Consider the following 57,671-nt stretch of genomic DNA (forward strand, 5'->3'; position numbering starts at 1 on the left):
ACGCCCGCCTCCGCCAGCGTCGACACCACCGGGTTGTCGACGATCAGGACATCCGCGGAATTGCCCTGCTGCGCCGCCAGCAGCGCCTTGTTCGTCAGATCACTGGTGTCGAAGCCGGTCCGCTTGACCTTCACCCCCGCCTGAGTACCGCACTTGTCCAGCAGATCCGTCCACGCCGAACCCTTGGCGAACTGCGGGTACGGGTCCCAGACCGTGTACGTGCCGCTGTCGGCGCCCTCGGTGCCACTGCTGCCCGAGCCGGAGCCGCAGGCGGTGACGCCGGTGGCGACGGCCAGGGAGATCAGGACTGCGGCGGCCGGGTGGTGTCGTCTGGAGAAGCTGTTCATGGCGGGTTCCTTCGGTTCGTGGCATGCGGGTGCCGCGGCGGTGGGTCGCGAGGGGAAGAGGGCACCGCGAACGACGCCGTCGGGTGGTGTCCGGGCGTGCGGCGGTGTGACGGGTGCGCGGGGGAAAGGATCAGGTCTGCGGTATGACGGGTGCGCGGGGAAACGGATCAGGTCTGCGGTATGACGGGTGCGCGGGGAAACGGATCAGGTCTGCGGCGTGCCCGCGGGCCCGGTGCTGGCCCGGAGCGAGATCGGTGGCGTGAGGAGGTGCTGCCGGGGCGGCGCGTCGGAGTGGTCCAGCCGCTCCACGAGCAGGTCGACGGCGAGCCGGCCCATCTCGGCCGCCGGTACGTCCGCCGCGGTGAGCTGCGGGGTCACCGTCTCCGCCCACCGGTTGGCGACGACCCCGGTGACGGAGAAGTCGCGCGGCACATGGCGGCCCGCGTGGGCGAGCCCCCGGTAGAGGCCGCCCAGCGCGGCCTCGTTCAGGGTGACCAGGGCCGTGGTGGCCGGGTCGTCGTGCAGGATCCGTTCCAGACAGGCCTGGCCCGCGGCGGCGTCGTCCGCGCAGCAGTACGTGCGGACCGTCAGTCCGCGTTCGGCCGCGGCCTTGGTGAAGCCGTCCAGGCCGCGGTGCGCGGACTCGTACCCGGTCCTCAGGAGTTGTTCGGGCCGGTTGACGAAGGCGATCCGGCGGTGGCCGAGGTCCGCGAGGTGGTGGACGCAGGCCGCCGCCAGCGCGGTGTGGTCCAGGGCGACGTACCAGCCGTCCTCCGGGTGGGCGGTGCGGCCGATGGCGACCGAGGGAAAGCCGAGCGCGGCCAGGTGGTCGGCCCGGTCGTCCTCCAGCCGGATCTCCATCAGGATCGCGCCGTCGACCCGCCGCTCCCCCAGCAGCCGCTGGAAGGAACGGTCGCTGTCGACGCCACTGGGCGACAGCAGCACGTCGTAGTCATGGGCAGCGGCGGCCTCCACCACGCTGCCGATGAAGTCGAGCTGCATGCCGGTGTAGTGGTTCCCGGCCGGCGGGAAGACCAGACCGATGGTGCTGGTCCGGCCGTTGGCCAGGGCGCGGGCGCTGGCGCTGGGCTGGTAGTCCAGTTCGTCGACGATCCGCTGGATCTTCCGGCGCGTGTCCTCCGACACGGGGCGCTTGCCGCTCAGCGCGTAGGACACGGTGCTCCGCGAGACACCGGCCCGCCGGGCGATCTCACCGATGTTCACGGCGACTCCTTGGGACGGGACGACCGGCTGTCGAACCGGTTCGCGTGAAAGTGAACGTAGGAACTGCCCGGGCGCCTGTCAATACCCCTGCCGTAATCCCCGTGCAGAGCCGGACGGGCGGTCAAATCACCGTGTCGAGGGGATTGCTGGCCGGATGCCCCGGTGCTAGCTTCGCCGAACCGGTTCGGCGCCGTCGCCCATGGTGACTCCCGCGCCCCTGCCGTCCCAGAGCCGCCCCCACCCCTTCCCCCACCACACGCCTCTTCCCCCTGCACCCGCCTGGATCGAATCGGTTCGACGGCGACCCGAGGCGGGCCGACCAGAACCCGATACCCGACGATTGAGGACGCATCGATGTCATCCGCTGACAGATCCACGCGCCGCCGGGCGCCGGCCGCCATGGCGCTGGCCCTCGGCGCGGGCCTGCTGGCCGCTCCCGCCGTGCCCGCGCAGGCGGCCGAGGCGCCCGGGCCCGCCGCCCGCTACACCTTCGACCAGGACGACCTGTCCTCCGGAAAGATCACCGACAGCTCCGGCAACGGCCTGACGGCGAGCCTGGTGAACGCCGCGACGGCCCAGTCCGTCGCCGGCCCGGACGGCGGCAAGGCACTGGCCCTGCCCGGCGGGGCCCCCACCTCCGACGGCGCCTACGTCCGACTGCCCCGCGAAGTGGTCGGCGACGCGAGCGACCTGACCGTCTCCGCCCGGGTGAAGTGGAGCGGCGACACCTCGTCCTGGCAACGGATCTTCGACCTGGGCACCGACACCAGCAGGTACCTCTTCAGCACCCCGTACAACGGCAGCGGGCTGTTCCAGACCTCCGTGACCACCGGCGGGGGTGGCGCGGAGAACCAGGTCCGCGGCTACGCGGCGCTGCCCGCGAACGCGTGGCGCACGGTCACCGTCACCCTCGACACCTCCGCGGGCCGCCTCACCACCTACCTCGACGGCGTGGCCGTGTCCTCCGCCGCGACCGCCATCAAGGCCAAGGACCTGCTGAGCGGTTCGGCCACCGCCGCCGGCTACATAGGCAAGTCCCTGTACCCGGACCCGCTGCTCAAGGGTGCCGTCGACGACTTCACGGTGTGGCACTCGGCGCTCAGCGCGGAGCAGGTGGCCGGCCTGGTCGGGACCGTGCCGACCCTCCAGGACCTCTCGAAGACCTCCTTCGACGTCCGTACGACCGACGGGACCGCCCCGACCCTGCCGGCCGCCGTCCGCTCGACCTTCTCCGACGGCTACGACCGCGACGCGTCCATCGTCTGGGACGCCGTACCGCCCGAGAAGTACGCCAAGCCCGGGACCTTCACAGTGGCGGGAACGGCGGCCGGACGCGCCGTTCAGGCGAACGTCACCGTGGTCCGCGAGGGGCAGCTCATCGTCGACCTCGGCTCGGACACGGGCGCCTTCCACGGCGGCGCCTCCGGCACCCTCTACGGCGTCTACGGACCAGACGTGCCGACCAACAACCTCATCGAGGGCATGGGGCTGCGCACGGTCTCCACCAAGGCACAGGACGGGCCGCAGCACCCCGGCGCCGACGCGCTGGACGTGGTGAAGCCGCTCGCCGACTCCACCGACGGCGACGTGTACATCTACATGACCGACATCCACCGCGGCTTCCCCTACGAGTGGCCGGGTGACACCCCCGCGGAGAAGCTCAAGCTCTACGAGGAGAAGATCGCCAAGCAGGTCGACCAGGTCCTGAAGCTGCCGAAGGAGTACCAGGACAACATCGTCTTCGTGCCGTTCAACGAGCCCGAGGGCAACATGTTCGGCACCGGGCAGTGGAGTTACAACAAGGTCAGCTGGCTGAGCGACCCGGACGACTACTTCGCCGCCTGGGACTCCGCGTACAAGCTCATCAAGGGCAGGATGCCCGACGCCCGGATCGCCGGGCCCAACACCAGCGTCCTGTACGACCAGGTCAAGGGCTTCCTCACCCACGCCCTGGCCGTCGGCACCCTCCCGGACGTCATCACCTGGCACGAGCTGAGCCACCCGGAGGCCGTGCGCGCGAGTGTCGCCAAGTACCGGGTGTGGGAGAAGGAGTTGTTCAGGGGCACCTCACGCGAGGGCACCCAACTCCCGATCAACATCAACGAGTACGCCTTCAACTACCACACCTCGGTCCCCGGGCAGATGATCCAGTGGGTCTCCGCGATCGAGGAGTCCAAGGTGGACGCCGACATCGCCTACTGGAACATCGACGGCAACCTCTCCGACTCCGCGGTGCAGTCCAACCGCGGCAACGGCCAGTGGTGGCTGCTGAACTCGTACGCCTCGATGAGCGGGCACACCGTGACGGTGAACCCGCCGTTCCCCGGCGAGAACTACACCATGCAGGGCGTGGCCACGCTGGACGAGAAGAAGAAGCAGGCCCGGCTGCTCTTCGGGGGCTCCACCGGCAAGGGGCACATCACCTTCTCCGGCGTCCAGAAGAAGCTCTTCGGCAAGAACGTGCACGCCTGGGTGCGGGAGATCGAGTGGAGCGGTCAGGTCGGCGACAACTCCGGCCCGAAGCTGCTCACCGAGAAGAACCTGAAGGTCGGCGACGACGGCACCGTCACCGTCGACTTCGGTGACGGCCCGCTGCCGAAGCTGAAGGAGTCCTCGGCGTACGAGATCGTCCTCAGCCCGGCCGGGAAGGCGGCGAACACCCAGTCCCCGTCGGTCCGTTGGCAGGGGTTCTACGAGGCGGAGGACGCGGCCCACACCGGGTCCGGCTACTCGAAGAACGGCCCGGAGGGCTCCACCTCCGACGTGTCGAAGTTCTACACCTCCGGCGGCTACGACGTGGGCGGGCTGCGCACGGGCTCGGACGTCACGCTCGACTTCACGGTGGACGTGCCCGAGGACGGCACCTACGACCTGAGCGTCTTCGCCAACTCCCTCAACACCTTCGACAAGGTGAAGGAGCAGGGCCCCACCAACGTCTTCCTGCGGGTGGACGGCCAGGCCGGCAGCGAGCAGCAGCTGTATCTGCCGCTCGGCTACAAGTGGGTGGTGTGGGACCACACCGACACCAAGGTGAAGCTCACCAAGGGCAAGCACACCCTGACGCTCGCCGCGAAGAGCCTGGACGGCACGCGCGTGACGAAGGGCGACGCCATCGTCGACCGCCTCACCCTGGCTCTGGCGAACCCCTCGGCCGCTACGCAGGTGTACGAGGGCGAGCTGGCCTGGCTGAGCGGTGGAGCACAGCCCGTGTACGACACCCCGGGCTCGGGGGCGGCCCGGCTCGCCAAGGGGCAGAGCGCCACGTTCTGGGTCTACTCCCCCGCCGACCGTGAGGCCACCCTCAAGGTCGACACGCTCGGCGGCACCGGCGCCCGGGTCTCCGTCAACGGCCACGACGTCCTGCGCCTGGCCAAGGACAGGAGCAGCGTCGCGGTCTCCCTCTCCGGCGGCGTCAACAAGGTGACGGTCACGGGCGGTTCGTCCGTCACCCTCGTCGACCGCCTCACGGTCACGCCGGGCGAGGGCGCGCTGAAGGCCCGTACGTACGAGGCCCAGGACGCCGTACTCGCGGGCTCGGCCACGCTCACCCCGCTGTCCCTGGCCACCGACGGCACGGCGATCACGGGCATCGGCGGCGACCCGGGCAACGGCAACACCGCCACGTTCACGGTCACCGCGGACCGGGCCGGCCTGTACGCGCTGCGTGTGCGCTACTCCAACCCGGAGCAGTCGGAGGCCACGCATTACAACCCGGACCCGCTGGCCCGGCACGCCGACATCAGCGTGAACGGCGGCGACATGCGGCGCGTCGGCTTCCCGCACAGCTTCCACCAGAACAACTTCTGGGAGCTGACCGTCCCGGTCACCCTGAAGAAGGGACAGAACACGATCACGTTCCGCTCCGAGGAGCTGCCGAACTTCGACGGCACGACCTACGCCTCGGACACCTTCCCAGGGGTGCTGCTCCGCTCCCGGTACGCGCCGCTGATCGACCGGATCACCGTGGCGCCGTACGCGCGGGAGGTGCGGTGAGATGAGGTGAGCGGTACCGGCGGCGCCCCGGGGCGCCGCCGGTACCCGGCCGTCGTTCACCCGGCCGGGACGAGCCGCCAGTCCTGCGAGCCGTCGGCGACGGCGTTCTGGAGGGTCAGCGGCGCTCCCGCGGACGCGCCGGTCAGGTACACGCTGGTGTTCTTGACCGCCTGGAACCGGTAGTAGCCGTCGGCCGTCGTGACGAGGTTCCAGCTTCCCGTCGGGCTGTTGTCGACCCACTGGCCGATCCGCTGCCCCACGGTGGCGTTGCCCGTCCAGATGGCCGCCGCGCGGCCGCCCGACTTGTTGAGCAGGGTCGTGCCGCCGTTCGGCTCGGTCACCACGTGCCAGTACTGGGTGTCCTTGTTCGCCGGCGCGCCCGCGTTCTCCAGGACGACGTCGGGCACGTCGCCGTTGCCGATGTTCGCGTCGCTGGTCTTGTTGCCGGTACCGATCACCTGCCCGGTCTTCCGGTTCACCAGCTGGTAGTAGGTGCCCTGGGTGCGGCCCAGGTCGACCTCGGCGTAGGCGATCGTGGAGGTGTCCTGGTTGTTGAGGATCGCGATCCGGCCGGTCCCGGCGACGTACTGGAGGTTGCGGCTGTAGCCCGCCCGCGAGGTGGTCTGGTACTCCTTCCAGACACCGGTGCTGCTGCCGCTGTCATTGACCCAGACGTTGCCGCTGCCCGCCGCGTTGTACACCAGGCGCCCGTCGGGCAGCCGGATGATCACGGGGCTGCCACCCGTGGCGAGCGGGCGCGAACCGGTGTCGAGCGGCAGGGAGGTGACCGCGCCCGAGGTGCCGGCGCGGAACTTCAGCGGGTCGGCGGCGAGCGCGTACCGGACGTTCGCCCCACCGCCCCAGTACTCGTACGTCAGCAGCCACTTGCCGTCGGTCGTGGGCACGACGTTGGTCATGCCGGGCCGCCCGCCCCCGATCTCCGTCTTGCCGCCGCCCATGTCGTCGGTCAGTCCCGCGACGTCGACGACGGGTGAACTCCAGGCCGCGCTGCGGCCGTCCCAGGTCTTATGGGCGAGGATCTGGCCGTGCGAGTCGGTGGCGGTGGCGTTCGCGGGGTCCGGTATCGGAGCTCCGGTGGTGGGGTCGACGCCGAGGTAGTCGTTCTCGTCGGAGTAGTAGCAGACGAGTTGGCCGTTGTGGACCATCAGGTAGGGCTCCCAGAGGGGGTCCACCTGCTTGTTGGTGTTGGCGGCCGAGATGTTCTGGCCGACCGCGCCCGCACTGCCGCCCTGCCAGCCGCCGGTGGCGACGACGTTGACGACCTTCCAGGTTCTGCCCTCGTCGGTGCTGGAGTACAGGGCGATGGCAAGGTCCTTGCGGTCGCCGTCGTTGGAGGGCGTCCAGTTCGGGTCGGCGGCCTTGTGCTCCTTGTAGTAGTAGTCGTCACCCGAGACGACGCTCGCCAGCAGCAGGGTCCCGGCCTGCAGGTTTCCGACGGTCTGCGGCAGCGTGTAGAGGTACGCGTTGGTCCAGTTGCTGGTGTACTTCGCGTACTTGGGGTCGGTGGAGAGGTAGGCCGGGGCCTTCACCTCCGACAGCGGCTGCCAGGACGTGCCGCGGTCGTCGCTCTTGTAGACCGGGAGGGTCTCTCCGTCGGCGCTTCCCGACTGCGGTACGACGGTCGCCTTCTCGAAGGACGCGACCAGGCGTCCGCTCGGCAGTTGCGCCGACTTGGGGTAGACGGCGCAGTTGCCCCGCCCCTTCAGGCAGGGTTCGCTGCCGAGCTGGTAGAGGATTCCTCCGGTCGGGTTGTACGCGTGCGCGCTGCTCAGGGGGATCGCCGCCAGCGCGGTCGCCGCGGCGAAGGTGCCCAGTGTCTGTCCCAGCCGTCTTCTCTGCATTGCCTCTCCTTTGAGGTTTTTCAGGGTGCCCACGGGCGATGCTCAGTCGTCCGCGGTGACGAGCACGCGCACGTCCCAGGCGCCGAGCTCCAGTTCGGCTCCGGCGGGGACCGGGGTGTCGTTCAGGACGTCGGTCAGGTCCACGGGAGCCACGACACTGGCCGGCTCCCAGCTCCAGTTGTGGACGATGTGCAGGCGGCGCCCGTCGGACGCGGTGCCGGTGGTCGCGGTGACCGTGTCCGGGAGGTCCTGCCAGCCGTGGCGGGCCGAGGGTGCGAGCCACTGCGCCAGTCCTCGGGCGAGGGCGCGGTCGGGGACCGTGCCGACGCAGGTGACGCGGCCCTCGCCGTGCCGGCGGGTGGTGATCGCGGGCCAGTTCCCGAAGTGCGGGTGCCGGTAGCCGGCGAGCACGTCGGCGTCGGTGACGGTCAGGGCGTCGGCCCAGTGGGTCGCCGTCGCGCCCTCCGGCAGCCTCAACGGGCCCACGGAGTGCACGGGGATGCCGTGCGGGAGATTGCTGAACTCGTCGTACGACACCCCCGCGGCCTCGGTGAGGCGTCCCGGTGCCTTCTCGTGCCGGGCGCGGGCCTCGTGGTCGGCGTATCCGGTGCGGGGGCCGAGGACGAGGTGACCGCCGGCGTGGGCGTAGGCGGCGAGCCAGTCGAGGGTCGCGTCGGGGGCGATGTACAGCGCCGGTACGACCAGCACGGGATGGAGGCGGGCGGCCTCCTGCGGGGTCGTCCCCTCGTGCAGCTGCCGGGCGTGCACGATCCGCACCTGGCGGCCGGACTCGAAGGCGCCCCGGTAGAAGGGGTCGAAGATGCGGTGGTAGGCGGCGGGGTCGGGGGTGCCGTCGGGCTTCGCGAGCGGCGGGTGCTTCTGCATGAGCCACTTGCTGGGTGTGGAGTAGACCAGCGTGAGGTCGGCGTCCGGTTCGAGTCCGGCGACGAGCGGTCCCGCCTTCGTGAACTCGGCGCCCAGGCGAGAGATTTCCGCGTAGGTGCGGCCTGGCTGTCCGCTGTGCGGGAGGACCCCGCCCCAGTAGGTCTCGGCGCCGAAGCGCAGGGTCTGCCACTGCCAGTACTCGATCATCCGGGCGCCGCGCGCCACGTGCGCCCAGGCGGCCTGGCGCCACTGGCCGTCGTAACCGGGCCGGTTGTCCCAGGCGAAGCCGATGGAGTTCGCGTTGGTCTCGGTGACGAGGAAGGGCTCCTGGCGGGAGGAGAACATCCAGTCGGCGGTCTGGTACATCGACCAGACGCCGGTGGTCTTCCACCTCTGCTCGTGTGTGTCGGGGGTGGGGTCGGGCAGCAGGAGGCCGTCCTGCATGTCGTAGTACGGGTTGCCGGAGGCGATGTCGAGCCGGGCGGACAGTTCGTCGTCGGCCACGCCCTGGCGTGTGTAGGAGATGCAGGTGGTGACGAAGTGGTCGGGCCTGGCGTACTCGCGGACGATGTCCGCCTGCCGGCCGATGAAGTCGGTGACCTGCCGGGCCTGGAACTCCCGCCAGGCCACGTCGTACTGGGGCTGCTCGTTGCCGTCCGGGGTCCACAGGTCGGCCCAGCTGGACAGGCGGTGCGACCAGTACACCAGCCCCCACTCGCGGTTGAGGGTCTCGACGTCGCCGTACTTCTCGCGCAGGTGGTCCACGAACCGCTGGAAGACGCCGTGGTTGTGGAGGAGGTGCAGGCCCGGTTCGTTGTCGACCTGCCAGCCGATGACCGCCGGGTGGTCGGCGTAGCGGGCGACGATCTTCCGGATTATCCGTTCGGCGTGGAAGCGGAAGGCGGGGTGGGTGAAGTCCACCTCCTGGCGGGCGCCCCAGCCGATGCGTTCACCGGTACGGCGTTCGCCGGTGATCTCCGGGTACTGGCGGGCCAGCCACGGCGGCACGGCGTAGGTCGGGGTGCCGAGGATGACGGAGATGCCGCGTTCGTGGGCGCCGTCGAGGACCGGCTGGAGCCAGTCGAGGTCGAAGCGGCCGTTCTCGGGCTCCCAGGTCGACCAGACCGACTCACCCACGCGGATCACGGTGAAGTGCGCCTCCGCCATGAGGTCGAGGTCGGTCTTCAGCTGTTCGTCGGGCCGCAGGTCGGGGTCGTAGGCGGGCGTGTACTCGTGGTAGTACGCGGCACCGAACAGGACGTGGGCGGGCAGGACCGCCATTGATGAACCTCCAGGGGAACAGGGGGAGTTACTGCTTGACGCTGCCGGTGGCCAGGCCGCTCTGCCAGTAGCGCTGGAGCACCAGGAAGGCGACGACGAGTGGCACGATCGAGAGCAGGGAGCCGGTGACGACCAGCGGGAGCATGTCGCTGCTGGCGCCGGCACCGCCGTTCTGCGCCTGGGCGGCCCAGGACGAGAGGCCGACCGTGACGGGGTACAGGTTCGGGTCGTTCAGCATGATCAGCGGCAGGAAGTAGTTGTTCCAGGTCGCCACGAGCGTGAACAGCAGGACGGTCACCAGGCCGGGCGCGAGCAGTCCGAGGGCGATCCGGAAGAAGATCCGGGCCTCCCCCGCGCCGTCGATGCGGGCGGCCTCCAGGAGGCTGTCCGGGACGGCGTCGGCCGCGTACACCCGCATCAGGTACAGGCCGAAGGGGTTGACCAGCGAGGGCAGGATGATCGCCCACGGCGTGTTGACCAGGCCGACCTTGGCGAACAGCAGATAGGTCGGGATCGCCAGGGCGGTCGCCGGGACCATGATGGCGCCGAGGACGAGGTTGAAGGCCAGCCGGTCGCCGCGGAAGCGGAACTTGGCGAAGCCGTAGCCGGCGGCCGCCGCGAGCAGGGCGGCGCCGAGCGCGCTGACGACGGCGTACAGGACGGTGTTGAGCAGCCAGTGCACGAAGACGCCGTCGTCCTGGGTGAAGGTCGCCTTGATGTTCGTCAGGAGCTGCGGGGCGTGCGAGAACCACAGGCCGAAGCTGTCGAACAGGTCCTGGGTGCTCTTGGTCGAGGCGACCAGCAGCCAGCACAGCGGGAGCAGGAAGTAGGCCAGGGCCGCGAGCATGGCGATCGTCAGCGGGGTGCTGCGGCGACGGGCGGCGGGACGGTGCCGTACGGGTGCGGCCGGGGTCTTCGCGGTCACCGGTGGCTGCCGCAAGGTGGTCGTCATGCGGACCTCCTGCGGTTCGCGGTCAGGAGTACGGCGTAGGAGGCGACGACGATGACGAGGCCCAGGAGGAAGGAGACCGTCGCCGCGTAGTTGAGCTGGTCGCCGGTGAACGCGAGGGAGTAGGCGTAGAGGTTGGCGGTGTAGGAGCTGCTGATGACGTCCGGGGCGAGGGCCATCAGCAGCTTGGGCTCGTTGAAGAGCTGGAAGCTGCCGATCACCGAGAACAGCAGGGTGAGCAGCAACGCCGGGCGCAGCGCGGGGAGTTTGATCGACCGGGCGATCCGCCAGGCGCCCGCTCCGTCCATGGCGGCCGCCTCGTACAGGTCGTGCGGGATCGTCCGCAGGGCCGCGTACAGGATGATCATGTTGTAGCCGACGAACTCCCAGGTCACGATGTTCGACAGGCTGCCCAGCATCCAGCCGCCGCTCAGGAAGTCCGGGGCCGGCAGGCCGAGTTCCCGGCTCAGTTGGGCGAAGGGGCCGAAGTCGGGGCCGTAGAGGTAGCCCCACATCAGTGCGGCGACCACGCTCGGGACGGCGTACGGCACGAAGATGCCGAGCCGGATCACACGGGCGAGGCGCAGCAGGCCGCTGTCGAGGGCGAGGGCGAACGCCAGGGCCAGCAGCAGCATCAGCGGGACCTGGAGGAGGAAGAACAGGGCCACGCGGCCGACGCCGTGCAGGAGCAGGGGGTCCTTGAGGGCGGTGACGTAGTTGTCGAGGCCGACGAAGACCGTGCCGCCGACGAGGCGTTGCTGGAAGAGGCTGAGGTAGGCGGCGTAGCCGAGCGGGGCGAGGAAGAGCGCCAGGAAGAGGATCAGGAAGGGGGCCACGAACAGGGGCCCGGCCCTCCTGGAGTGGGCGGCGGCCATCTCAGGCCTCCTTGACGGTGAAGCCCTGCTTCTTGGCGTACGTCGTCAGGCGCGACTGCCACTGGCCGAGCGCGGCGGTGGTGTCGGACCTGTCGGCGAGGGACTTGCCGACGGTCTCGGTCCAGTCGGTCGCCGCCTGGTCGAGGAACGGCGGCCACTGGAAGGCCGGCGAGACGGTGTCGCCGATGTCGGCGAAGACCTGGTTGACCTTCTGGCCGCCGTAGAAGGCGGGCGCCTCTCCGGTGAAACCCGGGTCCGTGAGCAGGGACTTGGTCGCCGGGAAGAAGAACTGCTTGGTCGCGAACATCCTGGCGCTCGCCGGGTCGCTGTTGAGGAACTGGGCGAACCGGGCCGCCGCGATGGGGTTCTTGGTGGAACGCATGGCCGCGGTGGTGGAGCCGCCCCAGTTGCCGGAGGCGGGCTTGGCGGCGTCCCACTGCGGGAGCGGGGCCGCGCGCCAGTCGCCCGCGGTGGACTTGGCCGAGCCGGACAGGAAGGACGGGCCCCAGGCCGCGGTGAGCCAGGTGGCGTACCTGCCCTTGGTGAAGCCCGCGTACCAGGCGTCGACGAAGTCGGGGTCGGTGCTGATGACGCCCTCCTTCGCGAGCCCGCCCCAGTAGTCGGCGAGCTTCCTGGAGACCGCGTCGTCGACGTCGATCGCCAGGGTGCTCTTGCCGGAGGTGGCGTAGGGCTTGGCGCCCGCCTGCCACAACAGGCCGTGCCAGGCGGCGGGTTCGTTGGCCGCGAGGTTGGTGAGGTAGACGTCCGGGTCGGCCTTGTGGAGCTTGCGGGCCGCCTCGGCGAACGCGTCCCAGGTCGTGGGGACGTCGATGCCGTGCTTGTCGAAGATGTCCTTGCGGTAGAGCATCCCCATCGGGCCGGTGTCCTGGGGGATCGCCCAGACCTCGCCGTCGGGGCCGCTGACCTGTCCCCAGGTCCAGTCGACGAACGTGTCCTTGAGCGCCGAGGCGCCGTACGGGCCGAGGTCCAGCAGGCTGTCGGTGATCGTGAAGGTCGGGATGGCCTGGTACTCGATCTGCGCCAGGTCCGGTGCGCCGCTGCCGGCCTTCAGCGCGGTGCGCAGCTTGGTGTAGTGCGTGACGCCCTGGCCCGCGTTGACGACCTTGACCTTGATCGCCGGGTACTTCTTCTCGAAGAGCGCGACCTCCTGCTGGATGTCCGGCACCCAGGTCCAGAAGGTCAGTTGGGTCGGCGTCTTCATCGCCTTGTCGATGTCGGCCTGCCCGACCGGCTTCGCGGAGCCGGAGGAACCGCCCGAGTCACCGCCGCCGCAGGCGGTGAGCGCGGCGCCGAGGGAGAGGGCTCCGGTAGCGGCGAGGAACCGCCGACGGCTCATGGCGGACGTGGGTACGAAGGATCTGGGCATGGTGAACTCCCGCCGAGGGGCATAGGGACGGCACGCCTGGCGAGGGCGCGTCGTGAGGGTGGGAAAGGAGAAGGAAGGGGCGGTACGGCTCCGGCGTCCCCACCGGGGTTCTGGTGGGCGGCGCGGGGTCGGGGTCGGCACGCGCGGGGTGTCCCGCGCGGCGGAAGTCCACGGTCGTGGAAGGGGGTTGGGAGCGACGAGCGCGGCTCGGGCTCCTGTCCCGGCCCCGGGAGGCTGCTCAGGGAGCCGGGAAAGCGTGGGTCAGTCGGTGGTGGTCGGGGGTGCGTGCGCCGCGCCGCGCGAGCCGGAGGCAGGACGCGGCCCGCCTGTCGGCGGGGGTGCCGTGGAGGCGCGTACGACGAGTTCGACCGGTGGGTCGCTCGCCGGTGCCGGCTCGGCGTCCGGTTTCTCGATGGCCTGCACCAGGAGCCGGAGCCCTTCGCGGGCGACGGCGTCGAAGGGCTGGCGGACGGTGGTCAGCGGTGGGGTGACGTAGGCGGAGACAGGGATGTCGTCGAACCCGACGACACTGACGTCCTCCGGCACCCGCAGGCCCGCCTCCAGCAGGGCGCGGATCAGGCCGACGGCCATGTCGTCGTTGGCGGCGAACACCGCGGTGACGTCACCGGCGGCGGCGAGTTCGTGGCCCGCCGTGTAGCCGGACGCGGCCGACCAGTCGCCCTCGATGACGGCCGGCTGCTCCCGGTCGCGTGCCGCGAGCGCCGCGCGCCAGCCCTGGAGACGGTCCCGGGCGGCGAACCACCTCTGCGGACCGGCCAGGTGATGGACCGTCATGTGTCCGAGGTCCAGCAGGTGTTCGGTGGCCGCCCGGGCCAGCGACTCGGCGCCGACGCCCGCGGCCACGGCCCGTGGGCCACCGAAGGCGGCGGGCGCGCCGAGGATCAGGACCGGGACGTCGACACTGAGCGAGACCGAACCCTCGTCGATCGGTTCGGACACGACGATGCCGTCCACGCCCTGTTCGAGGAGGGACTCCACGGCCCCGGCGACGCCCGCCGGATCGCCCTCCAGCGTGTTGACGACCCGCAGGGCGTACCCCGCGTCACGGGCGGCCCGTTCCACTCCGATGAGCAGGGAGGCGGGGCCGTACAGGGCGGTGCCGAGGGCGACCACGCCGATCGAACGGGTGCGTCCCGAGGCCAGGGCGCGGGCGGCGCCGTTGAGCCGGTAACCGAGGTCCTCAGCGGCCCGGAGCACGCGCCCGCGCACCTCTTCGGACACGTACTTCTCGCCGTTGAAGACCCGGGAGACCGTCTTCTGCGAGACGCCGGCCAGCCGGGCCACGTCCACGGCACGCGGCGCGCCGGGGCCGCTGCCCTGTCCTCCCACTGGCGTCATTGCTGTCTCCCGATGTCCGGCGGCTCAGATCCTAGCCAGAGCGGTCCGTCGAGGGCTTGTCCACCCTCTATGACTGCGCTGTCATGACTGCGCAGTCATATCTACGCAGTCGGCTGGGACGTGTCAAGGGTTCACGCAATATCAAGGGGCTGAGCGTGTGGAGCCGCCCCGGTGCCCGGCGGGGCCTCGGGGCGGCGGTGGAGTCGAGGGGACCTGCTCAGGCGGCCGCGAGGGGACCTTGCTCAGGCGGTCGTGTTCAGGGCGAGGAGTACGGCCGTGTCGGGGCGCGGGAGGCCGACGGTGAGCTTCCCCTCCACCGCGTCCCATGCCACCGTGGCGTCGGCCGTCGTGGGCTGGAGCACCTGCGGACGCAGCGCGACGCCCCGCAGCTGGGGAAGCGGGAGCGTACGGCTCTGCGGGGCGCCGGGCCGCTCCCGTCGCCACACCGCCAGGTGCGTCGCGTCGCGTCCCCGCAGACCGTGCGCGATCCAGGCGTCCTCCCAGCCCGGCAGGCCCAGTGGCCAGAAGGGGCGGGCGTGCGCGATCTCCGGCCGGATGTCCTTGTACACGCGGATCGCCGACCGCACGAGGGCGAACTGCTCGTCGTTCATGCGGTCGAGGAAGCCGGAGAGGTGGATGCGGCCCAGCATGGCGCCGGTGAGGGTGAAGGCGATCCGGTCGGCGGTGTGGTCGGGCTGGGGGTAGGCCCACACCGCGGCCTGTTCGGGGGCCACGGCGGTGGCGGCGGCCGCCGCGATGGGCGGGTAGCGCAGAGGGTCCTGCTGGTCGCTGGTGGACTGGAGCTGGGCGACGGAGAGTTGGGCGTAGTCCATGCGCAGACCGCCGGAGCCGCAGTTCTCCAGGACCAGGCCGGGGTGCCGGTCGAGGAGGCCGGACATCCAGTCGAGGTGGGCGCGGTGGTGGCCGAGCAGGCCGGCGCCGGGGCTCTCCGGGCCGTTCTCCGTGCCGGGTCCGCTGTTGATGTTGTAGTCGAGCTTGAGGTATCCGACGCCCCACTCCCCGACCAGCCGGTCCACCACCGCGTCGAGGTGGGCCCGGGCGGCGGGGTGACGAAGGTCCAGGTGGTGGCGTCCGTGTTCCGTCAGGCGCACGCCGCCGCGCCGGAAGAACGCCTCGGGCGGCAGGGTGCGGGCCAACGGGCTGCGCACGCCCACGACTTCGGGCTCCAGCCAGAGCCCCGGGACCATGCCGTGGTCCCGGACGGCGTCCAGGACCTCCTGGATGCCGCCGGGGAATCGCCCCTGCGCGGGCTCCCATGCGCCGACCGCGTCCCACCAGCCCTGGGCGTCGTCGTCGTACCACCCGGCGTCGATGACGAAGATCTCGGCACCCGCTCGCGCGGCCGCCGCGACCAGCGGCAGGAGCTTGTCGGTGGTCGGGTCGCCCATGAGGGTGTTCATGTAGTCGTTGTAGATCACCGGCAGGGCGCGGTGGTCCGGGTGGTCGCGGCGGATCAGCCTGCGGTGGTCGGTGAGTTCACCGAAGGCGGTGTCGAGGCCGCCCGTCCCACCGCGGACGAGGACCGCGGGGACGGTGGTGAACTCCTCGCCGGGCGCGAGGGTGTGCCACCACTGGTGGTGGGCGTCGTCGGGGCCGAACAAGGCGACATAGGCGGCGCCTTCGCGTTCGCCGGTCTCGAAGCGCCAGCCCGCGCTGGACTCGATCTGCCACAGCCAGGACCGCCCGGAACGGTCGGTGAGCGCCCCCATCGGCAGGTGGCGGCCGGTGGACCAACTCCCTTGCGAGCAGCGCTCGAAGCAGCCGCGTCCCTCGTGCCCGTGGGCGGACCGGCTCAGCGGGGCGATGTGCTCCCGGAAGGGGGCCTCGTGCCAACGGCATTCGGCGAGCCAGTCGTTGTCCGCCCAGTGCAGGGTCAGTCCGTCGAGGCCGCCGTCCGCGTCGGTGACACCGCCGAGGGTCAGGGTGCTCACGCTCTCCAGTCGCAGCGGCGCGGCGCCCTCGTTGACCAGGCGCACCCGTGAGCGCAGGGAACCGGCGCCCACGACCGTCTCCAGGACCACCTCGGCGACCAGGCCCGTCCGCGGATCCGCCAGCCGGATCGTCGTACGCGCACGGTTTCCGTGCTGGACCGTCTCGTGGTCGCGGTAGGCCAGTCGGTCGCCGATCGCCGTCTCGATGAAGCGCTCCCCCGACCACAGGCGTCCGTGGCCGGTGGCGGTGACCTCGACGAGCGGCACCAGGGCGGCCCAGTCCTGGCCGGGCGCGCCCAGCCGGACCGATCCCATGGCCCCCAGGACGGCGTGCAGACCGAGCTCCGGATGCGACCAGAGACGTGATCCTTCGAGCGTGCCGACGGTTGCGGTCAACGCGGTTTCCCCTTCCGGGACGGTGGGTGTGCCGGAAGGGCACGAAGTGACCGCTCACGATCCTCACACGCGCGTGACCGGTCGTACAAGCGCACCTGTTCCCTGTCACCGTCCCGGGAGCGGGCCCTTGACCGGGGGCGGCCACAGCCGGGACCATGTTGCGTATCAGTCGCACTGTTGCGTAATGCGCAGCCTTCGGGAGGACTCAGTGTCTCTTCGACCTCACCCCGACCGCGAGTTCGTCCTCACCTTGTCCTGCCCGGACCGCTCCGGCCTCGTCCACGCCGTCACCGGCTTCCTGGTCCGGCACTCCGGGAACATCCAGGAGAGCCAGCAGTTCGACGACCGGCTCCAGGACCGCTTCTTCATGCGCGTCCACTTCGACGTCTCCGACCCGGGCACCACCCTGGAGGATCTGCGCTCCGGCTTCGCGCCGGTCGCCGAGGCGTACCGGATCACCTGGCAACTGCGGAACGCCGCCACCCCGACCCGAACCCTGATCATGGTGTCGAAGTTCGGCCACTGCCTGAACGACCTGCTCTTCCGGCAGCGCACCGGCGCGCTCGGCATCGAGGTGCCGGCGATCGTCTCCAACCACCCGGACTTCGCCCCGCTCGCCGAGAGCTACGGCATCCCCTTCCACCACATCCCGGTGACCCGGGAGACGAAGGCGGACGCGGAGGCGCGGCTGCTCGACCTGGTCGACCGGCTGGACATCGACCTCGTGGTCCTCGCCCGCTACATGCAGATCCTCTCCAACGACCTGTGCAAGCAACTCGAGGGCCGGGCGATCAACATCCACCACTCGTTCCTGCCGAGCTTCAAGGGCGCGCGGCCCTACGTCCAGGCGCACGAGCGGGGCGTGAAGCTCGTCGGGGCCACGGCCCACTACGTCACCCCGGACCTCGACGAGGGGCCCATCATCGAGCAGGACGTCATCCGCGTGAACCACGCCCAGAGCGCCGAGAGTCTGGTCACCCTGGGGCGGGACGTCGAGGCGCAGGTCCTCGCCCGGGCCGTGGAGTGGCACAGCCAGAGCCGCGTCATGATCAACGGCCATCGCACGGTGGTCTTCCGCTGACCAGCGACGACCTGTTCGCATAGGGTTCCGCCATGAGCAGCTACGGCACCGAGTCCGGGGGCACGTCCGGCGGCGGGGTGCAGTCCGTCGACCGGGCCGTCACCGTGCTGGAGATCCTCGCCCAGCGCGGCGAGGCAGGCGTCAGTGAAGTGGCCGAGGCGATCGACGTCCACAAGTCCACCGCGTTCCGTCTGCTCGGCGCGCTGGAGGCGCACGGCATGGTCGAGCAGGAGGGCGAGCGCGGGAAGTACCGCCTCGGCTTCGGCATCGTGCGGCTGGCCGGCGCGGTCACCGGGCGCATCGACGTCACCAAGCACGGCCGCGGGATCTGCGAGCGCCTCGCCGACAAGCTGGGCGAGACGATGAACATCGCGGTCCTGGAGTCCCATCACGTGATCAACCTCGACCAGGTGCGCGGCCGGTCCGCCATCACCGCGCAGAACTGGGTCGGCCGGCTGACGCCGATGCACTGCACGTCGAGCGGCAAGGTCCTGCTCGCCCATCTCACCGACGAGCGCCGGGACGAGCTCGTCGCCGCGGCCGGGCTCGAGCGGATGACGGCCCGCACACTGACCTCCCGACGGGAACTGGAGGCGGAACTGGTCCGGGTGCGCGAGCAGGGCTACGCCATGACGGTGGAGGAGTACGAGGAGGGCCTCAACGCCATGGCGGCGCCGGTGCGTTCCGGCGAGGGCAGGGTCGTCGCCGCCCTCACCGCCTCGGGTCCCGCCTTCCGTCTCACCGAGGAGCGGATGCACGAGCTGGCGCCGGTGCTGGTGGAGAGCGCCGACGAACTCAGCCGCCGACTCGGCCACTTGGGCTGAGGCCTGGGGTAGGGAGGCCCCTGTCAGCCCCGCAGCCGGGCCATCGCCGCCAGACCTCCGCCAGGCCGCGCTGACCCCTCGCAGCCGGGACATCGCCGGATCGAACAACGGCTCCTCGGCCACGACCGCCTCCACCCACCGACCGAAGCAACCGATACGCAGCACCCGCCCGACCTACCCGCGCTGAGCCCGAACTCCCGCCGGCCCCCGCTCACCCCCGCAGCCGGAACATCGCCGGACCCCACGGGTCGTAGCAGCCGATGTGCAACACCCGCCCGGCCCACGTGGGGAGAGCCCGGACCCTCACCAGGACACGCTCACCTACGCGGGCTGAGCCCGGACTCCCGCCAGCCCGCGCTCACCCCCGCAGCCGGGACATCGCCGGATCGAACAACGGCTCCTCGGTCACGACCGCCTCCACGCGCTGGTCGAAGTAGCCGATGTGCAGCGCCCGCCCGGGCTCCGCGAGCTCCGCCGGCAGCCAGGCGTAGGCGATGCCCTTGCCGATCGTGTAGCCGAAGGCCGCGCTGGTGACGTAACCGACCGCGCGCTGCCCGTCGTACACCGGCTCCTTGCCCATGACGACGGACCGCGGGTCCTCGATCGTCAGGCAGGTGAGCCTGCGCCGTACGTCGGCCGCGCGCCGCTCCAGTGCCGCCTTGCCGACGAAGTCCTCCTTGTCGGCCCTGACGGCGAAGCCGACGCCGGCCTCGTAGGGGTCGTGCTCGTAGGTCATGTCGGTGCCGAAGGAGCGGTACCCCTTCTCCAGGCGGAGGCTGTTGAAGGCGCCCCGGCCGGCCGCGATGCCGCCCAGCGGCTGCGCCGCCCGCCACAGGGTGTCCCACAGCTTCTGGCCCAGGTCGGCCGTGGTGTACAGCTCCCAGCCGAGCTCGCCCACGTAGGAGAGGCGCATGGCCGTCACCGGGACGGATCCGATGTGGGCGCGCTTGGCGCGGAAGTATTTGAGGCCCGTCGCCGAGAAGTCCTCGTCGGTGAGGGGCTGGAGGACATCGCGGGCGAGCGGTCCCCACAGGCCGATGCAGCAGGTGCCGGGGGTGATGTCACGGACCTGGACCGTGCCGTCGGCGGGGAGGTGGCGGGTGAACCAGTCGAGGTCGAGGTTGCCGTTGGCGCCGACCTGGAACACATCCCGATCCAGCCTCGCGACGGTGATGTCGCTGCGGATGCCGCCGTCGTGGTCCAGGAGCAGCGTGTACGTCACCGAACCGACGGACTTGGCGACCTTCCCGGTGCACAGCCGCTCCAGGAAGTCGGCCGCTCCCCGTCCGCTCACCTCCAGGCGCTTGAGGGCCGTCATGTCGTACATCGCGACGGTCTCGCGCGTGACCTGGGCCTCGGCGCCGACGATCGGCGACCAGTACCGGGCGGCCCAGTCGTTCGGGGTGACGATCGAACGGCCTTCCACCAGGCCCGCGTTGGCCTCGTACCAGTGCGGGCGCTCCCAGCCGTTCGCCTCCAGGAAGAAGGCGCCGAGCTCCTGCTGGCGGGTGTGGAAGGGGCTGGTGCGGATCGGGCGCGGGTCACCGGACGGCTGGAGCGGGTGGAGGATGTCGTAGACCTCGACGAAATTCTGGCAGTCGCGGGCCAGGACGTACTCCGGGGCGAGCTGGTGCGCCTCGAAGCGGTTGACGTCGCACTCGTGGAGGTCGAAGGAGGAGCAGTGGCCGTCGACCAGCCACTCGGCGACGGCCCTGCCGACACCGGCGGAGTGGGTGACCCAGACCGCCTCGGCGACCCAGAAGCCCTTGACGTCCGGGGACTCGCCGAGGAGGGGCAGGCCGTCGGTGGTGAAGGAGAACAGGCCGTTGATCCCCTCCTCGACCTTGGCGTCCCTCGTCGCGGGGAGCAGTGACTGCGTCTCGGTCCAGGCGTCCGCGAAGTCGTCCTCGGTGAACTTCAGGACGGACGGCATCTGGTCGGCCTCGTCGACCGAGAGGATCTCGTCGGCGGTGATGGGCATGGGGCGGTGGCCGTAGGAGCCGATGCCGAGGGTGTCGTAGCGGTCGCGGTAGTAGAGGTCGGCGTCCTGGTGGCGCAGGATCGGGCGCACCGCCTCCTCGGTCTGGCCCGCGAGCGCCGGAACCGGGCCGGTCCAGGCGAGCTGGTGGCCCAGCGGGGTGAGCGGGAGGTTCATGCCGACCATGCGGGCGATCTTCGGGCCCCAGATGCCGGCGCAGCACACGACGATGTCCGCTTCCAGGTCGCCCTGGTCGGTGCGCACGCCCGTCACCTCGCCGTCGGACCGGAGGACGTCCAGGACCTCGTGGCGGGCCAGGAAGGTCACTCCGCGTTCGGTGGCGCGGCGGATCTGCGCCTCGACGGCGAGGACCGCCTTGGCGAGGCCGTCGGTGGGGATGTGCAGGCCGGCGAGGACCCGGTCGCGGTTGACCAGGGGGTGCTTCTCGACGCACTCGTCGGCGGTGAGGATCCGCGACTCGACGCCCCAGGAGGTGAGCCAGCCGTGCCTGCGGTGGAGCTCGGTGACGCGCTCCGGGGTGGTCGCCACCTCCAGGCCGCCGACCTGGAGGAAGCAGGGCTGTCCGTCGACGTCGAGGGAGCAGAACTTCTCGACGGTGTATCGGGCCAGCTCGGTCATGGTCTTGGAGGGGTTGGCCTGGAAGACCAGGCCCGGGGCGTGCGAGGACGACCCCCCGGTGGCCGGGAGCGGGCCCTGGTCGACCACGGTCACCTCGGTCCAGCCGCGCGCGGAGATCTCGTCGGCGAGTGCCGCGCCGACGACGCCCGCTCCGATGATGACCACTCGGGGTCCCGCCATCGCCGCACCTCCGCTGAAGTTGCTTTGTACGCAACACGATTCAGGCTGCGCAACTCAATGTGCCCGCCGTGCGGGTGGGTGTCAAGAGCCCCCGTGACGTCGGGGAAAGGGCCGGAGAACAGGCCGGAGAACAGGCCGGGAAACGGCAACGCCCGGTGGGCGACGCGCACCGCGCGCGCCGCCCACCGGGCCTCCCTGACAGGACTGCTCGATTGAGGCGTCCAGGACTACTTGATCCAGGCGTCGACCTTGGCGCGGTTGGCGTCGACCCACTTCTTGGCCGCCGCCTCCGGCGTCATCTTGTCCACCGCGATGTACTTGGCCACGGTGTTCTGGTCGTCGTTGGTCCAGTTGAACTTCTTCACCAGGTCGTAGGCGGGGCTGCCCGACTTGGCGAACTTCGCGCTGACGATCTTGTCGAGGTCGTAGACGGGGTAGTCGCAGGCGACCTTGGCCGGATCGGCGTCACAGCCCGACTTGTAGGCGGGCAGCTCGACCTTGACCAGCGGCACCTCGGACAGGAACCACTGCGGCTCGTAGAAGTAGCCGATCACCCACTGCTTGTTCTTCTCGGCGTTGCGGTACGCCTGGATCAGCGCGGTCTCGCTGCCCGCGTACACCACCTTGAAGTCCAGCTTCAGGTTCTTCACCAGCGCCTCGTCGTTGGTGACGTACGACGGGTCGCCGTCCAGGAGCTGGCCCTTGCCGCCGGACTCCGAGGTCTTGAACTTGGCGGCGTACTTGTTGAGGTTCTTCCAGTTGGTGATGTCCGGGTGGGCCTTGGCCAGCCACGGCGGCACGTACCAGCCGATGATGCCCTTGTTGCCGGTCGAACCGGCCTCCACGGCCGTCTTCTGCTGGGTGATGTACTTCTTCTTCAGGTCGTCGTGGCCCCAGTTCTCCAGGACGGTGTCGACCTCGCCCGTCCCGAAGCCCTGCCAGGCGATCTCCTCCTTGAGGTCCTTCTTGGTCACCTTGCACTTCAGGTCGTGCTCGGCGACGTACGCGACGACCGCGGCGTCGGCCTCGTAGCCCACCCACGGGTTGACCGCGAGGTTGAAGGTGCCGCACTTGCCGGAGCTGCCCGAACCGCCGGCCTCCGAGGAGTCACCGACCTTCGCGCCGCCGCAGGCCGTGAGGGTGAGGCCGAGGACGGCCAGGCCGGCCGCGCCGGCTCGCCAGTGTCTTGCCATCGTGGAGTGCTCCTTATTCATGCGCTGGTGCGGCGAGCCGCTGCCTGAGTGATCCGGTCGAACATGACGCCCAGCAGGACGATGGCGAGTCCGGCCGCCAGGCCCTTGCCGTAGAGCTGTCCCTGGGAGAAGCCGGCCACCACGTCGTAGCCGAGGGCGCCCGCGCCCACCAGGCCGCCGACGACGACCATCGACAGCACGTAGATCAGGCCCTGGTTGGTGGCGAGCGTCAGGGCGCCGCGGGCCATCGGCAACTGGACCTTGGTGATGATCTGCCAGGTGTTGCACCCGGCGGAGGTGGCCGCCTCGACGGTGGTCGCGGGCACGGTCCGCACCCCGTCGGCGATGATCTTGATGGCCACGGGCGCCGCGTAGACGATCGCGGCGACGATGGCGGTGAAACGGGTCGCGCCGAACAGGGCGAGGAACGGCACGAGGTACACGAACGGCGGCATGACCTGGGCCGCGTCGAGGGTGGGCCGCACCAGCCGGTCCACCAGCGCGCTGCGCCCCATCCACACCCCGAAGACCATGCCGAGCAGCATGACCAGGACGGTCGCCACGACGGTCGAGGCGAGCGTGGTCATGCTGTCCGACCACAGCCCGGTGGCGACCAGGAGCCCCACGCACACGGTGGTGGTGATCCCCGCGCGCCAGCCGCCCAGCACCACCGCGATCCCGATCAGGGCCGCGCCGACGAGCCACCACGGGGAGTCGGTCAGCAGGCTCTGGAACGGGTTGAGCAGGCCGTTGGTGATCACGTCACGGAAACCGTTGGTCAGGCCCGACAGGTTGTCCTGCGCCCAGGTGGTCACGTCGTCCGCGGCCTTGGCGATGGTGCTGCCGGTGCCGCCGTCACCGGGGAACTCGGCCGCCCACACATAGGTGTGCGACAGGTACACGAGTACGGCCGCCACCACTCCCCCGGCGGCGAGCAGGTGCCGCCGCCACTTGAGCAGCGGGTTGCCGGAGCGCCGGGCGGCCTCCGCGCGTCCGCTCGCCGCGGTGGTGACCCGGTCCAGGACGATCGCCATGACGACGATGGCGAGGCCCGCGTTGAAGGCCGTGCCGACGTCAAGGGACTGGAGGGCCTGGACGACGGTCTTGCCGAGTCCGGGGGCGTCGATCAGGGCCGCGATGGTGACCATCGCCAGGGCGGCCATGATGGTCTGGTTGACGCCCATCACCACGGTCCGCTTGGACATCGGCAGCAGCACCTTGAGCAGTGACTGCCGGCGGGTGGCGCCCAGGGAGTCGGCGGCCTCGACCGTCGTCGCGGGCACGGAACGGATGGCGTGCGCGGTGATGCGGATGGCCGGGGGTGCCGCGTAGATGACGGTGGCGATGGTGGCGGAGGCCCCGCCGATGAGGAAGATCAGGGTCAGCGGTGCCAGGTAGACGAAGGTCGGCATCGTCTGCATGAAGTCGAGGAACGGGGTGACGATCCGGTTGACCCGCTCCGACAGGCCGGCCCACACGCCCAGCGGAAGGGCGAACAGCAGCGCCACCAGGACCGCGGAGAGGGTCAGGGCCAGGGTGTCCATGCTCTCCTGCCACAGCCCCTGGAGCCCGAGGAAGGTGAAGCCGGCGACGGCCAGCAGCGCGACCCGCCAGTTGGCCACGGCCCAGGAGACGTAGCCGGCGAGGCCGACGACACCGAGCCAGCCGATCTGCGGGAGCGGGCGGTCGCCGGACGGCTGGGAGATCAGGTCCTGCACGAAGGTCACCAGGTTGTCGATGACCAGCCGGATCTCGTTGAAGAAGTACAGGAACAGCGGGTTGGAGTTGCGGTTGGCGCCGATGGAGTCGTTGACGTCGTTGAGCCAGCGGTGCAGATCGGTGAGGTCGGCCGCGGCCAGCGACAGGGTCTGCTTTCCGCGCAGTACGGCGAACAGGACGAGCCAGACCAGCAGGATCGCGCCGACCACCATGGACCGGCTGACCCGGCGTACGGGGGCGGCGGGCGGGGGTGGGGCGGCTTGTCGCGCCTCCCCCGATGTCTCGGGTTTCTCCATGGCGAGGGTCATCAGGCGTCGCCTTCCTGTCCGGCGACCACCGCGAGGATCTCCTCGTCGCCGACGATGCCGAGCAGTTCGCCGTTCTCGACGACCTTGACGGGCTTCTCGGCCGCGAGCACCGCCCGGGTGGCCTCCTTCACCACGACGTCCGGTCCCAACTCGGGTCCGTCCAGGGGATCTTCCGGTGTTGCCGGGCGCATGATCCAGCGCAGGGTCAGCACATCGCCGCGCGGCACGTCCTTGACGAAGTCGCGTACGTAGTCGTCGGCGGGGGCGCCGACCAGTTCGTCACCGGTGCCGCACTGGACCGTCTTTCCGTCCCGCATGATGAGGATGCGGTCGCCGAGCTTGAGCGCCTCGGAGAGGTCGTGGGTGATGAACACCATCGTCTTGCCGACCTCGTGGTGCAGCCGGATGACCTCGTTCTGCATGTCACGGCGGATCAACGGGTCGAGCGCCGAGAACGGCTCGTCGAAGAGGAGGACGTCCGGATCGCCCGCCAACGCCCGTGCCAGGCCCACGCGTTGCTGCATGCCGCCGGAGAGCTGGTCGGGGTAGGAGTTCTCGTAGCCGGACAGGCCCACGAGTTCGACGACCTCCAGCGCCCGCCTGGTGCGCTCGGCCCGGCCCATGCCGCGGATCTCCAGGCCGAACGCCACGTTGTCGACGACGCGGCGGTGGGGCAGCAGACCGAAGTGCTGGAAGACCATGGAGAACTTGCTGCGCCGCAGTTCGCGCAGCCGCTTCTCGTCGGCGTCGCGGATGTCCTCACCCTCGAAGACGATCTCACCGGCGGTGGGCTCGATCAGCCGGGTCAGGCAGCGCACCAGGGTGGACTTGCCGGAGCCGGACAGCCCCATGACGACGAAGACCTCGCCGGGCGCGACCTCGAAGCTCACGTCCCGCACGGCGGCGGTACAGCCGGTGCGGTCCATGAGTTCGCGGCGGGTGAGCCCGCGCAGCTCCTCGGAGTCCGGTACCTGGTCCGCCTTCGGCCCGAACACCTTCCACAGCCCGCGCACGGATATGACGGGTGTGGGGACCGCGTCCTCGGGGGTGCCGCGGCGCGGCGGCACCTCGGTCTGGGTTGGGGTCATGGTCGACCTCTTCTCGGCGTTCAGCCGCGGAACCAGTGCTGCGGCCGGGGTTGGATGTTCTGCCAGATGTGCTTGGGCTCGCGGTACTCGTCGAGGCCGGTCGGTCCCAGTTCCCGGCCCACACCGGAGTGCCCGAAGCCACCCCACTCGGCCTGCGGCACATAGGGGTGGTAGTCGTTGATCCACACCGTGCCGTGCCGCAGTCGGCGGGCGACCCGCTGGGCTTTCCCGGCGTCCTGCGTCCAGACGGCGCCGGCGAGTCCGTACTCGGTGTCGTTGGCGATGCGTACGGCGTCGTCCTCACCGGTGAAGCGCTCGACGGTGAGCACCGGCCCGAAGGACTCCTCGTGCACCACCCGCATGTCCTGGCGGCACCCGTCGAGCACGGTGGGCGGGTAGTAGTGGCCGCCGGCGAGGGCCGGGTCGGTGGGGCGCGCGCCCCCGCAGCGCAATACGGCACCCTCCTCCAGGCCGGCCGCGACATACGCCTCGACCTTCTCCAGGTGCCGCGCCGAGATCAGCGCCCCGGTCTCGGCCTCGGGGTCGAAGGGCCCGCCGAGGCGGATCCGCCGGGCGCGGCGGACCACCTCGTCGACGAACCGGTCGTGCAGGGAGTCCTCGACGACGAGCCGGGCACCGGCCGAGCAGACCTGCCCGGAGTGCAGGAAGACGGCCGTGAGCGCGAAGTCCACGGCCGTCTCGAAGTCGGCGTCGGCGAAGACGACGTTGGGGTTCTTGCCGCCGAGTTCCAGCGCGACCTTCTTCACGGTCGCGGCGGCCGTCGCCATGATCCGTCTGCCGGTCTCCACGCCCCCGGTGAAGGAGACCATGTCGACACGGGGGTCCTCGGCGAGCGGCGCACCCGCCTCGGGCCCGGCGCCGAGGACGAGGTTGGCCACGCCGGCGGGGAGTCCGGCCTCCGCCAGCGCCCGCATCAGCAGGATCGAGGTGGAGGGGGTGAGCTCGCTGGGCTTGAGGACGATCGTGTTCCCGGCGAGGAGGGCCGGGGCGACCTTCCAACTCGCTTGCAACAGTGGGTAGTTCCAGGGTGTGATCAGTCCGCACACACCGATCGGCTCGTAGACCACGCGGCTGACGGCGTCGTCCCGTCCGGTGTCGATCACACGGCCGGCGTCGGTGCCGCCGAGCCCGCCGTAGTAGCGGAGACAGGAGACGACGTCGGCGATGTCGTACTCGCTCTCCACCAGCCGCTTGCCGGTGTCCAGCGACTCGGCGCGGGCGAACTCCTTGGCGTCGCGCTCGATCAGGTCGGCGGTGCGCAGCAGCAGGGCGCCCCGCTCCCGCTCGGCAGTGCGCGGCCAGGGCCCTTCGTCGAAGGCCCGGCGGGCGGCGGCGACGGCCGCCTCGGTGTCCGGGCGGGTCGCCTCGGACACGGTGGCGGAGAGGGTGCCGTCGGCGGGACAGCGGATCTCCCGGCGTCCCCCGGCCACCGGCTCCCGCCATTCACCGTCCACGTACAGGTCTGCCACGTCGGGAGCCCTTCGAGCGATTTCGTTGCGCATGACGCATCGCATTGCTTGTGGTGGAACACTCTGGAGAACGCGGCAACCCACGTCAAGGGGTTGGGGGATGACGGTTTGGGCACGCGGACGCCGTGTGCGCGGCGGGAACCCGGCCGGTTTCCGGTACAAGCGGCCCCGCGATAAATCCGCGTTACCCGGCCTGCGTACGAGCGTCCCGGTGCCGGTAGTACACGGCCTCGGAGGGCGCGAGCGGCTCCTTGCCGAGGATGAGGTCGGCCGCCTTCTCCGCGATCATCATCACCGGCGCGTAGATGTTGCCGTTGGTGACGTAGGGCATCACCGAGGCGTCGACGACACGCAGCCCCTCGACCCCGTGCACACGCATGCTGGCCGGGTCGACGACGGCCATCTCGTCGGTGCCCATCTTGCAGGTGCAGGAGGGGTGCAGGGCGGTCTCGCCGTCCTTGGCGACCCAGGCGAGGATCTCCTCGTCGGTCTCGACGGACGGGCCGGGCGAGATCTCCCCGCCGTTGAAGGGGGCCAGCGCGGGCTGGTTGAGCAGCTTGCGGGCCACCCGGATCGCTTCGACCCACTCGCGGCGGTCCTGTTCGGTGGACAGGTAGTTGAAGCGCAGGGCGGGGTGCTCCTCCGGGTCCCTGCTCCTGATCTTCACCGAGCCGAGGGCGTCGGAGTACATGGGCCCCACATGCACCTGGTAGCCGTGTCCGCCGGCGGGCACCGAGCCGTCGTAGCGGACCGCGATGGGCAGGAAGTGGAACATCAGGTTGGGGTAGTCCACGTCCTCGTTGCTGCGGCAGAACCCGCCGGCCTCGAAGTGGTTGGTGGCGGCCGGGCCCTTCCTGAACAGCCATTGCAGGCCGATGAAGGGGGCGCGCCATTTCGCGAGGTACGGCTGCATGGAGACGGGCTGCTTGCAGGCGTACTGGATGTAGACCTCCAGGTGGTCCTGCATGTTCTCGCCGACGCCCGGCAGGTCGTGGACGACGTCGATGCCGAGGGCGCGCAGCTCGTCGGCGTTGCCGACGCCGGAGAGCTGGAGCAGTTGCGGGGAGTTGATGGCGCCGCCGCAGAGGATGACCTCCTTGGCACGGACCTGCTGGACGGCTCCGCGGCCGCGCCGGTACTCGACGCCGACGGCCCGCTTGCCCTCGAACAGGACGCGGGTGACGAGGGCGCGGGTCCTGACGGTGAGGTTGGGGCGTCTGCGGGCGGGCTTCAGATACGCCTTCGAGGCCGACAGCCGCCGCCCGCGGTGGACGTTGCGGTCGAACTTGGCGAAGCCTTCCTGCCGGTAGCCGTTGACGTCGTCGGTCGGCGTGTACCCGGCTTCCTCGGTGGCCTTGAGGAAGGCGTCGAAGAGCGGGTTGGTGGCCGGGCCGCGCTCCAGGACGAGCGGGCCGTCGTGGCCGCGGAACTCGTCGTCGGGGTCGGCCGCGAGGCAGTTCTCCATGCGCTTGAAGTACGGCAGACAGTGCGCGTAGTCCCAGGTCTCCATGCCGGGATCGGCGGCCCAGCGCTCGTAGTCCATGGGGTTGCCGCGCTGGAAGATCATGCCGTTGATGCTGCTGGAGCCGCCCAGCACCTTGCCGCGGGCGTGGTAGACGCGCCGGCCCCCCATGTGCGGCTCGGGTTCGGACTCGTACTTCCAGTCGTAGAAGCGGCTGCCGATGGGGTAGGTCAGCGCCGCGGGCATGTGGATGAAGACGTCCCACGGGTAGTCGGGCCGGCCGGCCTCCAGGACCAGCACCCGGTTGCCCGGGTCGGCGGAGAGCCGGTTGGCCAGTGCGCTGCCGGCCGATCCACCACCGACGATGACGAAGTCGTACTGCTGAGGAGCCATGGTGCCTCGTCTCGCTCGCGCCGTCGATACGCGCGGCATGCTAGTACGGGTATCGCGATACGCACCAGGTTGCGAAGCGCGCAACTTCCACGACACATGCACGGGGTCCGCGAAACAGAGTCACGCCCTTGTTGTTTACCCCCCGTATAGTTGCGTTGTGAGCAACTACAACCCGGATAACGAAACGACAGGGTCGTCGAGCGGTGGGGTGCAGTCCGTCGACCGGGCCATTCACGTGATGGAGATCCTGGCCCAGCGCGGCGAGGCCGGCGTCAGCGAGGTGGCCGCCGAGATCGACGTTCACAAGTCCACGGCGTTCCGGCTGCTCGGCGCCCTGGAAGCGCGCGGCCTGGTGGAACAGGCGGGCGAGCGCGGCAAGTACCGGCTCGGTTTCGGCATCGTGCGCCTGGCCGGCGCGGTCACCGGACGCATCGACATCACCCAGCAGAGCCGCCCGGTCTGCGAGGACCTGGCCGAGGAGCTCGGCGAGACCGTGAACCTCGCGGTCATGCAGGAGCGCTACGCGGTGAACCTCTACCAGGTGCGCGGCCCGGGCGCCGTCACGGCCCAGAACTGGGTCGGCCAGCTCACCCCGCTGCACGCCACGTCGAGCGGCAAGATCCTGCTGGCCCACCTGCCCGCCAAGGAGCGCTCCGCGCTGCTGACCGAGACCGGCCTGAAGAAGGTCACCCCGCGCACCATCACCGCCAAGACCAAGCTGGAGAAGAACCTCGCCGAGGCCCGGGAGCGGGGTTACGCCTGGGCGCTGGAGGAGCTGGAGCTCGGCCTGCACGCCATGGCCGCGCCGGTCCGCGACCGGGACGGGGAGGTCATCGCGGCGCTCAGTGCCTCGGGGCCCGCGTACCGGCTCTCCGAGGAGCGCCTGCACGAGCTGGCCCCGGTCCTGGTGAAGGGCGCCGAGGAGATCAGCCACCGCATGGGCTACCTGGGCTGAGCCCCCGGTCCGGGCCGGGCCCCCAGCCGTCCCTGGACCCAGTCGTGGAACTCGCCGATGTGGTGCTCGCTGGGCACCAGCACACCGCCCTTGGCGTACAGCCGTGAGCTCATCCCGGGCTGCGTGCGCTCGCACGCGTCGAAGTCCTGCCGGTTGACCCGGTCGAAGAGCTCCACCGAGCGGCTGACGTCCTTCCCGCCCCGGACGACGTGCGGCAGGTACAGCCAGTCGCACTCCACGATCGTGCGGTCCGCGGCGACCGGGTACATCCGGTGGAAGATCACGTGGTCGGGCACCAGGTTGACGAACACCTGCGGCCGCACGGTGATCGCGTAGTACCGGCGGTCCTGGTCCTCGGAGACCCCCGGGATACGGTCCAGCCCCTCCGAGCCGTCGACGGTGAACCCCCGGACGTCCTCGCCGAACTCCGCGCCGTGCCCCACGTAGTACTGCGCCGCGTATCCGTCCGCGAACTCCGGCAGCACCTCCGTGAGTTCGGGATGGATCGTCGCGCAGTGGTAGCACTCCATGAAGTTCTCGACGATCAGCTTCCAGTTGGCCTTGACGTCGTAGACGATCCGCCGGCCGACCTCCAGCCCCGCGATGTCGTAGCGCTCGATCGACTCGGTGTCGCCGAGTCGCGTGACCACGTCCTGGACGACGTCGTCGAAGGGGGGCGGGTCCTCGGCGAGGCACACCCACACGTAGCCGAGCCACTCGTGCACCGCCACGCTCGCCAGGCCGTACTCGGTGCGGCCCACGTCCGGCATCTTCGTCAGGTTCGGCGCCGCCACCAGCTTGCCCGTCAGGTCGTAGGTCCAGGCGTGGTACGGGCACTGGAACGCCCGCTTCACCTCCCCCGACTCCTCCGTGCACAGCCTGGCGCCCCGGTGCCGGCAGACGTTGAAGTAGGCGCGCACCGAACCGTCCCGCGCGCGGGTGATCAGGATGCTCTCCCGGCCCACCTCCACGGTCCTGAACGAGCCCGGCCTGGGCAGGTCGGAGGCGCGGACGGCGCAGAACCACATCGCTTCGAAGATGCGTTCCTGCTCCTGGGCGAAGATCGCGGGATCCGTGTAGGAGATGCCGGGAAGGGTGGCGATCAGGCTGTCCGGCAGGCTGGTCGAGGTCACAGTGCACTCCTCGGGGACGTCGTGGGCCGGTGATGCACGCACGCCGGGGCGAGCGGACGGCGTTCTGTGCGGAGCGACAGCGGCGGCGCTGTCGGACCGTGTGGGCAGGCGGCTGGCGAGTGCTGTCAGGCCGCGGCGGCGAGCTGCTTGCGCCAGCGCGTGAACAGCCGCGGCTGGTTCATCCCGAGCACGGCGACCGGGTGCCCGGAGCGCCGGTAGACGGCCAGGACGTTGCGCTCGTCCCGGGCGCCCTCCTCGATGGTCACGCTGTCGGCTGCGGCCGCGTGACCGGCGAACTGGATCTTCACGCCGTACTGGTCCGACCAGAAGTACGGCGGCCTCGGCGGGCTCGGTTCCACCGCGCCGCCCGCAAGCAGCGCGGTCACGGCCGCGTCGGGCCGCTCCCGGGCGCCGGTCCAGTGCTCGACGCGGCGGTGCAGGCCCACGCGCGGGTCGTACCAGGAGGCGCAGTCACCGACCGCGACCACACCGGGCAGGCCGGTGCGGCCGTCGGCGCCGCAGGTGACGCCGTCGTCGAGTACGAGCCCGGAGCCCGCGAGCCACTCCACGCACGGGCGCGCGCCGACCCCCACGACCACGATGTCGGCCGGGAGGCTGCGGCCGTCCTCCAGCAGGACGGCGTCGACCCGGCTCCCACCGCGCAGCCCCTTGACACCCACCCCGCACAACAGCCGTACGCCGTGGTCGGCGTGGAGGGCGGAGACGATCCCGCCCATGGTCTCGCCCAGCGGTCCGGCCAGCGGGGTCGGGGCCGCCTCCACGACGGTCACGTCGAGCCCGAGGGCGTACGCGGTGGAGGCGACCTCGGCGCCGATGAAGCCGCCGCCGATCACCACCAGCCGTCCCCCGAGGGCGAGTTCGTCGCGCAGGGCGCGGGCGTCGTCCAGGGTGCGCAGGGTGTGCACCCCGGCCAGGGCGTCGGTGCCGGGAAGGGTGCGGGCGGCGGCGCCGGTCGCGATGACGACGCCGTCCGCCCGTACCTCGCTGCCGTCGGCCAGCCGTACGGCGCGCCCCGGGCCGTCGAGGCCGACGGCGCGGACGCCGAGCAGCCACTCGGCCCGCAGGTCCTCGTCGCCCGGCTCCAGCGCGAGATCGGTCTCGGCCAGGGAGCCGGCCAGGAACTCCTTGGACAGCGGGGGCCTGTCGTACGGGCGGTGGAGTTCGTCGCCGATGACGACGAGCCGCCCGTCGTAGCCCTGCTTGCGCAGGGCGCGGGCCGCCGACAGGCCGGCGAGCGAGGCGCCGACCACGGCGACCGTCCTCACGCGGGTCCGCCGGCGAGCCGGGCCGTGACGCAGGGCGGCAGGTTGGGGGCGTCCAGGGAGAGCCGGACGTAGATCATGCCGTCCTCGACGTGGACCTCGTGGGTGCGGACCGGGCGCTTGGCCGGCGGGGCGTCCACGATGCCCGTGCGCAGGTCGAACTTCGAGGCGTGCAGCGGGCATTCGACCTCGCAGCCCTCCAGCCAGCCGTCGGCGAGCGAGGCGTCCTGATGGGTGCAGGTGTCGTCGATGGCGAAGACCTCGCCGTCGTCGGTGTGGAACACCGAGACCGGCGGATCGATGTCGAGCCGGTAGGCCTCGCCTCGGGGAAGATCCACGAGACGGCACGCGGGAATCATCATGACACCTCGGTGCGTATAGCGAAACGGATTGCGTTGAACGCAACGTCAGTTTGAGGGCGCCCGCAAACCCTTGTCAAGGCGTCCAGAGACCGGAGCCGCACGGAAATCACCGTTGCTCTTTGCGCAACGTCATGCGACATAGGCAACTCAGTGTGCCCTCTCACAGGACCACCACGGAGCGCAGCACCTCGCCGCGGCGCATCTTCTCGAACGCCTTCTCCACGTCCCCGAGGCCGATGGTCTCGGAGACGAACGCGTCCAGGTCGAAGCGCCCGTCCAGGTAGAGGTCGACGAGTGCCGGGAAGTCCCGGGAGGGCAGACAGTCGCCGTACCAGCTGGACTTCAGGGCGCCACCGCGCCCGAACACGTCGAGCAGCGGCAGCTCAAGTGTCATCTCCGGGGTGGGCACGCCCACCAGGACGACGGTGCCGGCGAGGTCGCGGGCGTAGAAGGCCTGCCGGTACGTCTCGGGGCGGCCGACGGCTTCCACGACCACGTCGGCGCCGAAGCCGCCGGTCAGTTCGCGCACGGCCGCGACGACGTCGGTGGCCGAGCCGTCGACGGTGTGGGTGGCCCCCATCCCCCGGGCCCGTTCCAGCTTGCGCGGGTCGACGTCGACGGCGATGACCTTGGTCGCGCCGGCCAGCCGCGCCCCGGCGACGGCGGCCATGCCGACCCCGCCGCAGCCGATGACGGCGACGGAGTCCCCGCGGCCGACGGCGCCGGTGTTCACGGCCGCGCCGAAGCCCGCCATGACACCGCAGCCGAGCAGTCCCGCGGCGGTCGCCGGGGCCGCCGGGTCCACCTTGGTGCACTGCCCTGCGGCGACCAGGGTTTTCTCCGCGAAGGCCCCGATGCCGAGGGCGGGCGCGAGCGGGGTGCCGTCGAGCAGGGTCATGGGCTGGGTCGCGTTGTGGGTGTCGAAGCAGTACCAGGGCCTGCCCTTGGCGCAGGCCCGGCACTTGCCGCACACCGCACGCCAGTTGAGGACGACGAAGTCGCCCGGCTCCACGCCGGTGACCCCCTCCCCGACGGCTTCGACGCGCCCGGCCGCCTCGTGGCCCAGCAGGAAGGGGAAGTCGTCGTTGATGCCGCCCTCCCGGTAGTGGAGGTCGGTGTGGCAGACCCCGCAGGCCTCGACCTTCACCAGGGCCTCGCCGGGACCGGGGTCGGGGACCACGATCGTCTCGACGGAGACGGGGGCGCCCTTCGCGCGGGCTACGACAGCACGAACCTCATGAGCCATGGGTCACTCCTCCGACTGCACTCTCGGTTGCCTCATTCGCGACACGTATCGCTATGCGCAACTGAGCATCGAGGAGGGTGGGCCAAGGGTCAAGAGGTCGGTTCCGGCCGGGCGGCAGGCGGGGGCACGGGTCGCTTCCGGTCTCCCCGTCCCCGGCCGGATCCCGCCGTCACTCCCCCACGTACGCCGCCAGATGCTCCGCCGTGAGCGTGCCCCCCGTGGCCACGAGCTCCGCCGGCGTCCCCTCGAACACGATCCGTCCGCCGTCGTGGCCCGCGCCCGGACCGAGGTCGATGATCCAGTCGGCGTGGGCCATGACCGCCTGGTGGTGCTCGACGACGATGACGGACTTGCCGGAGTCGACGAGCCGGTCGAGCAGGCCGAGGAGCTGCTCGACATCGGCGAGGTGGAGCCCGGTGGTCGGCTCGTCGAGGATGTAGATCCCGCCCTTCTCCCCCATGTGGGTCGCCAGCTTCAGCCGCTGCCGCTCACCGCCGGACAGCGTGGTGAGCGGCTGGCCGAGGGTGAGGTAGCCGAGCCCGACGTCCGAGAGCCGTTCCAGGATCTTGTGCGCGGCCGGCGTGCGTGCCTCCCCGGTGTTGAAGAACTCCTCCGCCTCCGTCACCGGCATCGCGAGCACCTCGCTGATGTCCCGCCCGCCGAGGTGGTACTCCAGCACGGAGGCCTGGAACCGCTTCCCCTCGCACTCCTCGCAGGTCGTGGCGACCCCGGCCATCATCGCCAGGTCCATGTAGACGACCCCGGCGCCGTTGCAGGTGGGACAGGCCCCCTCGGAGTTGGCGCTGAACAGGGCCGGCTTCACGCCGTTGGCCTTCGCGAACGCCTTGCGGATCGGCTCCAGCAGTCCGGTGTACGTCGCCGGGTTGCTGCGCCGCGAGCCGCGGATGGCGCCCTGGTCGACGGAGACGACCCCCTCCGTGGCCGGGATCGACCCGTGCACCAGCGAGCTCTTGCCGGACCCGGCGACCCCGGTGATCACGGTCAGCACCCCGAGCGGGATGTCGACGTCGACGTCCTGGAGGTTGTGCGTGCTCGCGCCGCGGATCTCCAGGGCGCCGGTCGCCTTGCGGACCGTGTCCTTGAGTCCGGCCCGGTCGTCGAAGTGGCGGCCGGTGACGGTGCCGCTGGCCCGCAGCCCCTCCACGGTCCCTTCGAAACAGACCGAGCCGCCCGCCGTGCCGGCACCCGGGCCGAGGTCGACGACATGGTCCGCGATCACGATCGTCTCCGGCTTGTGCTCCACGACGAGCACCGTGTTGCCCTTGTCCCGCAGGCGCAGCAGCAGGTTGTTCATGCGCTGGATGTCATGGGGGTGCAGCCCGATGGTCGGCTCGTCGAAGACGTAGGTGACATCGGTGAGCGAGGAGCCGAGGTGCCGGATCATCCTGGTGCGCTGCGCCTCGCCGCCGGACAGCGTGCCCGAGGGGCGGTCGAGGGAGAGGTAGCCGAGCCCGATCTCCACGAACGAGTCGAGGGTCTCCCCCAGCGCGGTCAGCAGCGGTCCGACCGACGGCTCGTCCAGCGCCCGCACCCACTCGGCGAGATCGCTGATCTGCATCGCGCAGGCGTCGGCGATGCTGATCCCCTTGATCTTCGAGGACCGGGCGCCCTCGTTGAGTCGGGTCCCGTCGCACTCGGGGCAGACCATGAAGGTGATCGCCCGGTCCACGAACTCGCGGATGTGCGGCTGCATCGACTCGCGGTCCTTGGCGAGCATCGACTTCTGGATGCGCGGGACGAGACCCTCGTAGGTCATGTTGATGCCCGCGATCTTCATCCGGGTCGGCTCGCGGTACAGGAAGTCCTGGAGCTCACGCTTGGTGAACCTCCGGATCGGCTTGTCCGCGTCGAAGAAGCCGGACTCGCTGTAGAGGCGGTAGTTCCAGCCACCGGCCTTGTAGCCGGGGATGGTCATGGCGCCCTCGTTCAACGACTTGGAGTCGTCGTAGAGCTGGGTGAGGTCGATGTCGTTGACCGTGCCGCGGCCCTCGCAGCGCGGGCACATGCCGCCGACGATGTTGAAGCTGCGGCGCTCCTTCACGGTCTGTCCGCCGCGTTCCAGGGTGACCGCGCCCGCCCCGCTGATCGAGGCGACGTTGAAGGAGAACGCCTTGGCGGAGCCGATGTGCGGGGTGCCGAGCCTGCTGAAGAGGATCCGCAGCATCGCGTTGGTGTCGGTGACGGTGCCGACGGTGGAGCGCGGGTCGCCGCCGAGGCGCTGCTGGTCGACGGTGATGGCGGTGGTCAGACCGTCGAGGACGTCGACCTCGGGCCGGGCCAGGGTCGGCATGAAGCCCTGCACGAAGGCGCTGTAGGTCTCGTTGATCAGCCGCTGCGACTCGGCGGCGATGGTGTCGAACACCAGCGAGCTCTTGCCGGAGCCGGAGACTCCGGTGAACACCGTGAGCCGGCGCTTCGGGATCTCGATGCTGACGTCCTTGAGGTTGTTCTCGCGCGCCCCGTGCACGCGGATCAGGTCATGGGTGTCAGCGGCGTGCGGCGCGTCGGTCCGCGGGGCCTTGCTCATGGTGACTGGTCCTCCCGTTTCGACAACTTCGAACACTATGTCGACGCGCGTGTCTCAGCGCAGCTCCTGGACGCGGATCATGTGGCCCGCGGGGTCCAGGAAGGCGCAGTCCCGCAGGCCGTACGGCTGCTCGATCGGCTCCTGGATCACCTCGGCGCGGGCCTGGAGCCGCTCGAAGACGGAGTCGAGGTCGGGGGCGGCGAGCAGGAGCCCGGGGTCGTCTCCCGCCGGGCGCAGCACGACCGACATACCGGCCCGGCCGAGGGGCCCGACCGTGATCCGGCGTGTCCAGCCGCGGCCCACGTCACCGCGCACCTCGAAGCCCAGCACGTCCCGGTAGAAGGCCAGGGCGGCCTCCGGGTCGTCGTACGGGAGGAGGCTCGCCCGAATCCGGATGTCCATGTCCGTCACGCTAGCCACGCACCCCGGCCGGCGCTTCTCGAATCCTGATCGGTCCGGCTCGGCCGGGCTCAGCGCACCAGGCCCGCGATGTGCGCCGTGACCGTGTCGAGGATGTCCGTCCAGGCGGCCGCGTCGCCGAGGACGAGGTAGTTCAGGGTGAGCCCGTCGGTCATGGCCGCGAGATAGCGGGCCAGGACGGGCACGGGCACCCGCAGCTCCAGGTCCATGTCCTTGCGGAGCAGCTCGATGAGCTCGGCGTAGGCCTCGCCGTAGAGCTCGTACTGGCGCCTGGCCAGGTGCCCGAACCCGGGCTCGCGCAGGGCGTACTGGGTGAGCTCGTAGGTGAGCATGTGCGCCTCGGGGTTGGCGCGGACATGGTCCCAGTAGGCCCGGAAACCGGCGGCGACGGTCTCCTCCAGGGTGCCCTGGGGACGCAGTGCCTCCTGGACCACGCTCACCGAGTGGTCGGTGAGCGTGGTGATCACGGCCTCGATCAGGGCCTGCTTGGAGTCGAAGCAGTAGTGGAAGACGCTGAGGGAGACGCCGGCCTCGGCGGCGATGGACCGGGTCGTCGTCCTGGCGACGCCGTCCCGGGCCATCGCCCTGATCGCCGCTTCCGTCAGCTGTCTGCGCCGCTCGGCCGACGGCATGCGTGCCATGGAAGAACCCCTGTCTCAGCCGCTGTGGACGCCCACCTCGTGGAGCGAGTATCCCCAGTCGGTGCCACGCCCGAGACCGTGGACCCGGACGTGACGGGCCGGTGTGCCCGCGAACTTGGCGGTGTCCAGACCCCCGTCCCCGGAGGTCGTGGCCCACACGCTCCGCCAGTTCGTCCCGTCCGTCGACAGCTCGATCCGGTACGACTTCCCGTACGCCCGCTCCCAGTCGAGCGTGACCTTGGAGACCAGGTGGGTGGAGCCCAGGTCGACCTGCCACCACTGGTCGTCGCTCCAGTCGCTCGCCCAGCGGCTGGAGTCGTCGCCGTCCACGGCACGGCCCGGCTGGTAGCTGGTGAACGGGTTGGACTCGGACGAACTCGCCGTCGCCGCCCTGCCGCTCGCGAGGTTCACGGACGCCTGGTGCCGCTCGGAGGCGCCCCAGGTGTCCAGGTAGGACTCGGCGCCCCGGAACAGGTCGTCGACCACGTCCTGCCCGCCGACGAGCCGGATGTCCTCGATCCAGTCGGGGATCATGCCGACATGGGCGGCCCCGTCGGTGTTGAAGTCGAAGGTGCGCTGCCCGGAGACCTGCTTGTCGATCACCGATCCGCCGTCGACGCTCTTGAAGGGGTACGTCACCTTGTTCGCGGCGTCCGCCCCGCGCGGGGCGGGGTGGTCGCCGATGCCGTTGAAGTCGGTGCCGTAGCCGTATCCCACGCCGTACTTGTCGCGCAGGGCGTTCGTACGCTTCGCCTCGGCGGCGAACCCTTCGGAGCCGTGCATGTACTGGGCGACGAAACCGCCGAGGGAGTAGACCCGCTCGGTCCAGTTGAGGTCCATCCAGCTGTGCGAGGAGAGCACGCCCGGGTAGTTCGCGGCCTCGAAGATGTCGAGGACCTGGCCGGTCGCCTTGACGCTCATGTGGTCGATCTCGAGCATCATCTTGCGTTTCATCATCCCGCGCACGGCGTACTCGCCGAGATCGGTGAGCCCGCGGACATTGCACTGCGCGGCCTTGTCGTACTCCGGGACCTCGACGCCGGCCGGCAGGTCGGCCTCCGCCTCCGAGGCCGCCGTACCGATGGGGTTGTCGTGCTGCGGGCCCTTGCATGCCTCGGTCTGCCAGAAGGTGCCGGTGGACAGGAACTGCCCGACGTTGATGGCGGTTCCGAGGCCGCCCTCGTCGAAGCGGACCCCGCACAGGGCGTTGTCGAACTTGTGGCACAGGAACATCGAGCGCACGCCGAGCCCGTACAGCTCGTCGAGGCCCTTGTCGATGTCCGCCTTGCTGCACTGGCCGATGTCCAGGATCTGCTTGCAGCCGAAGGGCTCGGAGGTCTCGACGCCGAGGACGACGGCCAACTTGCCCTGCTGGACGACCTGTCGGGCCTGCGCGCTGTCGGTGACGATCCGGAACCAGCCCTTGCCGGGGCCGCCGTACATCTTGTCGATGAAGGCCTGGAGGTCGTAGGTGAGCTTGGCCTGGAGGCGGATCGAGGTCATCTCGTCACAACCGCGGTCCTTGAAGGGGTAGACCGAGCAGATCATCCCGTTGGTGACGAGGTCGTTGACGAGCACCCGCTGGCCGCCGCGCCACGCCCGCTCCACCCAGGCGTAGTAGTTGGCCTGATGGGTCATCGAGTCGTACGCCGGCCAGTCCTTGAAGGTCGGCCAGCCGGTCGGGTCGTGCTTGCCGTCGCCGCCGTGGGTGATGTAGTCGAAGATCGCGAGGGTGCCGTCCGGGTAGTGCTCGGGGCAGTCCTTGAGCGCGTCGGCGACTCCGGACTCGGAGAACACCTTCCCGCAGATCAGCCGCCCGCCGAAGGCCTCGTTGGAGAAGAGGTGGTTGTGGGCGTCGACGAACCCGCGCACCTGGCCCGCGGAGTCGGTGCCGGTGAAGGGCGCTCCGGTGACGTTGGGCTGGGCGTCGGGCGTGGGCCGTGCGGTCGGTGTCCACCAGTCGGTGGCCGCCGAACTCGGCGTGGGGCCCAGGATCGTGGCCAGCACCAGGAAGAGCAGGGAGGTGACGGTGATGTTCTTGCGTCGGCGGCAGGTGCGTCCGGCCATGGCCCACGTCCCTCGGTCGGCGGGAGGCGCCGTCGACCGAGGGCGTTTTGACTGCCCTTGGAATTGTCATGACCGGCGCAATAGATGCGTCGAGGATCGCGACCGAGCGCGTTCCGAGTCAAGAGTCCGGGACAGTTGACCTGATAACTGGGGGACATCAACCGTTCACGCAGGCCGCTCCGTTGAGAGTGAAAGCGGCGGGCGCGGTGTTCGTGGCGCCCTTGCTGCCGATGAATCCGAGGGTGACCGAGCCTCCGGCGGCGATGGTGTTGGTGTAGGAGGCCGGGGTGACGGTCACCGAGCCACCGCTCTGCGCGGCGGTCCCGCCCCACATGTTGGAGACGGTCTGCCCGTTGGCGAAGGCGAAGGCGAGCTTCCAGCCGGTGACCGCGGCGGTGCCGGTGTTGCGGATGACGATCTCGCCCTGGAAGCCGCCGGGCCAGTCGCCGACCACGCGGTAGCCGACCGAGCAGCTTCCGGCGGGCGTGGCGGTGGTGGTGACGCTCACCGTCGCCGAGCGGGCCGAGCGGTTGCCGGCCGCGTCACGGGCGTACACGGCGAAGGAGTACGCGGTGTTGGCGCTCAGGCCGGTCACCGTCACCGAGGTACCGGTGGCGGACGCGACCGTCGTCTCGGTGGAGCCGCTGACGCGCACGACGTCGTACCCGGTGACGCCAACGTTGTCAGTGGACGCCGTCCAGGTCAGGCGGGCGGAGGAAGCCGTCACCGCGGAGGCGGCCGGGGTGCCGGGAGCGGTCGGCGCCTGGGTGTCGGCGGAGCCGCCGCCGAAGATCGTGGCCTCCTTGGCGGTCTGTGCGATGCCGTTGACGCCGGTGAAGATCCGCTTGCCCCACGCCGTCATCTGCGCCGGGTCGAAGTTGAGGACCAGGTCGAGGATCGGATCGGTGTTGCCGCTCCAGGACCAGGCCAGATAGCCGATGTCGAGCTGCTCGGCGGTGGCCATCATGGTGTCCTCGTCCGGATCGCCCCACTGGTCGGCGGGGCCGCCGAACTCCCCGATGAGGATGGGCAGTTTGGCGCTCACGAACGCGTTCAGGTAGTCGGTGATCTCCGCCGCGGTGTCGAAGACGCTGTACATGTGGATCGAGAAGATCAGGTTGCCGGTGGTGTCGGCCGCGTACACGGACTTGGCGTTGGTGCGCATGACCTGCTGCCAGTCCTGGCCCCAGTTGGGCGCGTCGACCATGATCGTGTGCTCGAAGCCGGCGGCCCGGAGCTTCTGGATCGCGGCGATGGTCGGGGCGGTCCAGCCCGCGGGGTCGGTGTTGCCCCAGGGCTCGTTGCCGATGTTGATGATGATGTAGTTCTCCTGGCCGGCCAGCACGTTCTTCAGGCCGATCCAGTAGTCGGCGGCCTGGTCGAGGGTGCCGGCGGCGCTGTCCTCGCCGTAGCCGGTGGTGTCGTGCACCTCCAGGACGCAGATGAGCTTGTTCGCCTTGCACTGCGCGATGACGTCGGCCACGTCCGCGGCGCTGTTGGCGGTCCAGCGGTGGCCGTCGGCGAGGACCACCCGGACGGTGTTGGCGCCCTGCGCCTTGATGTCGGCCAGCGAGTCCAGTTCGTTCGGGTACCAGGTGTGGGCGTGGTTGACCCCGCGCATGACGAAGTCGTTGCCGTTGGCCTCGACCAGTCGGCCGTCGCTGATGTGCAGACCGGCGGCCCGGGTGGCGGGCTCCTCGGCGGCCTGGGCCGTGCCCGGGCAGAGGGCGCCGAGCACCACGAGTCCGACGAGGGCGGCCAGCCGGGCCAGAAGGGTGGCTAAGGGGCTCTTTCCGGTTCTTCTCACTGCGGCTCCAGAGGTGGGTGAGGCAATCGACAGGGAGGAGTATGGGAGCGCTCCCATGGAAGCCAATGCGTCAAGTACACGTCAAGATGCGGGACGGCAAAGGGTGGTGGCCGCGCATAGAGTTCCGAGCCTCGACCACCGCACCCGGGAGGCACGTTGACCACGCGACCCGTCGGCCCCGACACCGTCAACGCCGAGGCCTGGCGCGCCTACGGCGACCACCATCTGCGGCGCGGCACCGTGCTGCCGGAGCTGGAGCGGTTCGACTGGGGGCTGTGGGGCACCGGCCCGGGCGCCGAGATCCTCGGCGAGCTCACCGGGCGGCGGGTACTGGACCTCGGCTGCGGCCCGGGCCGGCACGCGGCGCACCTCGTCCGGTCGTACGGCGCCTCGGTGGACGCGGTCGACTCCTCCCCCACGCAGGTCGCACGTGCCCGTGCCCGCTACGACTCCCTGTCCGGCCTGCGCCTGATCAACGCCGACGCCGTCGACCACCTCGGCACCGCGCAGCCGTACGACGTCGTCTACTCCGTCAACGCGGTGCCGTACATCGACCCCCGCCGACTGCTGCCCGTCCTCGCCGGGGCGCTCCGGCCCGGCGGAACGCTGTGCTTCACCGTGCTGCACACCAACTCGCGCGGTGACGGGCCCTCGTCGGTCGTCGAGTCCCGGCCCGAGATCCTGCGGCTGGCCGGGGGCGGGGAGGTGGCCGTGCGGATGTGGGTGCTGACTCCGGAGCTCTGGACGGACCTGCTCGGCGAACACGGGCTGCGGGTCGAGGGCGTGGACGTCCTGGACGCGCCGGAGGAGGGCAACCACGCCTCGTACCGGATCTTCCGGGCGACCCGTCCCGTCCGGGTCTCCTCCCGCCCGCGCACGAACCGAGGGCCGGTGCCGCACGCGGCCATCGGCGTCGGCGCCATCCTGTACGGCCCCGAGGGGCTGCTTCTCGGCCGGCACCGACGCGGCACCTGGGAGCTGCCCGGCGGCACGGTGGAACCCGGGGAGTCACTGGAGGAGACGGTCGTGCGCGAACTCCGCGAGGAGACCGGGATCGAGGCCCGCCCCGCCGACGTCCGGCTCCTCGGCACGCTCCTGGACGACGTCGACGGCGTGGTGCGGATGACCGTGGCCACCCAGGTCACCGCCTGGTGGGGCGAGCCCTGCGACCAGCCGGACGAACGCGTCGGCGACTGGCGCTGGTTCCCCCTGGACCGGCTCCCCGAGAACCTCTTCGTGTGCAGCGCCCAGGGCCTGACCGCCTGGCGCCCTGACCTGCCGATCGACCACACTCCGGCCCACTTCACGGCGTACGCGGACCAGTAGTGCTTCGGTACCTCCAGAGCCTCAGGGTCGCCCGGCGCGGCCGGGAAACTTCCGTCTCCCCACCGCGCCAGGCACTCAGAGGCAACCAGTCGGCGTCACAGCAGTTGTCTGTTCAGCGCGTCGGCCTCCTCGGGGGTGAGGGCGTAGTTCCAGGCTTGGACGTGGCTGACGGCGCCGGGAGTGAAGTCGGTGGCCGCGCCGTTGTACTCGCCTCGGCCGACGGTGAAGGGACCGGAGGCGCTCCAGGAGGCGACACCGGTGGCGGTGGCGGCGAGGGTGCCGTTGACGTACAACTTGGCCGTGTGGGTGGTGGCGTCGTAGGTGCCGACGAGGTCGGTCCAGGTGCCCGCGGTGACACCGGAGGCGTAGGCGTTCCAGAACTGGGCGTCGGCGGTGTCGCTCTTGCTGAGACTGAACGACCAGCCGGGGGTACCGCCGGTGGCGTTGTACTGGAGCATGAAGGGGCTGGTCTGGTTGCCGTCCTGGGCGGCGATGGTGGCGTTGTGGGTGGGCAGCGAGGACAGCTTGACCCACGCGGAGACGGAATAGCTGCGGGTGGTGTCCAGTGCGCTGGTGCCGGAGGCGGCGTAGCCGCTCGTCCCGTCGAGGTTCAGCACCTCGCCGCGGGTGGTGTCGTTGGTCCAGCCGGTCCCCCCGCTCAGGGTGAGCGCGTCGTTGCCCACGGTGGGATCAGGCATCGCGTAGGCGGTATCGGTGGGTGCCGTGTCGTTGGCGAAGGTGTATCCGTCACCGTCGTCCAGGTTCCAGCTGTGGTGCGGTGAGTCGTAGACGCCGACGATGGCCCCGAAGCCGGCCGGCTTCGGGTTGAGGTGGTCCCAGCTGTCCGCGCCGGGCGCGAGCTTCTCCTCGCCGTTCGCGGTGTCGATCGTGGCCAGGGTCGTGTCGATGTCGGTGACGAAGATCGGCGGGGTGTCCCACCACCCGCCGAGGTTGTAGCTGCGCAGCCAGTCGTTCACGGCCGAGCGGTACTGGTCGACGGTCGTGGTGCACGGGTCGTTGACCGGGGACGTCGTGGAGGTGCCGCCTCCGGTGTAACCATCGCAAGGGGTGAGAGTGCTCACCGTCGTACCGATGCCCCAGGCGGTGAGCTGCTGGACCAGGGCCGTGTAGCCGTTGGTCTCCATGTCGACGTCCGTGCGGCCGCTCTCCAGCACGTCCTCGAGGCCTTCGTAGACGAGGACGCTGTTCATGCCCGGCTGGTCGAGCACGTCCCGGTCGATACGGGACAGGAGCGAAGGGCCGCTGGCAGGCAGGGGGCCGTCGGCGTAGTCGCTCATGATCTGGTTCGCCGAGATGCCCTCGTTGATCTCGCCGAGGTTCTGGTCGGTGGAGGCGTCGGCGCGCTGGAGCACGTCGTCGATCTGCGTGCCGCTCGGCAGGGAGTCGGGGCGCGAGGTGTCGAACTCGCCGTCCCCGATGATGCCGCGCGTGGGCGCGCCGGCGGTCGTGACGTCGAGGTCGGTGAGCAGATGCGTGACCGGGGTGCCTCCCCACTTGGAGCTGGTGAAGGGGGTCCCCGTGGTGTCGGTGGTCTTGTCGCCGGTACCGGGGTCGGCGAGATACTCCAGGCCGGTGTTGGCCGCGGTGTGCCAGACGATCGAGCTGACCGAGTTCGTCAGGAAGTACGAGACGAGCAGGAACCTGTTGCGGGTCACCGTGAAGGGCAGCGGATCGCTGTAGATCATGCCGCCCGCCGGCACGGTGACGCTCTGACTGCCGGAGAAGGTCAGCGAGGTCGGGGCACCGGCGGGCACCGAGGAGGGCTCGCCGGGATCGGGCACGGTGTCGGACGATGTGGCGACCGTGACGTGTCCGATGGACAGCTTCGAGGAGCCCAGCGCGTTGTCCAGCTTGATGCGTACGGTGCTGCCGGACACGGAGGGGCGCAGCGCGACCCGGAAGGTCTGGTTGCCGAACGGCCCCATGCCGCCGTCCTCGCCCTCGCTGGGGCTGCCCCAGGCGCCGGTCCAGGTCTGACCGCTCGGTGCGGCCACGTTGGTGCCGTTGGACTCCGTCGTACGCACGGTGGTGTTGCGTGTGGCCAGGGAGAAGACGTGCAGTGAGGGCGTGTGGTTGCCGATCTTGTTGCCGACGTCGGGCAGGGTGACCGACGCGATGGTCCTGGACGGGTCCAGGGGGACGGAGAACGCGTACAGCCGCCGCTTGCCGGCGGTCTGGCCGCTCGCGTTGTTGCGGTGCGGAAGGATCACCGCGGCGATCGAGTCGTCGGTGACGGTCCAGCCGGGCACGGTCAGGGCGTACGACGTGGAGGTGCCGTCGGTGTAGTTGACCGTGCCGGTGGCGGCGCACGGCCCGTCGGGCGTGGTGCCGGTGAAGCAGTAGGTGCCGGTCACCGCGCTGCCGGCGGGCACGTACGGCGCGGTCGCCTGGCCGTTGATGGCGCCGGGGTCGGTGAAGTTGGAGTACGAGGACGAGGCCAGGAACTCCAGCGCGTTGCCCGAACCGCTGTAGGTGACGGTCTGGTTGGCGGCCAGCACGTTGTCCTTCTGCCCGGATCCGAAGGCGGGCAGCGTGAACGTGGCGCCGTCGATGGTGACCTTGCCACCGGAGGTCCAGCCGACGTTGTTCAGGTCGGTGGCGGAGTAGCTGCTGCCGGTGCCGTCCATGTCGGCCTGCGAGGGTGTGGCGTCGGCGCTGATGCCGGTGTTGTTGTAGCAGGCGGTCAGGCTCGCGCAGGTGGTCGGGGTGTGGCCGGTGGCCAGGAAGCGGTACGGATGGGTGGCGGAGAAGTCACCGGCCGCGTCGATGGCGTAGGCGTACAGGGTGTGCGGGCCGGGGGCGTACGGGGTGACGGTCACCTTCGCCGCGTTGCTGGTGGCCGTGACGGTCTGGGAGGCCGGCGGGCTGACGGTGGGGTCGAGGCCGACGTCGAGCGAGTAGACGAATTTCGTGGCGCTCGCGCCGCCGCTGGTCGCCACGTCGAAGGTGCCCGCGGTGCCCGCCACCGCACCGGCCGCACCCCCGTTGTCGGTGTCGGGGTAGAGGCTGTTCTCCGAGCTGACGGTCGGCTCGTCCGGGGCGGTGGGCTGGGCGACGAAGTGGCAGATCGATGAGTAGCCGGTGGTGTCCTCGCCGTCGGTGACCTTGGCCTGCCAGTCGACGATCTTGCCGTTCGTCAGGGCACTGGTGAAGCTCGACGGCAGCGAGGCGGTGGCGTAGCTGCCGCTGGCGAGGTTGTCACCGCTGAGCACGGTGGCCCTGGTGGTCGAGCCGTCCACCCAGTACTGGAAGGTGGCCTGGAGCTTGTCGCCGTCGCCGTCGCTGACCTTGGCCTTGAGCACCGGCGGCGTGGAGGCGATGGTCTTGCCCATGTACGGGTACGGGGCGCTGGTGTCGCAGCCTGCCGAGTGCGCTCCGGAGACCGCGGACATGGTGCTGACGGCCGGCGTGTTCGGAACCGTGTTGTAGAAGATCTCCAGGCTGGGGTTGTCGGCGAAGCGGGAGAAGCCGGACGCGTTGTGGGCGTCCTCGGCCGAGTCCTCCTTGAGCGTGACGGCGAAGGTGGACGAGTGCCCGAGGGCATCGGCCTTGATGGGGGTGAGCACGTTCAGCCCGTGCGTGACGTCACCGTTGGAGGGGCAGTAGGTGGGATTCCAGGCACGGGCGTACGAGGCCGAGGTGGAGTAGCTGTTGAAGCCGGGCCGGTTCGACCAGTCGGTGCCCTTGCCGAAGCCGCCGGACCAGTGCAGGTTGACGGTGTAGCTGCTGGAGCAGGAGGCGGAGTAGACCTCGGTGGCGTTCACGGTGGCGGTGTTGATGTGCGCCCCGTAGAGGGTGGACGACAACTTCCACTGGTACAGGGCGTGTTCCAGGCCGGCGGCGCAGTCGCCCTCCGACCAGCCGTTGTAGCCCACACCGAGCCGGCCCGAGTCGGACAGCGCGTCGGTCTTGTCGTAGAACGACGTGTTGGGGCACCCCTGCTTGATCTCGTCGAAGTGCGGGGCGGCCGGGTCGTACGGATGCCAGTTGAACGTCGGATCCACGTACAGCGGGAACACCGTCGAACGGCCCGTCAGCAGCCGCGTGTCCGGGGTCAGGGTGAGCGACGTGGCGGAGGTGTTCAGCCCGACCGGGGCCAGGCGGGCGGCGAGGCCCGGGTGGCCGGCGTCCGAGGCGTCGGCCGCGACCTTGGCGCCCGGGGTCACACGGGCCGCGTGGGCGGGTCGCAGGGTGGTGTTGGAGTCCCACATCTGCGCGGCCGGGGCGTCCAGCACATCACGGCCGCGGGTGTCCAGCAGGCTCAACCCGCCGTCCGGGGCCCGGCGCAGTCCGCCTCCGGTGACCGTGGTGCCCAGTCTCAGGGCCTTCACCGCGGGATCGTAGGCCGCCGCCCTGTTCTTGACCACCAGCGTGTCGGTGAAGCCGCCGGCGGCGGTCGCGGCCACCACCAGGTCCACGCCGGGCAGTGCCTCACGGTAGGTGGCCGTCGTGCCCTTCACGACCGGGGCGGGCAGCCGCCGGGGCCAGGCGACGGTCATGGTGGCGTGCCCGTAACCGGTGCTGACGAGAGGCGCGTTGCCGCCCGCGGAGAACGAGACGCTGCCGTACGCGGTCGCGGCCGGGGCCAGGCGACCGCCCGCGGCGGGGCGCAGCCGCAGGTCGATCGGCACCCAGCGGCCGTGCTGCCTGGTGCGCACCGGCTTGGGATTGCTGTCGAGTTCGAAGCCGCCCCGGGGGAGCGCCCTGACCTGCTGCACCGGGGTGGTCAGGGCGGCGACCGCGACCTTGTTCCCGGAGCTCCGCGCGGCGGCGCCGGCCCGCTCCATGGCCCGGCGCTCGGCCGGGGTGGGACCGAACCCGTCAGGGAGCGCAGGAAGGTTGGGGTCCTTCACGGGATGACTGGCGCGCGCCGCTGCCGTCCTGTCTGAGGAGGTCGGGGCCGACGAGTCGCCGGCCCGTCCCTGACCGGCGGTGAGCGCCTGCGCGGGCACGACGCCGACCGCCACGGCCAACGCCACGAAGCCGGTCAGCGCGACCCGTCTCGCGCGCCATGACCCGTGACGACCGCCGCGCATGCGGTGAAGGTGCATGAAGAATCCTTTGCTCGCTGCTCCCGGGTGACAGCAGACGAACGTAGGAAGTGCGGCGCCTTCCGACTAGATGGAATGAGGCAGGATTTGAGCGACCTTGCCAGCAATCCTGCCCATATTCGATCACATAGCTTTCGCAAAGCTATGCCCACGAACTGGTTCTCGCGGCTCGCCCTGTCATTCCGCCGGGATACGTTCCCGCTCGTTTCGAACACAGCGGCAACACAGTCAACTTGTGGGGGGCGCGACCGTGGCGGTCACCAGAGCGTGGGCAAGTCGGGCCATGAGACCCGGAGTCGGGACGCGGTTCAGGAGCGGTCGGATCACGGCGCGCTGGCCCGTGCTGCTCGTGCTCGCCCTCCTGACACCGGCCCTGCCGGGTACCGGCCCGGAGGCGGTCGCGGCCACCCTCCGGCATGCTCCGACTCCCGCGCACGGCAAACCCGTTGCCGTGCACGAGGCCCCCTCGCACTACCACGCGCCCCGGCCGATGCCGGCCTACAGGACCCCGCACGTCAGCTGGCCCGACGGCACCGCCTCCCTCACCGTTCCGCGCGCGGACGGCAAGACCGTGAACGCGGGCTCCCTGCCGGTTCGGATCGGACGGAGCGGCCACAGCGGCGCCCCGGACCGGCTCCGAGTACGGCTGCTTCCGCACCGATCCGCCACCGCCGCGGGCGTGCACGGAGTGCTGCTGAACCTCACCGGCACGGCTCCCTCCGGCACAGCGGCCCGGGCGGCCGGCGGCAAGGTCTCGGTCAGCCTGGACTACTCCGCCTACGCGGGGGCCTTCGGCGGTGACTACGCCTCCCGCCTGCACCTGGTCCGGCTGCCCGCCTGCGCCCTGACCACCCCCGAGGTCCGGTCGTGCCGTACCCAGACGCGGCTGGCCTCCCGCAACGACACACGCGGCCACACCCTGCACGCCGACGTGACCCTGCCCGGCACGCAGCCGGCCGGCTCGCCGACCGCCGGGTCCGGCACCAGGTCGGCCATGCTGCAGACCGCGAGCACGGCGGTGCTCGCGGCGACCTCGGACAGCGGCGGCGGAGGCGGTGACTTCTCGGCCACCTCCCTGAGCCCGTCCGGTTCGTGGCAGGCCGGCGGCAGCTCCGACGCCTTCACATGGTCGTATCCGATGTCCGTCCCCGGGGTGCCCGGCGGGATGGCGCCGAAGCTCGGACTGAGCTACAACTCCCAGGCCGTCGACGGCCTCATCTCCTCCACCAACAACCAGGCGCCCGTCGTCGGTGACGGCTTCGGCCTCCCGGCCAGCTTCGTCGAGCGGTCGTACAAGTCCTGCAACGACAACCCGGCGGGCACGACCAAGACCCGGGACTACTGCTGGTCGGACGACAACCAGCTGACGCTCTCGCTCAACGGCCAGACGTCCACGCTCATCAAGGACGACAAGACGGGCACGTACCACCCGGCCGGCGACTCCGACGAGAAGGTCGAGTACCTCACCGGCGCCGCCAACGGCGCGCAGAACGGTGAGTACTTCCGGGTCACCACCGACGACGGCACCCAGTACGACTTCGGCCTCGACGAGCTGCCCGGCTGGGCCACGGGCGACACCAAGACGAACTCCGTCCTGACCGAGCCCGTCTACGCCACCGCGTCGGGCCAGCCCTGCTACAACGCCACGTTCTCGAGCTCCTGGTGCCAGCAGGCCTACCGCTGGAACCTGGACTACGTGAAGGACACGCACGGCGACGTGATGTCCTCCTTCTACACGGTCGACACCGCCTACTACGCGCGCGATCTCGGCACCACCGCGAACACCCCGTACAGCAGGGACTCCCGCCTCACCCGCATCCAGTACGGCCAGCGCGACAACTCCGTCTACACGTCCAGCCCCGCCGCACAGGTCAGCTTCACCTACAACGGCCGCTGCAAGACGTCCGCGACCGGCTGCGCGACCTCCACGCTGTCCTCGTCGACGGCCGCGGACTGGCCGGACGTCCCGTACGACCTGAACTGTGCCAGTGGCGCCTCCTGCAACGTCAACTCGCCCACCTTCTGGTCCGAGTACGAGCTGAGCACGGTGCAGACGCAGGCGCTGGCCGGCACCACCGAGACCAACGTCGACAAGTGGGACTTCACCTACTCCTTCCCTGCGACGGGTGACTCGACCTCTCCGGCGCTGTGGCTGTCCACCCTGGTGCACACCGGCCAGGACACCACCGGCGGAGGCTCCACCGCGCCGATCGCCATGAAGCCCGTCACCTTCACCGGCACACCGCTCTCGAACCGGGTGAACGTCACCAACGGCTACCCGCCCATCACCCGCCACCGGCTCAACACGATCACCACCGAGACCGGTGCGATCATCAACGTCGACTACTCCGCGCCCGACTGCGCCTCCGGCACCCCGTCCGACCCGAGCACCAACACCAAGCGGTGCTACCCGGAGTACTGGACGCCCACCGGGCAGACCAGCCCGATCATGGACTGGTTCAACAAGTTCATCGTCACCGGCGTCACCCAGCAGGACCCCACCGGTGGCGGCGTCAACGACACCATCTCCACCCACTACGCCCCCATCGGCGGCGGTGCCTGGCACTACGACACCAACCCGCTGACGAAGTCCTCGCAGCGCACCTGGAACCAGTGGCGCGGCTACCAGGGCATGACGGTCACCACGGGTACCGCTCCCGATCCGGTCACGCAGACCGACACCACGTTCTTCCGCGGCATGGACGGCGACACCCTGCCCGGCGGCGCGACCCGCTCGGTGAGCGTCACCGACTCCCACGGCGACGCCCCTGTCAAGGACTCCAAGCAGTTCGCCGGCCAGACGTACGAGTCGATCACGTACAACGGCAGTGGCAGCGGCAAGGTGGTCAGCGACGCCGTCACCACCCCGTGGACGTCGGCCGCCACCGCCACCCACGCGGTCTCCGGGCTGCCCGACCAGCAGGCGTTCCTCACCGGCGCCGCGGACAGCAAGGTCTACACCCCGCTGGCCGCCGGCGGCACCCAGGTGACCGAGACCGCCTTCACCCATGACGCGTACGGTCGCGTCACCAGGACCGACGACCGCGGCGACGTCTCCACCACGGCCGACGACCTGTGCACGACGACCAGTTACGCGGACAACACGGCGAAGTGGATCCTGGACACCGCCGACGAGGTCCGCACGGTGTCCGTCGACTGCGACACGACGCCGACCCTGCCGAAGGACGCGGTCTCCGACACCCTGACCTTCTACGACCTCTCCACCACCCTGGGCGCGGCGCCGAGCGTCGGCGACCCGACCTCGACGCAGAAGGCCACCTCCTACTCCGGTTCCACCCCCGTCTACACCACCGTGGCCAGCTGCACCGTCGACCAGTACGGGCGCCCCGCCACCTCGACCGACGCCGACAAGCGCACGGTCAAGACCACGTACTCGCCGACGACCGGCGCCGAACCGACGTCCATCACCGAGACCGACCCACTCGGCTACGCCACCGTCAAGACCTACGACCAGGTGCGCAATCTCCCGCTGTCGGTGACCGACCCCGCCGGCTACAAGGCCTCCGGCACCTACGACGCACTGGGCCGCCTCACCCAGGTCTTCAACCCCGGCATCACCTCGCCGGTCACCAAGTACGTCTACACACTGAGCAACACCGCCCCGTCGACGATCACCACCCAGTCGCTCAACGACGACGGCACCTACCGCAGCGCGACCATGCTCTACGACGCGCTGCTGCGGGTGCGAGAGACCCAGACCCCCACCCCGGACGGCAGCCGGGAGGTCAGCGACACGGTCTACAACACCATCGGCCAGGTGGCGAAGACGTCCAGCCCGTACAACGCGAGCGGCGCCCCGGACAGCACCCTGGTCCAGGCGCAGGACGGCCAGATCCCCTCGGAGACCGGCTACACCTACGACGGAGCGGGCCGCAGGACGGTCAGCACCGCGTACAAGCTCGGCTCCGAGACCTGGCACACGAACACGGTCTACGGCGGCAACTTCACCACCACGATCCCGCCGTCCGGTGCCACGGCCCAGACCCTGCTGACCGACGCCCGCGGCCGTGTCACGCACCTGTACGAGTACCACACCGGTGCGGCCGCCGATCCGGTCAACGACACCGCCTCGGACTACTCGGACACGAAGTACACCTACTACCCGGACGGGAACCGGGCCTCGGAGACCGACGCCGCCGGCAACACCTGGTCCTGGAAGTACGACCTGCTCGGCCGGCAGACCTCCGCCTCCGACCCCGACAGCGGCACGGGCACCACCGCCTACGACGACGCCGGGCTGGTCCTCAACACCACCGACTCGCGCGGCAAACAGGTCTCGTACAGCTACGACGGCGACGGACGCAAGACCGGCGCCTACGACACCACCGGAGGCGTCGCCCAGTCGGCCGCGAACCAGATCGGCGCATGGACGTACGACACCCTCAAGAAGGGCATGCCCACCGCCAGTACCTCCTACCAGATGGGCACCGGCAGCCCCTCCGTCACCACGACGGCCCTGGCGTACAACTCGCTGGGCAAGGTCGCCGCGGAGAAGACCACCCTGGCTAACCTGCCCGCCGACGAGGCTGCGCTGGCCCCCGCCGCCGGCTACACCACCAGCTACACCTACAAGCCGACCGGATCACTGGCCACCGAGGCCGACCCGGCCGAGGGCGGTCTGCCGGCCGAGACGCTGACCACCGGCTACGACGCGGCAGGAGAGCCGACCAGTCTCAGCAGCAGCGGCACGAACGCCTGGACCTACGTCAGCGCCATCGGTTACTCCGAGTCGGGCCAGCTGTTGCAGTACACCTTCGGCCCCTCCACCAACTGGGTCGCGCTGTCCCTCGGCTACGACGAGCAGACGGGCGCGCTGACGGACGCCCAGACCACGGACTCCACGAGCGGCACCGTGGTGGACCACACGCGCTACACCTGGGGTGACGCGCGGATCTCCAAGGGCGCGGGCCTGCTCACCGCGGTGAGCGACGCACAGGACGGCGGAGCCGTCACCGACACCCAGTGCTACACCTACGACTACGCCGACCGGCTGAGCAGCGCCTGGACCGCCACCGACAACTGTGCCGCCGTCCCCACGGCGGGCGCGAGCAGCACCGTCGGCGGCGCCAACCCGTACTGGCAGAGCTGGACCTACACCGCCGACGGCCTGCGCAGGACGCAGACCGATCACGCCACCACCGGCGCCACCGCCGACGACACCACGACGACCTACAACTACCCGCCCGCCGGCTCGTCGACCGACCAGCCGCACACCCTCACCAGCACCACCGCCACCGGCCCCGGCGCCGCCGCGAACACCGCCTCGTACACGTACGACTCGGCGGGCGACACCCAGAGCATCAGCGGCGGTGCGGCCGGGAAGCAGGACCTCACCTTCAACGACCAGGGCAAGCTCGCCACCGACACCACCAGCAGCGGCACGACCAGCTATCTGTACGACGCGGCCGGCGGTCTCGTCCTGCGCACCGACCCCGGCAAGGCCACGCTGTTCATCGCGAACGCCCAGCTCGTCGAGGACACGACGACCCACACCCTCTCGGGCACCCGTTACTACTCGGTCGCCGGCCACACCATCGCTCAGCGCTCCAGCTCGGGCGACGTCCAGTACCTCATCCCGAACCGGCAGGGGTCCGACACCCTCGCCGTCGACTACCAGACCCAGTCCGTGACCCGCCGCCAGTACCTGCCCTTCGGCCAGACCCGTGGCGGCTCCGCGAGCACCTTCCCGAACGGCACGGGCTTCGTGGGCGGCACCCCGGACCCGGCGACCTCGCTGGTCAACCTCGGGGCCCGGGAGTACGACCCGTACACCGGCCGGTTCCTGTCGGACGACCCGGTGTTCGAGTCCATGGACACGAACGAGCTGCCCGGCTACGACTACGCGGGCAACGACCCCGTGACCCTGTCCGACCCGACCGGTGAGGACAACTGGTGGGCCGACCCCACCATGAATGTGCCGGTCACGCCGGACGCTCCGCCGATCTCGCAGAGCCTCGCCGAAGAGCAGGGCTTCGGCAGCCTGTGCAACGCGCACAACTGCTCGGACTATCACCCGCATCCCGTCTTCATCTCGCCCCACTTCGGCTTCAGCGCGAACACCCCGAACATCAAGCAGCTGGCCGCGGCGTTCGCGAAGGAACTGAAGACGCACTACGACAAGATGTTCGACCCCCGTGCGGCGACGTACAGGATGCCCGACAAGTTGCTCTCGTACGGCACCGAGGTCGGCACCTGGGACGACGTGTGCAACGGGAAGCCGGGGCTGTGCTCCAAGTCGTTCGCCGAAGAGGTGAGCGGGCTCCATGCGGCGCTCGACAAGCAGGCCAAGGCGAATGAACGCGGCACCATGTGCATCTTCTTCGGTGAGTGCCATTGGTGGAAGGTGACCGCGGCGGGAGCCATCTACTTCCGCACGATGCGCGCCGGTGCGGACGGAAAACCGATGCTCGGCAACTCCGCCCGCACCCTGGGCGGCCGGGAGAGGGACTACGAGGAGAACCTCGACGAGGACGGGAACATCGTCGTCGACGAGGAGGGAGCCACCCCACCCGGCCTGTCCACCAACACCAATCTGCCGAAGATGTTCAGGGTGGCACGGCCGAACTGGCTTCCCGGCGGCCAGTCGAAGGACCCGTTGTGGGCCATCAAGGACGACGCGCTCGCCGCGCGTGGCCTCAGCGCGCGGCCGGACCCCGGGGACAAGTTCCATATCATGCTCGGGCCGGACGAGAACGGCGTCTCGCCCGACGAGTACAACGCGAGGATCCAGTCGACTCAGGACGACTGGATCAACACCCAGGCCGAGTCCATGGAGGACGTCCAGGCGTTCCTCGCGGAAGCCGAGGGCGAGGAACCCTGATGAGGACGGTTGACAGCATGGAACTCAAGGACGTCCTGGCCGATTGGCGGGACTACGACGACGCGGCCTTCCGGCTCGGGATCTTCCTCGGTGTCTTCCCGCCGGACCAGAAATTCTCCTCGGTGAAGCGGATGTTCTGGGTGGACGGATATCCCCTGGGCGACATGCTCGTGGACATCCTGGACCGGATGGCCGAGGCGGGCGTTCTCCTCAAGGACGAGGACGACGCGCGGTACAAGTGGAACCCGGCGCCCATCGACCTGTCCTGAGGCCGGCCGCCCGAGCACCGGACCGTGCAACCCCTTCGCAACCTTCCCCGTGCTGCACTCGACGGTCATGGACGAGGATTCCGCACGTGCCGGGTACGACGAGGTGCCGCGTGTCGAGCTCACGCCCGCGGCCGTCGCGCTGCTGCGACGGTTGCGCGAGGCGCACGGGCCGCTGATGTTCCATCAGTCGGGCGGTTGCTGCGACGGCAGCGCGCCGATGTGCTTCCCGGCGGGTGAGTTCCGCACCGGCGGCTCGGACGTGCTGCTCGCCGAGCTGGCGGTGCCGGGAGTCGGGGAGCCGGTGACCTTCTGGATGTCGAGGAGCCAGTACGAGGTGTGGGCCCACACCCGGCTGATCGTCGATGTCGTCGCCGGGCGGGGCAGCGGATTCTCCCTGGAGGCACCCGAGGGGGTGCGTTTCCTCATCCGTTCGCGTGTGGTCGGCGCCGAGTAGCTGCTCGGCTCGTCGTCGTCTGGTGCACTTCCCCTGAGTTCTGGGACAGTTGGCAAGACCTCAGGGGAGAGCTGTGACGCACCGTCAAAGACGTTTCGGCGCAAGCAGATCGGTACTCACGTTCCTCGCGGCACTCGGCACGCTGGCCGGTGGCGCCCTGGTCGGGGCGGCACCGGCCGACGCCGCGCCGGGGTGGACACGGCTCGCCACGGGCGTGCACTACGAGCAGTTCGACATCTCCGCGGCCGCGGGGCCGGCCCACGCCCATGTGCTCCGCGTGAACCTGCGCGAGCCGCGGGTGCGGGTGGAGCTGCTGTATCCGGGTGCGGTGGCCGCGCGGGCCACGGTGTCCCGGCTGGCCACCGCACAGGGTGCCCTCGCGGGGGTGAACGGCGACTTCTTCAACATCTCGGAGACTCAGCACCCCGGCGTCGAGGCCACCGGCGCGAGCGTGGGCCCGGCGATCGCGCGGGGCCGCGTGCTCAAGGCGGCGGTGCCGGGCGGCCAGCGCTTCGGACCCGCGCTGCCGCCCGGCACCACCACGAAGGACGTGTTCGGCGTGGGCACCGACCGGCGGGCCCGCCTCGACGACCTGGCACTCGACGGGTCGGTGCGGACGCCCGAGGCAGAACTGCCGCTCGGCGGACTGAACCAGTACGCGCTGCCTGTGGGTTCGGTGGGGGCGTTCACCTCGGACTGGGGCGCGGTCTCCCGGGTGCGGGCGACCTGCGGGACGGACACGGACCGGGCCGCGCCGTGCAGTACGGACACCCACGAGGTGACGGTCCGTGACGGGAAGGTGGTCGCCACGGCCGACACCCCGGGCCGCGGGCCGATCGCCGGCGGCACGACCGTGCTGGTGGGCCGGGAGGCGGGGGCGCGGCAGCTACGGAAGCTCCCGGTCGGCTCGACGGTGACCGTGCGGCACCGGCTGGTCGCGGCCACGGCGGGAACCCCGTACCGCTTCGCGCTCGGCGGCTACCCGGTGCTCGAGAACGGCCGCCCGCTGCCCGGCCTGGACGACACGACGTCGGCCGTGCGCACGGCCGTGGGCATCGCGGACGGCGGCCGGCGGCTGTACCTGCTCGCGCTGGACGGCGCTCCCGGCTACCGCGGTGGGCTGACGATCTCCGAAGTCGCCGCCACCATGCGGACGTTGGGCTCCGTCGACGCCTTCAGCCTGGACGGGGGCGGCTCCACGACCATGGCCGCCCGTACTCCGGGTTCGGCCGCCGTGGCCGCCCTCAACCACCCCTCGGGCGGCGCCGAACGGCCCGTCCCGAACGGCATCGGTGTCTTCTCCACCGGCTGAGGTCAGGGGCGCAGACCGCTGACGATGCCGGCCGTCGCCGTGAGGCCGCTGTGGATGGTCGGCGCGAGGCTCGTGCCGGCCAGACAGAAGCCGAGCAGCACGCACACCAGCGCGTGGGAGACCTTGAGTCCGCCGCCGCGCAGGAAGACCACCGCCAGGATCAGCAGCAGCACCACTACCGAGATGGAAATCGCCATGGCCGGCCTCCTCAGCCACGCCGCCTGGTCCGTTTCGCGGCGTTCGGCCGCAAGTGTGGCGTAGCGGAGGGCTCGTCCGGGCGGCTGACGTGTCCTCCGAACGAGTGGTGTCCGCGCCCGCTCGAAGGCGCCTATCGGTGGGCGTCCAGGAAGGCCTCCAAGCCCGCCAGGTCGTCGGTGTTGAAGTAGTCGACGCCGGCGGCGAGGAGCTCGGTCCACAGCGCGTCGCGGGCGGGGCCGGCCAGGTCCGGGGTGGCCCAGAACCGCACCTTCTGACCGCGCGCGTGGGCCTGCTGGACGATGCTCCGCAGCTTCTGGCGCTCGGCGTCGGGGAAGGCCCCCACCCCGAGCCAGGTGAAGTGGAGCGTCCAGTTGTCGCTGATCAGCGGGATGAGGGAGGCGGGCGCCGAGGTGCCGAGGTCGGCGAGCCGGCCGTCGTAGAAGGCCCGGCGCACGGTCTGGGCCTCCATCGGGACGCGAGCGGCGCGGTCGCCGGAGATCACGGCGGTCACGGGGCCGGGGACGACCTTGCCGTGGACGTACGTCGTGAACAGGTGCCTGTGGCGCCGCAGATGACGGTCGAGTTCGAGGTACGTCGAGGAGCCCTCGGTCTTGATGTCGATCAGCAGTTGGAGGGGGCGGTGGTGACCCCGGTACACGGAACCGTGGTTGGCCTTGACGATCCTGGCCAGCGGGTCGAGGTACAGGGACTCCAGGGTGCGTGCCGGGTCGAGGTCGTCCACGGTGTGGCCGACGAGGAGTTGGTCCCCGACGAGGAAGATGTCGGCCTCGACGCTGCCGAAGCGGTGGTCGAGCGCGTCGAGGAGGGGGCGCGGGTGCTCGTAGTCGTTGTGGGCGTGGGCGCGCCACAGC

General features: G+C 70.4%; 36 protein-coding genes (1 of these 36 running past the window's edge). 9 read left to right on the forward strand and 27 right to left on the reverse strand.

The features are described from left to right. Both ABZ098_RS32585 and ABZ098_RS32590 read right to left on the reverse strand, forming a co-directional pair. The coding region (locus ABZ098_RS32585; protein WP_356597304.1) for an extracellular solute-binding protein at positions 1-347 on the reverse strand (347 nt) is incomplete at its 3' end. Between the two features lie 204 nt (positions 348-551). Beyond that, positions 552-1,571 (reverse strand): LacI family DNA-binding transcriptional regulator, encoded by a 1,020-nt coding sequence (locus ABZ098_RS32590; RefSeq protein WP_356597306.1) that lies wholly within the window; start codon positions 1,569-1,571, stop codon positions 552-554. 399 nt (positions 1,572-1,970) lie between these two features. On the opposite strand from ABZ098_RS32590, the gene ABZ098_RS32595 reads away from it, so the two are divergent. After that, positions 1,971-5,564 carry a LamG-like jellyroll fold domain-containing protein gene (locus ABZ098_RS32595; protein WP_356597516.1) on the forward strand — a complete coding sequence of 1,198 codons (3,594 nt, stop codon included), beginning with the start codon at positions 1,971-1,973 and terminating at the stop codon, positions 5,562-5,564. A 56-nt stretch (positions 5,565-5,620) separates the two neighbouring features. Here the strand turns inward: ABZ098_RS32595 and ABZ098_RS32600 are convergent, their stop codons facing one another. The 7 genes from ABZ098_RS32600 to ABZ098_RS32630 form a co-directional block, all read right to left on the reverse strand. After that, positions 5,621-7,426, reverse strand: a complete 1,806-nt coding sequence (locus ABZ098_RS32600) for an RICIN domain-containing protein (protein ID WP_356597308.1) — start codon at positions 7,424-7,426, stop codon at positions 5,621-5,623. A gap of 42 nt (positions 7,427-7,468) precedes the next feature. Continuing rightward, entirely contained in the window at positions 7,469-9,592 is a 2,124-nt protein-coding gene (locus ABZ098_RS32605) for a beta-galactosidase (protein ID WP_356597310.1), read from the reverse strand. A 28-nt stretch (positions 9,593-9,620) separates the two neighbouring features. After that, positions 9,621-10,544, reverse strand: a complete 924-nt coding sequence (locus ABZ098_RS32610) for a carbohydrate ABC transporter permease (protein WP_356597312.1) — start codon at positions 10,542-10,544, stop codon at positions 9,621-9,623. Next, complete coding sequence (locus tag ABZ098_RS32615; RefSeq protein ID WP_356597314.1) at positions 10,541-11,416, reverse strand: sugar ABC transporter permease; 876 nt, start codon at positions 11,414-11,416, stop codon at positions 10,541-10,543. Before ABZ098_RS32615 ends, ABZ098_RS32610 begins: the two co-directional genes overlap by 4 nt. Position 11,417: 1 nt before the next feature. Then, entirely contained in the window at positions 11,418-12,803 is a 1,386-nt protein-coding gene (locus ABZ098_RS32620; protein ID WP_356597316.1) for an extracellular solute-binding protein, read from the reverse strand. A 261-nt stretch (positions 12,804-13,064) separates the two neighbouring features. Further along, positions 13,065-14,162: a LacI family DNA-binding transcriptional regulator gene (locus ABZ098_RS32625; RefSeq protein ID WP_356597318.1), complete on the reverse strand. Its 1,098-nt coding sequence runs from the start codon at positions 14,160-14,162 to the stop codon at positions 13,065-13,067. 242 nt (positions 14,163-14,404) lie between these two features. After that, the gene (locus tag ABZ098_RS32630) at positions 14,405-16,510 is read right to left on the reverse strand and encodes an alpha-galactosidase (protein WP_356597320.1); all 2,106 of its coding nucleotides are present in this window, start codon (positions 16,508-16,510) and stop codon (positions 14,405-14,407) included. A 208-nt stretch (positions 16,511-16,718) separates the two neighbouring features. Here ABZ098_RS32630 and purU point away from each other — a divergent pair, with 208 nt between their 5' ends. Both purU and ABZ098_RS32640 read left to right on the forward strand, forming a co-directional pair. Next, a complete protein-coding gene (gene purU, locus ABZ098_RS32635) occupies positions 16,719-17,591 on the forward strand; it encodes a formyltetrahydrofolate deformylase (protein ID WP_356597322.1) in 873 nt (290 codons plus the stop codon). Positions 17,592-17,623: 32 nt separating this feature from the next. Continuing rightward, a complete protein-coding gene (locus tag ABZ098_RS32640) occupies positions 17,624-18,415 on the forward strand; it encodes an IclR family transcriptional regulator (RefSeq protein ID WP_356597324.1) in 792 nt (263 codons plus the stop codon). 358 nt (positions 18,416-18,773) lie between these two features. Here the strand turns inward: ABZ098_RS32640 and ABZ098_RS32645 are convergent, their stop codons facing one another. From ABZ098_RS32645 to betA, 6 genes are all read right to left on the reverse strand, one after another. Next, entirely contained in the window at positions 18,774-21,212 is a 2,439-nt protein-coding gene (locus ABZ098_RS32645) for an FAD-dependent oxidoreductase (RefSeq protein ID WP_356597326.1), read from the reverse strand. Between the two features lie 227 nt (positions 21,213-21,439). Next, on the reverse strand, positions 21,440-22,405 hold the full coding sequence (locus tag ABZ098_RS32650; RefSeq protein ID WP_356597328.1) for an ABC transporter substrate-binding protein: 966 nt from the start codon (positions 22,403-22,405) through the stop codon (positions 21,440-21,442). Between the two features lie 17 nt (positions 22,406-22,422). Beyond that, positions 22,423-24,432, reverse strand: a complete 2,010-nt coding sequence (locus ABZ098_RS32655; protein WP_356597330.1) for an ABC transporter permease subunit — start codon at positions 24,430-24,432, stop codon at positions 22,423-22,425. Next, a complete protein-coding gene (locus ABZ098_RS32660) occupies positions 24,432-25,520 on the reverse strand; it encodes a glycine betaine/L-proline ABC transporter ATP-binding protein (protein WP_356597332.1) in 1,089 nt (362 codons plus the stop codon). The genes ABZ098_RS32655 and ABZ098_RS32660 overlap by 1 nt, the downstream gene beginning before the upstream one ends. Positions 25,521-25,540: 20 nt before the next feature. Next, the gene (locus ABZ098_RS32665; RefSeq protein WP_356597334.1) at positions 25,541-27,010 is read right to left on the reverse strand and encodes an aldehyde dehydrogenase family protein; all 1,470 of its coding nucleotides are present in this window, start codon (positions 27,008-27,010) and stop codon (positions 25,541-25,543) included. Between the two features lie 184 nt (positions 27,011-27,194). Beyond that, entirely contained in the window at positions 27,195-28,865 is a 1,671-nt protein-coding gene (gene betA, locus ABZ098_RS32670; protein WP_356597336.1) for a choline dehydrogenase, read from the reverse strand. A gap of 208 nt (positions 28,866-29,073) precedes the next feature. Here betA and ABZ098_RS32675 point away from each other — a divergent pair, with 208 nt between their 5' ends. Further along, positions 29,074-29,820 carry an IclR family transcriptional regulator gene (locus tag ABZ098_RS32675; protein WP_356597517.1) on the forward strand — a complete coding sequence of 249 codons (747 nt, stop codon included), beginning with the start codon at positions 29,074-29,076 and terminating at the stop codon, positions 29,818-29,820. On the opposite strand, the gene ABZ098_RS32680 is transcribed toward ABZ098_RS32675, so the two are convergent. From ABZ098_RS32680 to ABZ098_RS32720, 9 genes are all read right to left on the reverse strand, one after another. After that, a complete protein-coding gene (locus ABZ098_RS32680) occupies positions 29,808-30,953 on the reverse strand; it encodes an aromatic ring-hydroxylating dioxygenase subunit alpha (RefSeq protein WP_356597338.1) in 1,146 nt (381 codons plus the stop codon). The two genes, ABZ098_RS32675 and ABZ098_RS32680, sit on opposite strands and share 13 nt — an antisense overlap. A gap of 125 nt (positions 30,954-31,078) precedes the next feature. Beyond that, positions 31,079-32,239, reverse strand: coding sequence for an FAD-dependent oxidoreductase (locus ABZ098_RS32685; protein ID WP_356597340.1), 1,161 nt, complete (start codon positions 32,237-32,239; stop codon positions 31,079-31,081). Then, positions 32,236-32,598 carry a bifunctional 3-phenylpropionate/cinnamic acid dioxygenase ferredoxin subunit gene (locus tag ABZ098_RS32690; protein ID WP_356597342.1) on the reverse strand — a complete coding sequence of 121 codons (363 nt, stop codon included), beginning with the start codon at positions 32,596-32,598 and terminating at the stop codon, positions 32,236-32,238. The genes ABZ098_RS32685 and ABZ098_RS32690 overlap by 4 nt, the downstream gene beginning before the upstream one ends. A 160-nt stretch (positions 32,599-32,758) precedes the next feature. Then, positions 32,759-33,844: an S-(hydroxymethyl)mycothiol dehydrogenase gene (locus ABZ098_RS32695; protein ID WP_356597344.1), complete on the reverse strand. Its 1,086-nt coding sequence runs from the start codon at positions 33,842-33,844 to the stop codon at positions 32,759-32,761. A 169-nt stretch (positions 33,845-34,013) separates the two neighbouring features. Further along, the gene (locus ABZ098_RS32700) at positions 34,014-36,392 is read right to left on the reverse strand and encodes an excinuclease ABC subunit UvrA (RefSeq protein ID WP_356597346.1); all 2,379 of its coding nucleotides are present in this window, start codon (positions 36,390-36,392) and stop codon (positions 34,014-34,016) included. Positions 36,393-36,446: 54 nt separating this feature from the next. Beyond that, positions 36,447-36,794 (reverse strand): VOC family protein, encoded by a 348-nt coding sequence (locus ABZ098_RS32705; protein WP_356597348.1) that lies wholly within the window; start codon positions 36,792-36,794, stop codon positions 36,447-36,449. Between the two features lie 68 nt (positions 36,795-36,862). After that, positions 36,863-37,453, reverse strand: coding sequence for a TetR family transcriptional regulator (locus ABZ098_RS32710; RefSeq protein ID WP_356597350.1), 591 nt, complete (start codon positions 37,451-37,453; stop codon positions 36,863-36,865). A 15-nt stretch (positions 37,454-37,468) separates the two neighbouring features. Further along, positions 37,469-39,520, reverse strand: a complete 2,052-nt coding sequence (locus ABZ098_RS32715; RefSeq protein ID WP_356597352.1) for a discoidin domain-containing protein — start codon at positions 39,518-39,520, stop codon at positions 37,469-37,471. Between the two features lie 157 nt (positions 39,521-39,677). Continuing rightward, positions 39,678-41,327 carry a cellulase family glycosylhydrolase gene (locus tag ABZ098_RS32720; RefSeq protein ID WP_356597354.1) on the reverse strand — a complete coding sequence of 550 codons (1,650 nt, stop codon included), beginning with the start codon at positions 41,325-41,327 and terminating at the stop codon, positions 39,678-39,680. 156 nt (positions 41,328-41,483) lie between these two features. On the opposite strand from ABZ098_RS32720, the gene ABZ098_RS32725 reads away from it, so the two are divergent. Next, positions 41,484-42,653 (forward strand): bifunctional class I SAM-dependent methyltransferase/NUDIX hydrolase, encoded by a 1,170-nt coding sequence (locus ABZ098_RS32725; RefSeq protein ID WP_356597355.1) that lies wholly within the window; start codon positions 41,484-41,486, stop codon positions 42,651-42,653. A gap of 95 nt (positions 42,654-42,748) precedes the next feature. On the opposite strand, the gene ABZ098_RS32730 is transcribed toward ABZ098_RS32725, so the two are convergent. Beyond that, a complete protein-coding gene (locus ABZ098_RS32730; RefSeq protein ID WP_356597356.1) occupies positions 42,749-47,725 on the reverse strand; it encodes a LamG-like jellyroll fold domain-containing protein in 4,977 nt (1,658 codons plus the stop codon). 283 nt (positions 47,726-48,008) lie between these two features. Between ABZ098_RS32730 and ABZ098_RS32735 the strand changes: the two genes are divergently transcribed. From ABZ098_RS32735 to ABZ098_RS32750, 4 genes are all read left to right on the forward strand, one after another. Further along, positions 48,009-54,566: an RHS repeat-associated core domain-containing protein gene (locus ABZ098_RS32735; RefSeq protein WP_356597357.1), complete on the forward strand. Its 6,558-nt coding sequence runs from the start codon at positions 48,009-48,011 to the stop codon at positions 54,564-54,566. Beyond that, positions 54,566-54,835: a hypothetical protein gene (locus tag ABZ098_RS32740; protein ID WP_356597358.1), complete on the forward strand. Its 270-nt coding sequence runs from the start codon at positions 54,566-54,568 to the stop codon at positions 54,833-54,835. The genes ABZ098_RS32735 and ABZ098_RS32740 overlap by 1 nt, the downstream gene beginning before the upstream one ends. Before the next feature lie 67 nt (positions 54,836-54,902). Further along, positions 54,903-55,289, forward strand: coding sequence for a DUF779 domain-containing protein (locus ABZ098_RS32745; protein WP_356597359.1), 387 nt, complete (start codon positions 54,903-54,905; stop codon positions 55,287-55,289). 73 nt (positions 55,290-55,362) lie between these two features. Beyond that, on the forward strand, positions 55,363-56,601 hold the full coding sequence (locus ABZ098_RS32750) for a phosphodiester glycosidase family protein (protein ID WP_356597360.1): 1,239 nt from the start codon (positions 55,363-55,365) through the stop codon (positions 56,599-56,601). Positions 56,602-56,603: 2 nt separating this feature from the next. On the opposite strand, the gene ABZ098_RS32755 is transcribed toward ABZ098_RS32750, so the two are convergent. Next, positions 56,604-56,798: a hypothetical protein gene (locus ABZ098_RS32755; RefSeq protein WP_356597361.1), complete on the reverse strand. Its 195-nt coding sequence runs from the start codon at positions 56,796-56,798 to the stop codon at positions 56,604-56,606. A gap of 131 nt (positions 56,799-56,929) precedes the next feature. Next, positions 56,930-57,671, reverse strand: the 3' portion of a protein-coding gene (locus ABZ098_RS32760) for a phosphatidylinositol-specific phospholipase C/glycerophosphodiester phosphodiesterase family protein (RefSeq protein ID WP_356597362.1). It continues 116 nt past the right edge of the window; only the last 742 of its 858 coding nucleotides appear in the window; its start codon lies off the right edge, out of view; it ends in the stop codon at positions 56,930-56,932.

This window comes from Streptomyces sp. NPDC006335 (genome assembly GCF_040612795.1).
GTDB lineage: Bacteria > Actinomycetota > Actinomycetes > Streptomycetales > Streptomycetaceae > Streptomyces.

Coding starts and splice junctions, on each gene's coding strand:
- ABZ098_RS32655 (WP_356597330.1), bottom strand. CDS start 24,432: ATGACCCTCGCCATGGAGAAACCCGAGACATCGGGGGAGGCGCGACAA.
- ABZ098_RS32605 (WP_356597310.1), bottom strand. CDS start 9,592: ATGGCGGTCCTGCCCGCCCACGTCCTGTTCGGTGCCGCGTACTACCAC.
- ABZ098_RS32640 (WP_356597324.1), top strand. CDS start 17,624: ATGAGCAGCTACGGCACCGAGTCCGGGGGCACGTCCGGCGGCGGGGTG.
- ABZ098_RS32615 (WP_356597314.1), bottom strand. CDS start 11,416: ATGGCCGCCGCCCACTCCAGGAGGGCCGGGCCCCTGTTCGTGGCCCCC.
- ABZ098_RS32625 (WP_356597318.1), bottom strand. CDS start 14,162: ATGACGCCAGTGGGAGGACAGGGCAGCGGCCCCGGCGCGCCGCGTGCC.
- ABZ098_RS32660 (WP_356597332.1), bottom strand. CDS start 25,520: ATGACCCCAACCCAGACCGAGGTGCCGCCGCGCCGCGGCACCCCCGAG.
- ABZ098_RS32600 (WP_356597308.1), bottom strand. CDS start 7,426: ATGCAGAGAAGACGGCTGGGACAGACACTGGGCACCTTCGCCGCGGCG.
- ABZ098_RS32620 (WP_356597316.1), bottom strand. CDS start 12,803: ATGCCCAGATCCTTCGTACCCACGTCCGCCATGAGCCGTCGGCGGTTC.
- ABZ098_RS32695 (WP_356597344.1), bottom strand. CDS start 33,844: ATGGCTCATGAGGTTCGTGCTGTCGTAGCCCGCGCGAAGGGCGCCCCC.
- ABZ098_RS32595 (WP_356597516.1), top strand. CDS start 1,971: ATGGCGCTGGCCCTCGGCGCGGGCCTGCTGGCCGCTCCCGCCGTGCCC.
- ABZ098_RS32710 (WP_356597350.1), bottom strand. CDS start 37,453: ATGGCACGCATGCCGTCGGCCGAGCGGCGCAGACAGCTGACGGAAGCG.
- ABZ098_RS32700 (WP_356597346.1), bottom strand. CDS start 36,392: ATGAGCAAGGCCCCGCGGACCGACGCGCCGCACGCCGCTGACACCCAT.
- ABZ098_RS32755 (WP_356597361.1), bottom strand. CDS start 56,798: ATGGCGATTTCCATCTCGGTAGTGGTGCTGCTGCTGATCCTGGCGGTG.
- ABZ098_RS32745 (WP_356597359.1), top strand. CDS start 54,903: ATGGACGAGGATTCCGCACGTGCCGGGTACGACGAGGTGCCGCGTGTC.
- betA (WP_356597336.1), bottom strand. CDS start 28,865: ATGGCTCCTCAGCAGTACGACTTCGTCATCGTCGGTGGTGGATCGGCC.
- ABZ098_RS32715 (WP_356597352.1), bottom strand. CDS start 39,520: ATGGCCGGACGCACCTGCCGCCGACGCAAGAACATCACCGTCACCTCC.
- ABZ098_RS32730 (WP_356597356.1), bottom strand. CDS start 47,725: ATGCACCTTCACCGCATGCGCGGCGGTCGTCACGGGTCATGGCGCGCG.
- ABZ098_RS32610 (WP_356597312.1), bottom strand. CDS start 10,544: ATGACGACCACCTTGCGGCAGCCACCGGTGACCGCGAAGACCCCGGCC.
- ABZ098_RS32740 (WP_356597358.1), top strand. CDS start 54,566: ATGAGGACGGTTGACAGCATGGAACTCAAGGACGTCCTGGCCGATTGG.
- ABZ098_RS32705 (WP_356597348.1), bottom strand. CDS start 36,794: ATGGACATCCGGATTCGGGCGAGCCTCCTCCCGTACGACGACCCGGAG.
- ABZ098_RS32690 (WP_356597342.1), bottom strand. CDS start 32,598: ATGATGATTCCCGCGTGCCGTCTCGTGGATCTTCCCCGAGGCGAGGCC.
- ABZ098_RS32645 (WP_356597326.1), bottom strand. CDS start 21,212: ATGGCGGGACCCCGAGTGGTCATCATCGGAGCGGGCGTCGTCGGCGCG.
- ABZ098_RS32735 (WP_356597357.1), top strand. CDS start 48,009: ATGAGACCCGGAGTCGGGACGCGGTTCAGGAGCGGTCGGATCACGGCG.
- ABZ098_RS32650 (WP_356597328.1), bottom strand. CDS start 22,405: ATGGCAAGACACTGGCGAGCCGGCGCGGCCGGCCTGGCCGTCCTCGGC.